The following is a 56,432-nucleotide window of genomic DNA, read 5'->3' as shown; positions in this document are numbered from 1 at the left end:
GCACCACGAGCTGGGGGAAGGAGATCGACGGGATGAGCTCCTGCTTGAGGTTGCTCAGCGCGAGGCCGCCGAAGACGGCGGCGACGATCGTGATGAGCGCGATCAGCGCGCGGTTCTTCATGCTCAGGACGGCGAGGAGATGCACGGGTGTTCCCCCAGGAACTCAGGATTCAGGGCGCCACTTCGACGGTGGCGCAACGGAAGTATGCCAGCCGACGATGAGCGCTGGCTTCATGCCGGGGTACGACATCGCGGCCGAGCCGCCGGCCGCGCCGCAGGCCGAGCCGCCGGCCGAGCCGCCGGATGGGCTGCCGGATGAGGCGCGCACCGCATCCACTCAGACGACGCTCGGCAGCGACCCCGCATCGAAGTAGGGCGCCGGCTCGCTCGCGGCGACCGCCCAGGCACCCGAGAGAGCGGTGAAGGCGCGCTCGTACTCCTCGGCCGAATACGTGATCGGGATGCGCACGAACCGCTCGAAGGCGCCGTCGATCCCGAACCGGGGTCCGGCAGCGATCAGCAGTCCGTGGCTGCGAGCGGCGAGGGCCAGGGCGGAGCTGACCGGCGCGCCGAGGCCCACCCACGCGGTGAGACCGCCGTGCGCGACCGGCACGGACCACTCCGGGAACCACTCGCCCACGAGCCGGTGGACGGACTCGCGGCCCTGTCGCAACTGCTCGCGCCGTTCCTCCTTGATCGCGTCGAGCTGCGGCACCAGCTGCGCGACGACGAGCTGCTCGAGCACAGGGGTGCCCAGATCGGTGGCGGGTTTGGCGGCGATGAGGCGCTGGATGTGCGAGCGCGCGGCGCGGATCCATCCGATCCTCAGCCCACCCCAGAGCAGCTTGCTCGCCGAGCCGATCAGGATGACGGGAGCCCCTGCCGACGCCGCATCGGCGTAGCGCGGCATCGGCAGGTACTCGCCCGGCCGGTCGATGTCGAGCTCCGCGGTGGTCTCGTCCGCGACGACGATGGCACCGTGGGCGGCGGCAGCCGCGAGCACGCGCTCGCGCGTCTGCGGCGACATCGAGGCGCCCGTCGGATTGTGGAAGTCCGGGATGAGGTACGCGAGCGCCGGATTGGCGCGGCGGAACGTCTGCTCGATGGCCTCGGCATCCCATCCGTCCGGCTCGTCGCCGATCCGGTGCGGACCCTCTTCGGGCACCGTTACCGTGAGGGGCACGAGCCGTGCGCCCGCGAGACGGATCGCCTCGATGGCGTGCACATACGTCGGCACCTCGATCGCGACGCGGTCGCCCCGGCTGAGGAACGTGCGCGCGATCAGGGCGATCGCCTGCTGCGCGCCGACCGTGACGAGGATCTGGTCGGGCGTGGTCGGCAGGCCGCGGAGCGTGTAGCGCGCGGCGATCGCCTCCCGCAGGTGCGGCAGCCCGACGGGGTCGTAACCGGGCTTGGAGAGGAAGCGCGGAAGCTCGTCGGCCGCCGCTCGGGCCGCCGCCGCGAGGGGGGACGCTGCCGGGAGGGACGCCTTGGTGAAGTCGAGCATCCCCTCTCCCCCGGCCGTCGGGAGGGTGAGGGCCTTTCCGGGAAGTCGCGCGATGCTGCCGGAGCCGCGGACGCTGTCGATGAACCCGCCCTCGCGCAGCTGACGGTAGGCGGAGGCGACCGTCGTCCTGCTGAGCTCCAGGCGGCCGGCCAGGTCCCGCTCCGCCGGGAGGCGTGTGCCGATCGGGATGCGGCCGTCGAGCACGAGCAGCCGGATGCGGTCGGCGAGCGCCTGGTAGCCCGCACCACCGGTCCGCCAGGTGCCGAGGAGCAGCTCCAGGGAGCGGGCGGTGAGTTGCGCATCCGTCATGCAGGCCACTTTAGGCGAATTGGCTTCTTGCCGCCAGTCCAATCCAGCGATTGGATATGTCCATGACCGCCCGCCTCCTCACCCGCCGCCTCATCCAGCTGCTCATCGGCCTGTTCCTCTACGGGATCGCCATCGCGCTGATGGTGCGAGCCGGCATCGGGCTGTCACCGTGGGACGTGCTGTCCCAGGGTCTGTCGTTCAAGACCGGCATCGCGTTCGGATGGGTCACCAACCTCGTCGGGCTCGTGGTGCTCGCGTTCTGGATCCCGCTGCGTCAGCGGCCCGGGCTCGGCACCATCCTGAACGTGCTGCTGATCGGCCCCAGCGCACAGCTGGGTCTCGACCTGCTGCCGCAGCAGACCGAGCTGTGGGCGCAGGTGCTGTTCTTCGCGGGCGGGCTCGCCCTGCTCGCCGTCGCGACCGGCCTCTACATCGGTCCGCGGATGGGGCCGGGGCCGCGCGACGGCCTGATGACGGGTCTGCACGCCCGCACCGGCCGGCCGATCTGGATGGTGCGAACCGCCATCGAGGTGACCGCCCTGATCATCGGGTGGGTCCTGGGCGGGAACGTCGGCGTCGGGACGCTCGCGTTCGCGCTGCTGGTCGGGCCGCTGTGCAGCATCACCCTCCCGTTCTTCGCGATCCGCCTGCCGCAGGACGCTGCCACGCCTGCGGCGGCGCTGGAGCGCGAGCTCGAGGGAACGGCCGAGCAGTCGGCCGGCCTCGAGGACGAGCGGGATGCCGTCCGTTTCGACGTGCGCGACGGCATCCTGCTCGAGTCCGACCGGGCCGCCCGGGCTCGCGACGCCCGCGCCGACTCCCCCTTCGTCCGCGCCCCGCAGCCCGACCGCGCCGCTCCCGCTCCGAACCCTGCCGCGCCGGCCCGTCCGTCCCGCCTCGTGGCCGCCCACTGGCTGGACGACCGCCTCGCGCGCCGCCCGCGTCACCCCTAACCCGCGCCCCGCCCCCCGCGCCCCCCGCCTCGCGCCTCTCGCGCCCCACCATCGAGTACGCAGAGACTGCACGTTTTGGCGACCAAAAGCGCAAGTCTCTGCGTACTCGATGGTGGGGCTGGGCGGGGCGGGTTAGGCGAGGTGCGTCGCGGCGTAGTGGCGGAGGGCGTCCCGGACGAAGGTGGCCCCGGTGGTTCCGCCGTAGTTGGCCGCGAAGCGGTCGTCGGCGACGTACATGTCGCCGAGTCCCGTGAGGTACGCGGCAGCGGGAGCGCCGGTGCCGTAGCCCGGGGTCCCCGGGATGCCCGCCAGCCACTCGGCGTGACGGCCCGCCAGCTCCTGGGCCTCCTCCGAGTCGGGTGAGACGCCGCTCGCCGCGGCGGCCTGCCAGTCGGCGGCCAGCCGCTCCTGGCGGGACTGCCACTCGGCACGCTCCTCCGGGCTCTTGCTGCGCCACCAGCGATCGGAGGCCGCGTAGGCCTCCTTCCCCCAGCGCTCCTCGACCTCGTCCTTGTACTGCGTGTGATCGAATCCGTCGAACATCTGCTCGGCCACGATCTCTTCTCCTTCCTCCACCGCGTGGATCGTCGACTCGACCGACGCGATCTGCCGCGCCAGCCGTTTCCGCTCCGCGCGGAGCCACTCGAGGTGGTCGCGCAGGGCGGGCACCGCATCCATCCGGTCGTCGAGCACGCGGCCGACGGCATCGAGGCCGAGACCGAGCTCCCTGAGCAGCAGGATGCGCTGCAGCCGCACGAGCGAGTCGCGGTCGTAGTACCGGTAGCCGTTGCCGCCGACGCGGCTGGGCTTCAGCAGCCCGATCGCGTCGTAGTGGCGCAGCGTGCGGCTGGTGGTACCGGCGATCCGTGCGATGTCCTGGATGGACCAGTCCATGTCATCCTCCTTCCGTGCGGTGCATCATCCACGCTAGGAGTTGACGTTACGTCAAGGTCAAGCGGCAGCGCGCAGGGTCGGGTCGGAGATTCGTCACGAATGTGCACTCCGCGGCGCGAGAACCCGACATTCGTCACGAATGCGCAGGCTGCGGCGTTGCACCTCAACATTCGTGACGAATGTGCACTCCGCGGCGTTGCACGCGACATTCGTCACGAATGTGCACTCCGCGGCGCGAGAACGCGACATTCGTCACGAATGTGCACTCCCCGGCCCGAGAACGCGACATTCGTCACGAATGTGCAGGCAGGTCAGCGCTTCGCTCGCGCCGGGACCTTCTTCTGCGGGGCGGGCGCGGCGCCAGCGGCGGCCGCCGCGGCGCCAGGCGCCGGCTGCGCCGGGCCCTGCTCCACCGGCTCCGGGATCGTCGCCGCGATCGACTCCACGCTCTCCTGCGGCGCGCCGCCGTTCAGCGGGACCTCGTGGATGTGGATGCGCGTGTGCGCGCGCGACGCCGGCACCAGCGGACGGCGTGCGACGGGACGCACGGGCTCGCCGCGACGGTCCTGGCCCGGCAGCGGCCGGGAGCGGCGCCCATAGATCAGGGACGACGAGTCCAGCAGCCACGGCACGAGGGCCACCGTCACGCCGTGGCACAGCATCAGCTGCCTGCTGATCCGCCGCGCACGGTGGTTGTGGAGGATCGCCTCCCACCAGTGCCCGACGATGTACTGCGGCAGGTACACGGTGACGACTTCGGAGCCGTGCTCCTCGCGCCGGTGCTTGAGGTATTTGACCAGCGGGATGCCGAAGTCGCGGTAGGGCGACTCGATGATCGTGAGGGGCACGTGGATGTTCTGCTCGATCCATTGCCGCTGCAGCTTCTGCGTCGCCTCCTCGTCGATGGAGACGTGGACCGCCTCGATGGAGTCGTGGCGCGCGGCGATCGCGTAGTCGAGCGCCTTCAGCGCGGGCTTCTGCATCTTGCCGATGAGGACGATCGCGTGGTCTCCGACGCTTCCGAAGGTGGTGACCGGGTCGACTTCGACCTCTTTCTCGACGTCCCGGTAGTACCGGTTCACCCCGAGCATCAGGAACCACAGGATCGGCATGAAGATGAACACCAGGTACGCGCCGTGCGTGAACTTGGTGATCGTCACCACGATGAGGACCACAGCGGTGAGGCATGCCCCGAACGCATTGATGCAGAGCGAGCGGACGATGGCGCTCCGCTCCCGGCCGGTCTGGCCGCCGGTGCGCAGCAGCGCGATCCAGTGCCGCACCATGCCCGACTGCCCGAGCGTGAACGACACGAAGACGCCGATGATGTACAGCTGGATCAGCTGGGTCAGGTTCGCCTGGTAGACGACGAGCAGGACGGTGGCGGCCAGCGCCAGCACGATCATCCCGTTCGAGTAGACGAGGCGATCGCCGCGCGTGTTGAGCGCCTTGGGCGCGTACGAGTCGCGGGCGAGCACCGATCCGAGCAGCGGGAACCCGTTGAACGCCGTGTTCGCCGCCAGCAGCAGGACGACGGCGGTCGCGGCCTGCACCAGGAAGAAGAAGATCGTGTTGTTGCCGAAGGTCGCGGCGGCGATCTGCGCGATCAGGCTGCGCTGAGGCTCGGTGGCGCACTGCGCCCATCCCTGCAGGTCGCACGGGTTCTCGGCGTAATGCACCCCGCTGATCAGCGCCGTCGCGGTGAGGCCCGCGAAGAGGGTGATCGCGATGCCTCCCATGAGGCCGAGCGTCACGCGCGCGTTGCGGATCTTGGGCGTGCGGAAGGCGGGAACGCCGTTGGCAACAGCCTCCACACCCGTCAGAGCCGAGCATCCACTCGAGAAGGCACGGAGCAGCAGGAGCACGACCGCCGCCTGTGTCAGCGAGGTGGCGTGGACCTGATAGCCGGCCGACTCGGCGACCGGGGCGCTCCCGAACACGGTGCGGACGAGCGCGGTCACGACCATCAGGGCGATGCTGCCGATGAAGATGTAGGTCGGGAGGGCGAAGGCTTTGGACGACTCGCGCACGCCCCGCAGGTTGACCCCGGCGAGGACGATCACACAGGCGATGGCGAGGCCGACGCGCCAGGGCGCGAGGAACGGCAGCGCCGAGATGACGTTGTCCACGCCGGACGCGACCGAGACCGCGACGGTCAGCACGTAATCCACGAGCAGGGCCGAGGCGACGACGAGCCCGGCCTTCTCACCCAGGTTCTTGTGCGCGACCTCGTAGTCGCCGCCACCCGACGGATACGCCTTGACCAGTTGCCGGTAGCTCAGCACGACCGTGATGAGGAGCACGACGACCGCGGCTGCAACCCACGGAGCGAAGGTCAAGAAGGCCAGACCGCCGAGCAGCAGGATCATCAGGAGTTCCTGCGGAGCGTAGGCGACGCTCGACAGGGCGTCCGACGCGAAAATGGGTAGGGCGAGGTGCTTCGGAAGCAGCTGCCCTTCGAGTTTTTCACTCGGAAGCGGGTCGCCGATCAACCAGCGCTTCGGGGATCGCCCCTCAGTTGTCACGAGGTGCGAGCATACTCGCTGGCAATGCACTGTCAAGTCGGCGCGTCGCGGCGACCGAACCCCGCTCCTCTGCAAACACTGGGGTCTGCTCCGCCCCGGACCGCTCCGCCGCGGATTCCCGCGGCTGAGCGACCGGCAACGGTGTCACTGGGAGCTGGATGAGCATCTCCTGACTCTTTCCCGGCTCAGGGTCGGCCGGTGGATGCCGGCTAGCGACGTGCCAGCGCCTCCGCGACCACCCGCCGCACGCGATCCAGTTCGCCCGTGAGAAGGGGGACGACGTCGGCCGGGAGTGCGCCACGAGCCGCCTGGCGGCGAAGGTCGGTCCGGAGCTGCTGCCGGAACTCGGTGAGGGCGGCCTCCGCCTCACGAGCCGCAGCGTTGCCGGCGGCCCGCGCATCCCGGCCCGCGTCCCGGCCCGCATCCCGGCCCGCGTCGCGCGCCTCCTGGCGGGGGTCGACGCGGTCGGCATTGCGCTTGGCCTGCCGCGCGGCGGACGCCAGTTCGGCGCGGAGCGAGCGCATCGCGTCGTTCACCCCGGCCCGGACTTCGTCGGCGAGGCGACGCACCGAGTCGGTGACCTCCTCCTCGATCGCGTCCAGCTCGGGACGGCGGGCCTCCAGCTCCGCCCGCCCGGCATCCGTGATGGCGTAGACGGTCTTCCGGCCCTCCGTCGCCTTGGTGACCAGGCCCTCCTCCTCCAGCTTGGCCAGCCGGGGATAGATGGTGCCGGCGCTCGGGCTGTACGTGCCGCCGAAGCGCTCGGTCAGGGCCTGGATCAGCTCGTAGCCGTGCCGCGGAGCCTCGTCCAGGAGGCTCAGCAGATAGAGGCGGAGGCTGCCGTGCGCGAACACGGGAGTCACGCCGTCGCCTCCTGCTGGCCCGCGCCCTGAGCCGTCGCCGCCTGCTGGCCCGCGCCCTGAGCCGTCGCCGCCTGCTGGCCCGCGCCCTGAGCCGTCGCCGCGCTCCGCAGCACGGCCGCGTCGCCCGACACGGAGTTGACGTTGATCTCCACCCAGGTGCCGTCGAGGACTCCGGAGGTCCCGGTGTATCCCTTCCCCATCCCGCCGACAACGGTCAGGTTGTCCAGCTGCACCCGTCCGGAGACCGTGTTGACCCGGTAACGGGCGCCGAGGGCCTCCGGGATGCGGATGGTCGTGTCGCCGGACACCGTGTTCACGGCGATCTCGTCGGGCGTTCCCGTCACGTCGAGCATGATGTCGCCGGAGACGCCGTCGGCCGAGAACCGGCGGATCGCTCCGGTGGCGGTCACGTCGCCCGAGACGGTGTGGGCGGAGATCCGCCCGGTGTGATCGCGGACGGACAGCTCGCCGCTCACCGAGTTGAGCTCGATGTCGCCGCCGAGCCCGTCGACGACCACATCGCCGTTGACGGTGCTCAGTCGCGCATCCGTCCGCAGTCCGGAGATGAGAGCCGTCGCCGAGATGACGCCGAACTTGAGTGCGACATCGCGCGGCACCAGCACGCTCACGTCCGCGCGGGCGTTGGACCGCATCGACTTGAACACCTCGATGAAGTTGTCCCACCGCAGTTGCGGGTGGTCGATCTCGAGCCGGTCCTCGTCGATGAGGATCTTGAGCTCACGTCCGCTCACCGAGTGCACCTCGATGCGCGCGCCCGGCTCGTCGTGCCCGACGATATCGATCTGTCCGCCGATGAAGCCGACCTTCAGGGCACGGACGACCTCGATGTCGATCGTCCGGCTCTCGCCCGGCTGAATCAGCCACTTCTCCTGTGCCATTGGTTCCTGCTCCTTGCTCGTCCGGCCCGTGCCGGGGCCGTCGGTGATTCGCGTTATATCGCGACTGTTGACGAACTCACGTTATATCGCGTTTGGCGTCGATGCAAGCCGTTTCGGGTCGCCGGAACGAAGTTCCAGGGTCCGGTCAGGGGGAACCCTGACCGAGCGGCGAAGGCCCTGGCGATTTCGGATACGCCGACGATATGGTGCGCCGAGGAGCATTGAGAGCATGCGTGTGTTGATCGTCGAGGACGAGCCGTACCTGGCAGAGGCGATCCGCGACGGCCTGCGCCTGGATGCGATCGCCTCCGATATCGCCGGCGACGGCGATACCGCCCTGGAGTTGCTGAGCATCAACCGGTACGACATCGCCGTCCTCGACCGGGACATCCCCGGTCCCTCCGGCGACGAGATCGCGCGGGACATCGTCTCCTCCGGCTCCGGCATGCCCATCATCATGCTGACCGCTGCCGACCGGCTCGACGACAAGGCGACCGGCTTCGAACTCGGCGCGGACGACTACCTCACCAAGCCGTTCGAGCTGAGGGAGTTGGTGCTCCGGCTGCGTGCGCTGCACCGGCGGCGTGAGTATCACCGTCCGCCCGTGCGCGAGCTGGCCGGTCTGCGGCTGGATCCGTTTCGTCGCGAGGTGTTCCGCGATGGCCGCTATGTGGCCCTCACCCGCAAGCAGTTCGCGGTGCTGGAGGTGCTCGTCGCGGCCGAGGGCGGGGTCATCAGCGCCGAGGAACTGCTCGAGCGCGCCTGGGACGAGAACGCCGACCCGTTCACCAACGCCGTGCGCATCACCGTCTCGGGGCTGCGGAAGCGGCTGGGCGAGCCGTGGCTGATCGCGACCGTTCCCGGCGTCGGCTACCGCGTCGAGGCGGGGCCGGCGGCCCCGGCCGAGCATCCCGCCGCGGCCGCGCCCGACGGAGGCGGCCGTGGATAGGCGCCCGGGACTCAGCGTCCGCCTCAAGCTGACCATCAGCTACGCGGCCTTTCTGCTCGTGGCCGGCTCTCTGCTCCTGCTCGTCGTCTGGCTCTTCCTCTTGCGCTACGTGCCGGCCAATGCCCTCGAGCTGCCCGAGGGAGCGCTCCACGGCCGGCCGGGTCCGTTCTTCCCCGGCCGCGATGACCTCGTGCGCGCCTTCGCACCGGCGGCGGAGTGGGCGATGATGGCACTGCTGGTGATCGGGGTGTTCGGCGGGTGGATCCTGGCCGGCCGGATGCTCGCGCCGCTGGCGAAGATCGCCGGCGCCACCCGCAGCGTGGCCGGCGGAGCCCTCTCCCACCGGATCCGGCTGGAGGGCCGGAGCGACGAGTTCCGCGAACTCGCCGACAGTTTCGACGCCATGCTCGCCCAGCTGGAGGCGCACGACGCCGAGCAGCGCCGCTTCGCCGCCAACGCATCCCACGAGCTGCGCACCCCGCTGGCGATCACTCAGACCCTCCTGGATGTGGCGCGATCGGATCCGGACAGCGATACGGCGGATCTGCTCGAACGTCTCACGGTCGTCAACAGACGAGCGATCGAGCTGACGCAGGCACTCCTGCTGCTGAGCCGAGTGGAGCAGGGCACGTTCGAACGGGACGTCGTGGATCTGTCCCTCCTCGCCGAGGAAGCCGTCGAGACGATGATGCCGCTCGCCGAGAAGCACCACGTCAGCATCCGGTCGGCGGGCGAGCTGTCCCTCGCTGTCGGGTCGCATCCCCTCCTGCTGCAGCTCACGACCAACCTCGTGCACAACGCGATCATCCACAATCGTCCCGACGGGAGGGTCGAGGTGAGCACCGCGGCCGAGGGCGGCCTGGCCGTGCTCACCGTCGAGAACACCGGGGACCTGGTGGACCCCCGGCTGCTGGCGACACTCACCGAGCCCTTCCAGCGCGGCAGCCAGCGCATCCGGAGCGACCATGCCGGAGTCGGCCTGGGGCTCGCGATCGTGAAGAGCATCGCGCAGGCGCACAGCGGTTCCCTCACGCTGACCTCCCGGCCCGGGGGCGGTCTCAGCGCTGCCGTGAGACTCCCGCGCGCCTCCTGAAGGAATCAGGCGCGCCTCCTGAAGGAATCAGAGGTGCCGGCTGCCGATCGCAGGAGACAGGTGCGTCAGGTGATCGGGAAATCGAAGTAGGTGTCCGGATGCGGTTCGTCCCGCAAGGTGTAGTGCCACCACTCCTCCGGGTATGGATGGAAGCCGCTCGCCTCCATGATCGATCGGAGGCGCTGGCGGTTGCGCGCCTCCGCCTCGGCGACCGCGGCACCGTGATGCGAGACCGAATCCATCAGATCGTGGTCGCCGCCCATGCTGGCAAGCTGCCCTGTCGCCAGGTGGTACAGCGTGAGGTCGATCGTGCTGCCGCGGCTGTGGCCGGACTTCGCGGCCACATAGCCGAGGTCGAACATTTGTGCGCGGTCGATGTTCGGATAGTGCCGTCCCTTCGTGCGCCCGTCCTCCGGCTCGCTCGACCAGCGCAGGAAGCAGTCCACGGCCCGCTGCGGGCGATAGCCGTCCCAGAGCAGCAGCCCGAACCCGTGGGAGGCCGCCTCGTCTCGCGCGGCTTCCAGTGCCCCGCACAGCGCCCGGGTGCCGACGATGCGGTTGGCGAGGTACCCGTCGACCGGTCTGCCGACGAAGTTGTCCCAGGTGGCGTACTTGGCGTCCCAGCGCACACCGGGCAGGCGTTCGTCCAGGTACACGAACTCGTCGATCATCTGCGGCCTCCCAGCGCGAACGCGATCAGGCGGTCCACGACCTCGGCGAGAGAGATCCCCGCGGCGGCCATCATCCGCGGGTAACGGCTGTACGAGGTGAGGCCGGGAAAGGTGTTCACCTCGTTGAGGACGATCTCCCCGTCGGCCTTCACGAACAGGTCGACCCGCGCGAGGCCGCGACATCCGAGCGCCCGGTAGATGACACGCGCTGTCTGCTGGACACGGACCCGCGTCTCCTCCGGCAGCTCCGCGGGCACGACGATGCTCGAGTTCTCGGAACCGGCCCCCGGCCGCTCCTCCTGATGGATGCGGAAGAAGCCGTGGGACAGCCGGATCTGGTCCACCTCGCCGACGATCAGCTCGGTGTCGCTCTCCAGTACCGCGCATCCCACCTCGCTGGCGACGACCGCCTCCTCGATCAGCACCTTTCCGTCGAACTGGCGGGCTTCGTCGATGGCCACGGCGAGGTCTTCGGCCCGCTCCACGCGGGTCACGCCGAAGGACGACCCCGAGCGAGCCGGCTTCACGAACACCGGGAAGGCGAGCCGGGAGGGATCGATGCGGTCGTGACCAGTGACCGTGCGGAACGCGGGAGTGGGGATGCCGGCGTCGCCGACCACGAGGTACGTGAGCGACTTGTCCATCGCGAGCGAGGCGCTCTGCAGGTCGCAACCGACGTACGGGATGCCCGAGAGCTCCAGCAGGCCTTGGACGGCGCCGTCCTCGCCGAGCCTGCCGTGGAGGACGGGGATCACGACGTCGAGGCGGATGGTCTTCCGGCGACCGTCCTCCTCCAGCAGCAGGCCGTGGATGCTCCGGTCGGGCGAAAGCGTGACCGGGCGGCAGTCGCCCTCCCGCCAATCGGGGCCGGGAGCCGGGCAGAGCATCCACTCGCCCGCCTTCGTGATCCCGACATAGAGCGGCTCGTACTTTGCGAGGTTCAGGTTGCGCGCGACCTCCTGCGCCGATTTGACCGAGACGTCGTGCTCCTCGGACAGTCCACCGAACAGAACGGCGACGGTGAGTTTAGGCATGCGGGTGTCCTTCGAATTCGAGAGTGTTGAGCAGGGTGTTCCGGACGATGTCGAGCAGGGCGTGCTCGGTGTAGTACGCGGTGTGCGGGGTGATGAGCACGTTCGGCAGGCGCTGCAGGCGGAGGAAGACCTCGTCCTCGATCGGCCGGCGCCGGCGGTCGGAATAGAAGATGCCCGCCTCCCCTTCGACCACATCCAGCGCCGCGCCACCGAGCCGGCCGCCCTCCAGCGCGGCGAGCAGCGCCTCGGTGTCGACCAGCCCTCCGCGCGCGGTGTTGACGAGGATCGCGCCGGGCCTCATCCGGCCGAGACGTCCGGCGTCGAGGAGATGGCGCGTGCTCGCGGTGAGGGGCGCATGGAGAGTGACGAGGTCGGAGCGCTCGAGGAGATCGTCCAACTCGGCGGGGTCGGCGTTGCCGTCGAGGGGCAGGATCCGGCAGCCGAAGCCCCGCAGGCGCTGGATGACCGCGCGCCCGATGCGACCCGTCCCGACGACGCCGACCGTGAGGTCGCGCAGTTCGCGGCCGCGCTGGTCGTTCAGCCGGAAATCGTGGGACTCGGCCCGGAGGATGGTGGAGCGCGCGTTCCGCAGAGCGGCGAGCATCAGCAGCAGCGCGTGGTCGGCGACGCTGTCCGGCGAGTACGCGACTCCCTCCACCGCGATGCCGACGCTCGCGGCGGACTCCGCGTCGATGTGGTCGACCCCGGTGCTTCGTGTCGACAGGTAGGCGACGCCGACGTCCCTCAGTCGACGGAGGGTGGCGCCGTCGATCGGGTTCTCGTGGCCGACGCTGACGCACCGGTTGCCGGCCACGAGGTCCACGGTGGATGCGGACAGCGGCGACGCGGTGATCGCCGGGACCATGCCGAGACGGCCGGACAGCCGACGGAACAGCTCCGCTTCATCGGGAGCGCATCCGAAGATCGAGATGCCGACCGGCGCTGCGGGACCCGGAACGTCCGGGGAGTTCGTCGAGGCAGGTGCGCTGGTGACCACGATCCCAGTCAAGAGAGTCGGCTGTTGCCGCCGCGTATCCGCTTTTCGATACGCCGGCGATACGGCGACGCGGGCGCGCGGCAGCGCGGGAGCACGGGAGCGCGGAAGCGCGGGAGCGCCGACATTCGTGACGAATGTGCGCCATCCCAGCGCTGAAGCCGACATTCGTGACGAATGTGCGCCATCCCAGCGCTGAAGCCGACATTCGTGACGAATGTGCGCCATCCCAGCGCTGAAGCCGACATTTGTGACGAATGTGCACTAACTCAGCGCTGAAGCCGACATTCGTGACGAATGTGGACGAGAATCGGCGGCCAGGGCCGGGGGCGAGATCAGCGGGGGCCGATGAGCGGCGGGCCGTCGCGGACGACAAGGCGCGGGGCGACCAGGCGATGACGCGGGTCGGACATGTCGCTCTCTGCGTCCACCCGGCCGCCGTGGGCGCCGGTCAGCAGCTCGAGCACGCCGGCGGCGACCTCATCGAGCGACTGGGCCACGCTGGAGAAGCCGAGCGAGGCAGCCATGGGCGTGTCGTCGTATCCCACCACCGGGATGCGGCCCCCGGTGACGGTCAGGACCCCGATGGCCAGCGAGTCGGACACGCACACGACGCCATCCACCGGCCCCGCCTGGGCTTCGAGCCGACGGACCGCGTCGGCTCCGAACGGGACGACGTCCTCGGTCTCCACCTGGAGCAGGCGGAGTTGAGCGGGAGAGAGTCCGCTGCCGCCGCGCATCGCCTCCAGCCAGCCGGCGCGGCGGTCGTCTCCCGTTCCCGAACCGAGCGGCCAGCCCACGAAGCCGATGCGTCGCGCCCCGAGCGAGAGCAGGTGGTCGGTGGCGTCGCGGAGGCCGGAGCGGCCGTCGACATCCACCCAGAGATGCTCGGGGTCCGTCATATCGTCGATGCCCCACGGCCGGCCGAAGGTCACGAACGGCAGGCCGTGCTCGATCAGCCACTCGGTGCGGGGGTCGCCGTTGAAGGTCGAGGTCAGCACGAAGGCATCGACATCGGCAGCATCCGACAGCCGCCGGAACTGCTCGATCTCGTCCTCGGGACCGGCCGCGGTGAAGAGGAGCACGCGCAGGCCTTGGCGGTCGGCGCGCTCGGTGAGGGCGTGCAGGAAGCGGTCGAGGATGCTGCCCGAGATGCCGTCCTGCGTGATCGGGTCGAGGCGGATGCCGATCGTCGAGCTCTTCTGCGTCCGCAGGCGGCGGGCCGAGGCGTGCGGCCGGTAGCCGAGCGAGCGGATGGCCTCCTGTACGCGCTCCCGGGTCTCCGGGCGGACGAGTTCGGGTGCGTTGAGCACGTTGGAGACCGTCTGGCGGGAGACTCCCGCGACGCCGGCGACGTCGCTGACGGTGGGTTGTGCTCCCATCGCGGCTCCCTCCTCGACGCTCGCCCGTGGCCTCGGCGCGCGGATTCGCCGCGTCGGATATGACCATACTGCCCGCTTGACACCCCGGGAACCGCATGGCTAATGTGTCAACCATTCCTGGTTTGATCGTTCAAACCCACCATAGCAGTTGCAGATTTGATCGATCAAACACTCCCCAGGAAAGTGCCCGACCCAGTTGTCCACAACTTTCAGCACCGTTCCCGAGTGCGCCCCATCGTCGGGGCACACTCGACAGCGAAGGAGAAACACGAATGCGCAGAATCACACACCGCTGGCTCGCAGCCGGCGCTGTCGCCGCCGCGGCAGGGCTCGTCCTGACCGCCTGCGGCTCCGGCTTCAGCGGCAGCAGCGGTGAATCGACCGGCAAGCTCACCTCGTCCGATAAGCCGCTGACCGTGATGATCGGCTCGTCCGGCGACGCGGAGACCGCCGCCGTGAAGTCAGCGGTGTCGGCCTGGTCCTCGAGCTCGGGCACCGCGGCGAGCGTCGTCGCGGCGAGCGACCTGAACCAGCAGCTGTCGCAGGGCTTCGCATCCAAGAAGCCCGCCGATGTGTTCTACCTGTCGACCGACGCCCTGGCCGGCTACGCCTCCAACGGATCCCTGCTCGCCTACGGCGACCAGCTGGCCAACAAGAGCGACTTCTATCCGAGCCTGGTGAAGTCGTTCACGTACGGCGGCACGTTCTACTGCGCCCCCAAAGACTTCTCCACCCTCCAGCTCATCATCAACACCGACATGTGGAAGGCTGCAGGCCTGACCGATGCTGACATCCCGACCACCTGGGATCAGCTCGAGTCCGTCGCCAAGAAGCTCACCAGCGGCAACCGGGTCGGCCTCGGGATCTCCGGCGAGTACGCCCGGGTCGGCTCCTTCATGGCGCAGGCGGGCGGCAACCTCATGAACGATGACAGCACGAAGGCGACAGCGGACAGCGACGCCAACGTGAAGGCTCTCGACTTCGTGAAGAAGCTGCTCGACGGCGGAGAGCTGAAGTACGCAAAGGACCTCGGCGCCGGCTGGGGTGGCGAAGCGTTCGGCAAGGGCCTTGCCGCTATGACGATCGAGGGCAACTGGATCACCGGGGCGCTCAAGTCGGACTTCCCGGGCATCCACTACACGATCGCTGAACTGCCCAAAGGCCCGGCCGGCCAGGGCACCCTCCAGTTCACCAACTGCTGGGGCATCGCCGCCGACAGTCCGAACCAGGCCGCCGCTCTGAAGCTGGTCGAGAAGCTGACCAGCAAGGAGGACCAGCTGGCGTTCTCGAAGGCGTTCGGGCCCATGCCGTCCATCAAATCGGCCGCTTCCGCCTGGAAGTCGGCCAACCCGGACCTGGTGCCCTTCCTGAGCGCCGCCGACTACGCCAAGGGCGTTCCGACTGCGAAGGGCGCAGCCGACGTCGTCACCGACTTCAACAGCAAGCTCGAATCGCTCGCCACCGGCGATCCGAAGGCGATCCTCGACGCCACGCAGAAGAACCTCGAAGCACTGCTGAAGTAGGGACGCAACCGTCATGTCCGCAACCACGAGTCGGTCTCGTCGCACCGGTATCCGGAGCGGCGAGGCCGCCTCGGGGTGGTTGTTCACCGCCCCGGTCATCCTGCTGCTCGGCGTCTTCCTTGTCGTCCCCGTCCTGATGGCGCTCTGGGTCAGCTTCTCCGACTGGGGCGGCCGCGGCAGCCCCTTCTCGTCCGGAGTGCACTTCGTGGGCTTCAGCAACTACACGACGCTGCTCTCGGGCGGCGGGCTCGCCGAGCAGGACTTCGGGATGTCACTCAAGAACAACGCCTGGTACGTCATCCTGGTGGTGCCGATTCAGACCGCCGTCTCGCTGGGGCTCGCAGTTCTCGTGAACCGGGCGATCCTCCGCGGGCGCGACTTCTTCCGCACCGCCTTCTACTTCCCGTCCGTGACGAGCTCTGTGGCCATCACGGTGCTCTGGTTGTTCCTGTTCAGCACCAGCGGGGCGGTCAACACGATGTTGTCGTGGGTCGGTATCCACGGGCCCAACTGGTTCAACGACCCGACCGGCATCTTCCACGGCCTCGTCCAGGCCTTCGGTGTGACGCGGGGACCAGCAGCGTTGACCCAGAACACGGCCCTCGGCGTGTCCTGGTGGGACTGGCTGGGCGGGCCGTCGGTCGCGATGACCGCGTACATCATCATGGCCGTGTTCACCACCAGCGGGACGTTCATGCTCCTGTTCCTCGCCGCCCTGCAGAACCTCGGCGGCGATGTCACCGAGGCGGCGATGGTGGATGGGGCCAACGGCTGGCAACGATTCTGGAGGGTCACCCTGCCCCAGCTCCGGCCCACCCTGTTCACCGTGCTCACGCTGGGACTGATCGGCTGCTGGCAGGTCTTCGACCAGATCTACACCGGCACGCGTGGCGCGCCGGGCAAGACGACACTGACGCCCGCCTACCTCTCTTATCAGACCTCCTTCGTCAACCAGCAATGGGGTCAGGGAGCTGCGATCGCCTTCATCCTGTTCGTCATCATCGTCGTGTTCACCATCTTCCAGCGCTGGGTGCTGCGCGAGAGGAAGGTCTCCAAGCGCAGGATGCGGCTCTACCAGCCGGCGCTCACGGCCGCCACCGTGGCTGCCGGCGCGCCGGGCGGCGTCGCGGCCGCGTCCGGCGAGTCCGATCGCGAAGGAGCGCTCCGATGACATCCACCACCGTGACTCCCGACCGGGTCGAGGCCTCCGCGGGCGGGCCCGTCTCGGCCCGGCGTCGGTCCCGCGGGAAGCCGTTCAGCGCCGCCACCCTCATCACCTACGTCATCCTCGTGGTACTGGCGGTGGTGTACATCCTGCCGTTCCTCATCCAGGTCTCCACCTCGTTCAAGACGGATGCCGAGGCGACGGCGAACCCGGTCGCGCTCATCCCGCAGACCTTCACCACCGCCGCCTACGCCAAGCTGTTCCTCTCCTCCGACTTCCCGGTCTGGTTCGCGAACTCGGCCGTCGTCACCGTCGTCGTCACCCTCGGAAGGGTCTTCTTCGACTCGCTCGCCGGCTACGCCTTGGCCCGGCTGCACTTCCGCGGCAGAAGCGTCGTCTTCGCCGCACTCGTCGCGGTGATGTCGGTACCGATGGTCGTGCTGCTGATCCCGAAGTTCCTCGTCATCAACCAGCTGGGCATGTACGACTCGTACACCGGCATGATCCTGCCCCTGCTGACAGACGCGGCAGGCGTCTTCATCATGAAGAACTTCTTCGAGTCGGTACCGGCGAGCGTGGAGGAACAGGCGCGGATCGACGGAGCCGGGACCTTCCGCGTTTTCTGGTCGATCGTTCTGCCGATGGCACGACCTGCGCTCATCACGATCGTCATCCTGTCGTTCCAGGGATCGTGGAACGAGCTCGCCCATTTCATCGTCTCGACGCAGAGCCCGTCCCTGACGACACTCACGAAGGGCGTGGCGGGTCTCGCCAGCGGCCAGCTCAGCCAGGGCAGCCAGTATCCGATCAAGCTCGCAGCGGCCGCGATCATGACGATCCCCGTCGCTGTGCTGTTCTTCGTGTTCCAGCGACGGATCATGAACTCCAGCGAAGGGGCGGTGAAGGAGTGACTCCCTCCGGCACCGCCGACGATCAGTACCCGGGAACTTCCTCTCCGGGACCAGACGAACACGAAGGCACGACTCTGACGATGACCCAGCTCCACCAGCCGCTCCTTCACGACAGCACCGTGGTGGTGACGGCTCCGTCACAGGCGTGGTCCGCCCCGGACGGACGCATCGACGGGCGCGGGATCCACGGCTTCTACCATTCGGACCTGCGCGTGCTGGATCGGCTGCTGCTGACAATCGGTGGATCCGAACCGGAGCACATCTCCACCGCCGGTCCCGATGCTGCGACGGCCGTGTTCACGGCCGTCGTGCGCGGGCTCGACGACGAGACGGCCGATCCCCGCGTCCGCCTCGATCGCTCGCGCACCGTTCGAGCGGGTTCGCTCGGCGAGCGGATCGTGCTCAGGAATGCGCTCGGCCACCGGCTCCGCACCACCGTTCAGCTGGAGGTGGGAGCCGACTTCTCGCCGATGCAGCAGATCAAGGCGGGACGGAGGGGGAGCGAGCATCCCATCATGGTGGCCCTCGGAGCGGACCCGGGATCGGCGCACCTGCGCAGCGGTCCCGTCTCCGCCCGCATCGTCGCCGAAGGCAGCGACGTCACCGTCTCCGGCGACCGCCTCACCCTGCGCTGGGAGGCAGACCTCGCGGCCCGGAGCGAGGTCGTGCTGGAATGGCGCATCGACGTCGAGGATCCGACCGCGGTCGTGGCGGGCGCAGCGCCGTCGGACCACTGGGGTGCCTTCCGCGCCGCGACCGGCGACTCCCGTCTCGCCGCCTGGCTCGGCCGCGCGATCGCCGACCTGCAGGCGCTGCGCATGACGACCGTCGAGCATCCCGACGATGTCTTCCTCGCCGCAGGCGCCCCGTGGTTCTTCACCCTCTTCGGCCGCGACTCCCTGTGGGCCGCGCGGATGCTGCTGCCACTCGGTCACGAGCTCGCCGCATCCACTCTCCGGGTGCTCGCCGCCTACCAGGGCGTCCGCGAGGTGCCGGAGTCGGCCGAGCAGCCGGGCAAGATCATGCACGAACTGCGGCCGGGCACGCTGAGCATCCCCGGCGAGGATGTGATCCTTCCACCTCTCTATTACGGCACCGTGGACGCGACCGCTCTCTGGGTGTGCCTGCTCCACGACGCCTGGCGCTGGGGCATGCCCGCCGAGGAGGTCGAAGTACTGCTCCCCCACCTCGAGGCGGCCCTCGCGTGGATGCGCGACCACGGCGACAGCGATGGCGACGGCTTCCTCGAGTACATCGACACGACGGGGCACGGCCTGGCGAACCAGGGCTGGAAGGATTCCGGCGACTCGATCCAGTGGCGCGACGGCACTCTCGCCCTCGGCCCGATCGCACTCTGCGAGGTACAGGGATACGCGCACGAGGCGGCCGTCGGCGGAGCCGAGCTGCTCGAGGCGTTCGGCCGCCCGGGCGCGGAGGACTGGCGCGCCTGGGCCGCCGACCTCAAGGAGCGCTTCGCCGCATCCTTCTGGATCGACGACCCCGCGGGCGCGTACCCGGCTGTCGCGCTCGACGCCGCGAAGCGGAAGGTGGACACAGTGACGAGCAATATCGGGCATCTGCTCGGGACGGGCATCCTCGAGCCCGAGCAGTCCGCCCTGGTCGCCCGGCGGCTGGTCTCACCGGAGCTGGCTTCGGGTTACGGGCTGCGGACCATGTCCCAGGACTCCGCCGGCTACTGGCCGCTCAGCTACCACGGCGGGAGTGTCTGGGCGCATGACACCGCGATCGTGATCGGTGGGCTGGCGCGGGAGGGGTTCCGGGGCGAAGCCGAGCGGCTGACGGAGGGATTGCTCGCCGCGGCGGAGGGCTTCGGCTACCGGATGCCCGAACTGCACGCCGGCGACAGCGCCGAGGAGACCAGCGCGCCTGTTCCGTACCCGGCGGCCTGCCGACCGCAGGCGTGGTCTGCAGCCGCCGCCGTGGCCGTGCTCAGCGCCCGGCTCGGATTGCAGGCCGACGCGCCGGCCGACCGCTTCGCCGTCGATCCGGAGCCGTCGGCCGGCACGATGCGCATCCGGGGACTCCGCTTCGCGGGCGAGGCACGCGACGTGACCGCCTGATCCGACGTGAGCGCCTGATCCGACGTGACCGCCTGATCCGACGTGAGCGCCTGATCCGACGGCCCCACCGATCCGACGGCCGGCCTGATCCGACGGCCGCACCGATCCGACGGCGGGACTGATCCGACGGCGGCACCGATCCGACGGCCGCACCGATCCGACGGTCCCCGCGGCCCACCGAAGCTCGAACGCGCTCCGTGCCCGCTCGTCGCTACAGCTGCGCCATGATCTGGCGGGCGATGATCCGCCCGGCCCGGTTGGCTCCGATGGTCGACGCCTGCGGCCCATACCCGGCGAGGAATATGCGCGAGTCCTGCCAGGATGCGCCGGAGGCCACCGTGAGGCCGCCGGTCTTCTCGCGCAGCCGGAGGGGCGACAAGTGCCGCAGCTCCGGGCGGAAGCCGGTCGCCCAGACGATCGCGTCGGCACGGCTGAACGAGCCGTCCGGCCAGCGGACGCCGTGCTCCTCGATTTGCGCGAACATCGGCCGCTCCGTCAGCACACCACGCTCGATGCCGGCGGCGATACGGCGAGTGCGCGGGACGCCCGTTCCGCTGACGATGGACGGGAGCGCCTCGCCGGCACGCGCCGCGGCATCCTGCATGGTCACGGCCGCCACGCCGCCTTCGATGGTCAGCTCCGATTCGTCGCGGAAGTCGACCGGGCGCCGTGTCGCCCAGGTGAGCGACTCCGCGACGCCCTCCAGTTCGAGCAGGAACCCGATCGCGCTGGTGCCCCCGCCCACGACGACGACCGACTGCCCCGCGAAGTCCTGCGCGGCGACGTATCCGGAGGTGTGGACATGACGGCCGGCGAAGTCGTTCATGCCCGGGTAGTACGGGATGAACGGGGCGCCCCACGTGCCCGAGGCGTTCACGACGAGGCGGGTGGCGGTCTCGCCGGCGCTGTGCTCCACGATGAGGTCCGCACCGCGGTCGTAGACGCTCCGCACGGCGACCGGACGCTGCACCTCGAGACCGAAGTGCTCCTCGTACCGGCGGTAGTAGCCGGCGACGATGTCACGCGCCGGAAGCGACCGGTCGGCGGTCTCGAAGCTCAGCCCGAGCTCGCCCATGCCGGGCAGGTCATTGACGTGATGGGCACTGCCGAGCTTCAGCGCATCCCAGCGGTGCTGCCAGGCGCCACCCGTCCGGGGACCGCGGTCGTACACGACGAAATCGACCCCGGGCGTGAGCTGGAAACGACGCAGGTAGTAGGCCACGGCGAGACCTGCCTGACCCGCGCCGATGACCACCACCTGGGTCTCGGTCCTGGTCGTGCTCACGCGCTCATCCCATCACTTCTCGCTGTGCGCGAACTCGGGGTCCCACGAGGCTCGCATGCTAAACTCCATCGTAGTTTTCACTGTTTCTATTCGATCCCCGGGGAGCCTCTCGCCCGGGCTGGGACCAAAAGGGGGTCACGCATGGGGCGCGGCCGTCAAAAGGCGAAGCACACCAAGATCGCTCGCGAGTTGAAGTCGTTCAGCCCAGAGGTGAACTACGACGCACTGGAGCGGGAGCTGACCGGACATTCCCACAGCGACGACGAGTACGCCAAGTGGGCCGACTACGAGCCCAAGGGTGCCAGCACGTACGAATACGAGGACGAGGACGAGGAGACCGGGACGCCGAAGCGCGCCTGACGTCGCCAGCGCATACCGGCGGGTAGCGCGACCTCACCGGCAGGGTACCGTCACAGCCAGCCCTGCCTCGTCGCGATGGACACCGCCTCCGACCGGTTGCGGGCGCCGGTCTTCCCGATCGCGCTGGAGAGGTGGTTGCGGACCGTCCCCTCACTGAGGTGCAGCCGGCGCGCGATGTCCGAGATCGTCCCACCGTCGCCCGCGACCTCCAGCACCTCCGCTTCGCGCACGGTGAGCGGTGACGCTCCGGAGGCGAGCGACTCCGCCGCCAGCGCCGGGTCCACCACCCGCAAGCCGGACGCGACCCGGCGCACCGCATCGGCTAGCTGGCCCGACGGGGTGTCCTTGACGACGAAGCCGGACGCACCTGCCTCCATCGCACGCCGCAGGTAACCGGGTCGCCCGAAGGTGGTCACGATCAGGGACCGGCACGTCGGCAGCGCCAGACGGAGGGCCGCCGCCGCCTGGATGCCGTCGAGGCCCGGCATCTCCACATCCAGCAGCGCCACATCCACCGCCTCGGCCCGCGCAGCCGCGACCACCTCGTCGCCGCGCCCCACCTGGGCCACGACCTCGAGGTCCGGCTCGAGGTCGAGCAGAGCCGCCACGGCACCGCGGACCAGCGCCTGATCGTCGGCGAGCAGGAGGCGGATCGGCGCGCTCACGCCGTCCTCCGCACGCTGAGCAGCGTCCCACCCCGGGGGCCGGGGACGACGGCGAGCTGTGCGCCCGCCTGGGCCGCCCGGGCCGTGAGGCCGGCGAGCCCCGAGCCGGCGGTCCGCACCGCGCGCGACGACGCCGCGCCCGCGGGAGCCGGCGCCGCCTCCGTGCCCGCGAGCGGTCCGCGGCCGTCGTCCTCGATCTCGAGGCGGTCCGGCCCGACCGTCACCCAGCAGTTGCGGGAGCGGGAGTGCCGGATCACATTGGTGACGCCCTCGCGCAGCACCCAGCCGAACAGCTCCCGCAGGTCCGGCTCCACGTCCTCCCCGTTGCGGGGGAGATGCGCCTGGATGTCCGCCGCCGCCAGGCTCGCCTGTGCAGCCGCGAGCTCGGTCGAGAGACTCATCTCGCGGTATCCGGCCACCGCCGCGCGCAGGTCGGCGAGCGCGGACCGGCTCAGTCGCTCGATGTCCGCGATCTCCTCCGCTGCCCGGGCGGGATCCGTGGGGACCAGTCGCCGCGCGAGCTCGGACTTCACAGTGACCACGGTGAGCGAGTGGCCCAGCACGTCGTGCATGTCCCGCGAGAACCGGGCGCGCTCCTCCACGACGGCCAGCCGCGCGATCTCCCCCTGCGCGTTCCTCAGCCGCCTCAAGGCGTCGATCTGCCGGGCGAAGGCGGCCATCATGACGCCCATGGAGAGGGTCACGAGGGCGATGTACCAGCTGTCCGCGAACGTGCCGGCCACCGCGAAGACGACGAGCTGGATCAGGGCCAGGAGCCCGATGATCGCGAAGGTCAGTGATGTGCGCGACACCACCATCCCGGCGACGCAGGCGACATACACCCAGGTCCAGGAGGCGACCGGTCCGAGGAGGGGGAAGAGCGGAAGCGTCAGGAGGAAGTAGCCGGCGAGGCCGAGCAGGCGGGCCCGCTCGTCCGCCCACCAGAGCACCGGCGCCAGGACGAGGAACCCGACGTAGATCGCGGCGAGCAGCGCGGTGGCGAGCAGGCGATGGAGGAGGGACCAGGGCGACGACCACACCGCCACCAGCACGGAGATCTGATAGAGCAGCCCGATCGCCGCACCCGGGTACCAGCGGAAGGCCGACGGGTGGGTGAGCCGTTCGCGCCATCCGATCGGGCGGACGCCCGCCAGCTCGTTCGAGAACACGTTGCTACCTTAGGTCAGCGCATCCCGGCGCGGCGCCGAGCATCAGCCCCGGGCCGCGTCGCGGCGGTAGCGCCAGACGACGAGAGCCGCCAGCGCGAGCGTCCACAGGGCGAGGACGATCGCCGGCGTCAGCGCGTCACCGCTCTGCAGGGCGCCGAGCTGGCCCACCCGGTTGAGCCAGTAGGACGGCACCGCCTTGGCGACGTCGGCGACCCAGGCGGGGAAGATCTGCAGCGGGATCCACAGACCGCCGAGGATGGCCATTCCCATGAACACGACCATGAACAGCGGCTGTGCGAACTCCGGCTTCGCGAACTGCCCGATCACGATGCCGAGCAGCGCGAACGGGACCACGCCGCACCAGACGGCGAGACCCGCGAGCACCCAGCTCCCCGCCGCGAGGTCGGGATGGAACAGCACGAGCGAGGCGACGATGATGAGGAGGATGCTGAACAGGGCCAGCGCGAGGGCGGCCACGACCTTCGAGACGAGGTAGCCCGTGCCGCTGAGCGGCGTGATGCGCAGCTGACGGTTCCAGCCGATCGAGCGCTCGGTCACGATCTGGAACGCCTGCGACAGCGCCGCCATCATCCCGCCGTAAGCCGCCACCTGGATGGTGGTGACCACGACCCACGGAAGGTGCGTGGACGCATCCACTTGACCGGAGCCTCCGTAACTGCCGCCGAAGGCGATCAGCATGATCAGGGGCACGGCGACGGTGAACACGATGGCGCGGGCGTTCTTCAGCTGACGGAGGGAATCGCGCCCCAGGTATGCGATGGTCATGAGAGGGCTCCTTCGGTGGCGCGTGTCTCGGTGAGGGCGAGGAACGCCTCGTCCATGGTGTGCACTGTCACTTCGATGTCGTGGAGGTCGTGGATGTCGTGCTCGGCGAGGAGGGCGCGCAGCGTGGCGTCGGAGTCGTCGCTCACGAGCGTCACCCGGTCTCCGCGCCGGTCGGCCGTGCGGACGCCCGGAAGGGCGGCGAGAGCGGCCTGGCTCTCGGGGGTCGCCGCGAACCGGGCGGTGGCGCGGATGCGGCGGCCGGAGACGACGGCCTTCACCTCGGCGGGCGTCCCGTCGGCGACGATTCGGCCCCGCGCCATCATGACGATGCGGTCCGCGTGCTCGTCCGCCTCGTCCAGGTAGTGGGTGGCGAAGACGACGGTGCGGCCCGCCTCCGTGAACTCGCGCATGGAGCGCCAGAAGGTGCGCCGCGCCTCCACATCCATCGCGGCGGTGGGCTCGTCGAGGAAGAGGAGGTCGGGGTCGGAGACGACGGCCACCGCGAACCGGGCGCGCTGCAGCTGGCCGCCGGAGAGCTTGGAGACCCGCTGCCGCGCGATCTCGGTGCAGCGGGCGCGCTCGAGCGCCTCCGTCACGGTCAGCGGGTTGCGGTGGGCTGCGGCGACGAGGGCGACGGACTCCGCGACGGTGAGTGTCGGGAGCAGCGCGCCGCCCTGCAGCATCGCCCCCACCCGGCCCTCACGGATCGCGACGCGTGGCGCTGCGCCGAAGAGCTCTGCGCTTCCTGCCGTCGGCCGGGCGAGGCCCAGCGCCAGGTCGATGGTGGTCGATTTGCCGGCTCCGTTCGGGCCGAGAAGGGCGACGACTTCGCCCGGGCGGATGCTGAGGTCGACGCCGTCGACGGCCGTGAGCGCGCCGAAGCTCTTGCGCAGGCCGGTGAGGCGGATGGCGGGTTCATTCACGCCTCTCAGCGTGCCCGAACCCCGCACCGCGCCCCAGTGCGCCTGTCAGCATCCGTCCATGACATTTGTCACGCCCCACCGTCGAGTCCGCACAGATTGCACGTCGCAGCGGCGCTGCGCGTGCAATCTGTGCGGACTCGACGGTGGGGCGTGAGGGGAGGGGGAGGTGCGGGTCAGGCGTAGGCGCCGGTGAGACGGACGGCGCCTCCGTCGACGCCCTTCGCGCCCTGCTCGAAGCCGGTCAGGTCGCGGGGCGCCGTCGAGACGGTCCCGGCGCGCCAGGTCGGGATGCCGTCGGCCGTGATCGCGGCGGCCACCGCGTCCGCCGCCTCGGGCGACACGACCGCGAACATCCCGATGCCGAGGTTCCAGGTGCCTTCCGCCGACTCCAGTGAGCTTCCGGCGAGGTCGCTCAGGATGCGGAACACCGGCGTCGGCGTCCAGGTCGAGCGCTCGACCTCCACCCAGGACCCGACGGGGAGGACGCGGGCGAGGTTCGCGGCGATCCCGCCACCCGTGACATGGCTGAGCGAGTGGATGGCGCCGCCGAGGGAGGCATCCTGGAGCACGCGCAGCAGCGGTGCCGTGTAGAGCCGGGTCGGCTCGAGCAGCGCCTCCCCGACCACGCCGCCGAACTCGGCCGAGTGGTCGGTGAATCCCACGCCGCGCGCCGCGAGGATGTGGCGCACCAGCGAGAAGCCGTTGGAGTGCAGGCCGGAGGACGCGAGGGCGAGCACCACATCCCCGTCGCGGACGCGGTCGGCGCCGAGCACCGCATCCGCTTCGACCGCTCCGACCGCAGCGCCGGCGACGTCGTAGTCGTCGGGACCGAGGAGGCCGGGATGCTCCGCCGTCTCGCCGCCGACGAGCGCCGTGCCGGTCTGGGCGCAGGCCCGGGCGATTCCCTCGACGATCGCGGCGATGCGCTCGGGGACGACCCGGCCGCACGCGATGTAGTCGGTCATGAACAGCGGCCGGGCGCCCACCACGACGATGTCGTCGACGACCATCCCGACCAGGTCCTGACCGATCGTGTCGTGCTTGTCGAGCGCCTGCGCGATGGCGACCTTGGTGCCGACGCCGTCGGTGGAGGTCGCGAGCAGCGGATGGCGGAAGTCCTTCAGGACCGATACGTCGAACAGGCCGGCGAAGCCGCCCACGCCGCCCAGCACCTCAGGACCGTGCGTGCGCCCGACGGCCGCCTTCATGAGTTCGACGGCCCGGTCGCCGGCCGCGGTGTCGACGCCGGCTGCGGCGTAGGAGGCGGACGAGGAGGCGCTGGAGTCGGTCACCGGTCCATCGTATCGGGGCCGGTCACTCCTGTCGGGCGGGGTCCCCGTAGGAGAGGAGCGGCTCGAACTCGGAGTCCGGGCCGGGCTCGCACCCGTCGGAGGTGGGGCCGGAGCCGTCGTCCGTGGCGGCGAGGTCCGGCCGCTCCAGCAGGTTCTTGCCCAGGTGGTGCGCGTCCGGCAGCTCGATCGGGTAGACGCCCGTGAAGCACGCCGTGCAGAGGCGCTCGCGCGGCTGCTCCGTGGCGGCGATCATGCCGTCCTCGGAGAGGTAGCCGAGGCTGTCGGCACCGATGGACTGGCGCACCTCCTCGACCCCCAGCCCGGTCGCGATGAGTTCGGCGCGGGAGGCGAAGTCGATGCCGTAGAAGCACGGCCAGGTGATCGGCGGGCTGGAGATGCGCACGTGCACCTCGGCGGCGCCGGCCTCTCGCAGCATGGACACCAGGGCGCGCTGCGTGTTCCCTCGGACGATCGAGTCGTCCACGACGATCAGGCGCTTGCCCTTGATGACCTCCTTCAGCGGATTGAGCTTCAGCTTGATGCCCCGCTGGCGGATGGTCTGCGACGGCTGGATGAACGTCCGGCCCACGTAGGAGTTCTTCACCAGGCCCTGCCCGAACGGGATGCCGGACGCCTGGGCGTACCCGATGGCGGCGGGTGTCCCGGACTCGGGCGTCGGGATGACGAGGTCGGCATCCACCTCGTGCTCGCGCGCCAGCCGGCGTCCCATCTCGACGCGCGCCTCGTAGACGCCGCGACCGGCGATCGTCGTGTCCGGACGCGCCAGGTACACGTACTCGAAGACGCAACCGGCGCGCTTCTCCTCCGCGAAGCGCTGGCTGCGCAGGCCGTTCTCGTCGATGGCGATGAGCTCGCCCGGCTCGACCTCGCGTACGAAGCTCGCGCCCACGATGTCCAGGGCCGCCGTCTCGGAGGCGACCACCCAGCCGCGCTCCAGGCGGCCGAGCACGAGCGGACGGACGCCCTGCGGGTCGCGCGCGGCGTACAGGGTGTGCTCGTCCATGAAGACCAGGCAGAACGCTCCGCGCAGTCGCGGGAGCACCTCCAGTGCCGTCGCCTCGAGGGTGTGGTCGAGGTCGCCGCGGAGCAGCGCGGTCACGACCGCGGTGTCGGTCGTGTTCCCGCGGGAGAGCTCGCCGTCGTGCTCGGGGTAGCGCTCGTGGACGAGCTGCATCAGCTCGGCCGTGTTCGTCAGATTGCCGTTGTGGCCGAGGGCGACGGTGCCGCTCGCCGTGGAGCCGAGGGTGGGCTGCGCGTTCTGCCAGCTGGATGCGCCGGTCGTCGAGTAGCGCGTGTGCCCGACCGCGATGTGGCCGGGCAGCGAGTTCAGGGCGTTCTCGTTGAAGACCTGGGAGACGAGCCCCATGTCTTTGTAGATGAGGATCTTGTCGCCGTCGCTGGTCGCGATGCCGGCCGACTCCTGCCCGCGGTGCTGCAGCGCGTACAGACCGAAGTAGCTGAGCTTGGCGACCTCCTCGCCGGGGGCCCAGACGCCGAAGACTCCGCAGGCGTCCTGCGGCCCCTTCTCTCCGGGAAGCAGATCGTGACTGAGAAGACCGTCGCCTGCGGCCACAGCGGACCCCTTTCAGGATGTCGGGATGTTCAGCTCTCGGTGCTGCCCGGGTTGTTCGAAGTGCTCTGACTGCTCTGGTCGCCGGGCTCCGGCTGCGAACCCTCTCGCCGCGCAGGCGGCGAACCGGGCTCGGGGACGCGCACGTCGATTCTATCCGCCTGGACGGTGCGCGCTCGACGGGCGGTCGCGCGGTCGAGCACCAGCGCCACCACGGCGCCGAGGGCGACGCCGATGGTCGCGCAGATCGCGAGCAGGAAGCCGAAGACGCTTCCCCGGTCGTAGGTCGGGTTCTCCGGGAAGGAGTAGGTGAGGATGAGCGCGACGATGGCGAACAGCACGGCGCCGGCGATCATGAACCGGAAGTACCGCGGCGAGCGCCGCACCCGCACCTGTGCGGAGGTGACGATCTCCTCGGACGCCTGCTCGGGCGCCGGCTCCGCGGCTGCCGGCTCCGCGGCTGCCGGCTCCTCGGGCGCCGGCTCCGCGGCTGCCTGCTCCTCGTCGGAGGACGGCTGCTCGGGGGTGTCGGTCATGCGTCCCATTCTCCCAGATCGAAACTGAGCGGGCGTCGGGCGTCATGCACGCCGATCGACGTCGTCTGAAGAGGTATGAGCCCTCCTCTCGGCGCGAGCCGCGCATCCCGAACGTCGGTCATCCTCGTCGCAGCCGGGGCGGCAGCGTTCGGGTCACTGATGGTGACGGCCGCTGTGGTGGCCGTGCTCTTCGGCGTGCAGCCGTGAGCGCCGCGACCCGGTAGCACAGACTCGGTAGCGCAGACCCGGTAGCGCAGGCCCAGTAGCGCAGACTCGGTAGCCCAGACTCAGTAGCGCAACGGGACGAGTCCCTCCAGAGAGGCCCGCTGGCCGGAGGCGTGGATTCTGCCCGAGGCGACGCCCTCCTCCCAGGTCGTTCCGCCGGAGGCCAGCGACAGCCACGTGGCGGCGTCGGTCTCGATGACGTTCGGCGGCGTCCCTCGGGTGTGCCGCGGTCCGGGGATGCACTGCACGGCGCCGAACGGCGGCACGCGCACCTCGACGGTGTTGCCGGGCGCCCGCTCCGCGAGCAGTTGCAGCAGGTACCGAACCGCCGTCGCCGTAGTCTCCCGGTCGGCTCCTCCCGCCACCGCCGCCCGCGTCGCCGGACCGCCGACCTCGTCCGGGATCTTCGCTCTGGCCATGCGTCCCATCCTGCCACCGGGCCGGCCGGAGGCGCCCTGCGGCCGGAGCCGCGCATCCCCTCCCTCTAGCATGGTGGCGTGAAGATTCTCGTCCTCGGTTCCGGTGCCCGTGAGCACGCCATCATCACCGCGCTGCTCGCCGAGGAGGCCGGCCACGACATCGTCGCCGCCCCCGGCAACGCCGGCATCGCCCAGGAGGTGCGGGTGGATGCGACCCTCGATCCGCTCGACGGTGTCGCCGTCACCGAGTACGCGATCGAGAACGGCATCGAGCTGGTCGTGATCGGACCGGAAGCGCCGCTCGTCGCCGGCGTCGCCGATCCTCTGCGGACACGCGGCATCCCGGTGTTCGGGCCGGGCAAGGCCGCCGCCCAGCTCGAGGGATCGAAAGCCTTCGCGAAGCGCATCATGGATGCGGCCGGCGTCCCGACCGGGCGGGCCGTCCGCGCCGAGACGCTCGCCGAGGCGGAGGAGGCGCTGGACGACTTCGGAGCGCCGTACGTCGTGAAGGCGGATGGTCTCGCGGCAGGCAAAGGCGTACTGGTGACCGAGGACCGCGACGCGGCGGTCGAGCACGCCACGCACTGGCTGCGTCACGGCGGGGTGCTCGTCGAGGAGTTCCTCGACGGCCAGGAGGTGTCGCTGTTCCTCTTCAGCGACGGCCACGACGTGCTCCCGTTGTCGCCGGCGCAGGACTACAAGCGGCTCCTCGACGGGGATGCGGGACCGAACACCGGCGGGATGGGCGCCTACTCGCCGCTGCCGTGGCTGCCGGACGGTTTCGTGGACGAGGTCATCGAGACGATCGCCCTCCCGACGGTGCGCACGATGGCCCGCGAGCAGACGCCGTTCATCGGGCTGCTCTACTGCGGACTGATCCTGACCGAGCGGGGCATCCGCGTGATCGAGTTCAACGCCCGATTCGGCGACCCGGAGACGCAGGTCGTGCTCCCCCGGCTCGTCACGCCCCTGTCCACGCTGCTGTTCGCAGCATCGACGGGCGGGCTCGGGCGGCTGCCGCGTCCCGAGTTCGCACTGGACACCGCGGTGACCGTCGTCCTGGCGAGCGAGGGCTATCCCGAGGCTCCGCAGACGGGCCGGGCGATCACGGGCCTCGAGGAGGCCGCCGCCGTACCGGAGGTGACCATAGCGCACGCCGCGACCGCGCGCGACGATGCGACGGGCGCCCTCCTGGCGACCGGCGGACGCGTCCTCTCCGTGGTCGCTCGCGGCACCGGCTTCGCCGAGGCGCGCTCACGCGCCTACGAAGCCCTCGCACACATCCACCTCGAGGGCGCCCACTACCGCACCGACATCGCCGCCCGGGTCTCCTAGCCCTCCCCTCCATCGAGTACACGAAGACTGCACGCTTCAGCGGCGTGTCGCGTGCAGTCTTCGTGTACTCGATGGAGGGACGAAAGTTCTTAGGGGAGGAGCCGGGCGAGGAAGGGGTTGCGGAACCGGCCGTCGGGGTCGAAGCGCGCGGCGAGAGCGGCGAAGTCGGCGAGGCGCGGATAGAGCGAGGGGACGACGCCCTCGCGATCGAGGTACAGCTTGCCCCAGTGCGGGCGCGCGCCGAGCGGGAGGAGCGCGGCCTCGACCTGCGGGAGCACCGCCTCCACGCCGGCCTGGTCGCGCACCCAGGTGAAGTGGAGGCCGACGACGTCGGTCCCGTACGAGCTCGACAGCCAGAGGTCGTCGGCGGCGACCGTGCGGATCTCGGTGATCTGCAGCAGGGGCGCGACCAGCGGCGCGAGCGCACGGACCGCCTCGATCGCCTCCACGGCCCGTGACCTCGGCACCAGGTACTCGGACTGGATCTCCTCGCCGTTGGAGGGTGTGAACTCGAACCGGAAGTGCGCGAGCCGCTCACTCCACGGGCCGGCCACACCCAGCTGTTCCGTGGTGTTCCGCACATCCATCGTGGGGATCATGTGCCGCGCCTCGGTCAGAGCCGGCGCACCGAAGAAGTCGTCCTCGATCGCGGATTCCGCTCCGTCGAGCTCTTTGAGCCAGGCGAGGGACACCGACGGCTCGTCCCAGGTCGTGAAGAGGCTCACGCTGTACGCGGCGGATGTGAGCTCGTCGAGCCGGCCGAGCACCGCATCCCATGGCACTCCGCCGAACAAGCGCTGACGCGCGTCGAACGTCGGACGGATCTCGAGGGTCACCTCGGTCACCACGCCGAGCGCGCCGAGTCCGACGACGGCGCCGTCGAACCCCTCGTCGCCGCGGCGCAGGTCCACGAGCTCGCCGGAACCGTTCAGGATGCGCAACCCGGCGACCGCCGTGGCCAGGTTGCCATTGCGGTCACCCGAGCCGTGGGTGGCCGTGGCGATCGCACCGGCGACCGAGATGTGCGGGAGTGAGGCGAGGTTGTGCAGCGCCCATCCCGCCTCCTGCAGTTCGCGGGCGAGGTCTCCGTAGCGGACGCCTCCTCCGACCGTGACCGTGCGCGACGCCTCGTCGATCCGGACGGTGCCGGGCAGTCCCGCGGTGCTGACGAGCAGCCCCGGCGTGTCCGCCAGGTCGTTGAACGAGTGCCTGCTGCCCAGCGCCCGGACCGCCGGAGCACCGACGACCAGTTCGCGCAGCTCCTCGACCGTTTCCGGCCGCGCGATGCGCCCCGCTCGATACTCGTAATTGCCTGCCCAGTTCATCTCAGCCATCGCGGTCCTCCTCGATCCGTCCTCGCCCGGCGGCGCTCCGCGCCGGCCGACCCTCCATTCTAGGAATGTGACCGTGAACATCCACGCTGGCGCGTCCGTCTGGAGCTACTGCATATCGCCGATGGCGACCCGCGCAGTATGGTGCCCGTGACGATCGGATGCGACCGCCGGGAAGGGGCAGTGATGGCCGAGTTCGAGTACGGTCCGGCAGAGTTCCTGTTCGCCCGGTTCGACGGCGACCGACCGTCGGAGGGCGTGGTCCGGGCGATCGCCGAGCTGCTGGATACGGGGACGATCCGGCTGCTCGACTTAGTGATCGTCCGGCGCCACGACGATGGGCGCGTCGAGATCGTCGAGCCGGCAGAGCTGGGCGACGACCTCGGCTTCGCCGACCTTCCGGTCGAGGCCTCGGGTCTCGCCGCCGAGGAGGATGCGAAGCAGATCGCCGAGTTCCTGGATCCCGGCTCGGCCGGGGCCATCCTCGTCCTCGAACATGTCTGGGCGAGACAGTTGTCGAGCCGCTTCTTCGAGGCGGGCGGCATGGTGCTGCTGAGCGAGCGCATCCCGGCTCCTGTCGTGAACGCGGTGGTGGCGGACGCGTACTACGAGCTCGACACCGACGAGAGTTGAGGAGGACGATCATGTCACCGTTCCGGCGAGGCGGACGACCCGGGCTGATCGGCATGGCCGCGGGCACAGCGGTCGTCGCCGGCACAGCGACCGCGGTGTCCGGGAACGTGCAGCGCCGCCAGAACGAGCATGCGCAGGCGGACGCGCAGCAACAGGCGGCCGCGCAGCAACAGGCGGAGCAAGCGGCGGCCGCGCAACAGGCGGCGGCACAGCAACAGGCACAGCAGGCGGCGGCTCCTGCGCCACCCGCAGCATCCCCGGGGAACGACCTCACCTCCCAGCTCCAGCAGCTCGCCACCCTGCACGCCCAGGGGGTGCTCACCGAGGCCGAGTTCACGGCGGCCAAGACACGACTGCTCGCGTAGCCGCCGGCACGCCTCCCCCTACGATGGACGGGTGAGCGAACTTCCGGGATGGGTCCACGTGTATTCGGGGAAGGTGCGGGACCTCTTCGTCCCGGCCGGCGCGAGCGGTCTTGCCGACACGGACAGCGTGCTCGTCGTCGCCAGCGACCGCGTGAGCGCCTTCGATCACGTGCTCGAGCCCGGCATCCCGGGGAAGGGCGAACTGCTCACGACCCTGAGCCTGTGGTGGTTCGACCGGCTGGACGATGTGCCGAACCACCTCATCCCGGACCACGCCCTCGTCGGCGATCGTGTCGTGGAGCGGATCCCGGAGGAGGTCTCCGGCCGGTCCATGCTGGTGAAGCCGCTCGACATGTTCCCCATCGAATGCGTCGTGCGCGGCTACCTGACCGGCAGTGGATGGGCGGAGTACCGGGAGTCGCAGAGCGTCTGCGGCATCCCGCTGCCGTCGGGCCTGCGCAACGGCGACCGGCTGCCGGAGCCGATCTACACCCCTGCCTGGAAGGCTCCACTCGGCCGGCACGACGAGAACATCAGCTTCGAGCGCACCATCGAGCTGGTCGGCCCCGACGTGGCGGAGGAGCTGCGGCGGCTGTCGCTGCACGTCTACCGGCGCGGCGCCTCCATCGCCGAGGCTCGCGGGGTCATCATCGCCGACACGAAGTTCGAGTTCGGCGCCGACCGGGTCACGGGCGAGATCACGCTCGCCGACGAGGTGCTGACCAGCGACTCGAGCCGGTACTGGGACGCCGCCGCGTACGCGGCGGGCGAGACCCCCGAGGAGCGGATGGCCAGCTTCGACAAGCAGATCGTGCGCGACTGGCTGGCCGCGAACTGGGACAGGGCGGGCACGCCGCCCGAGCTGCCGGCGGACATCGTTGCTCGGACGGCTGCCCGGTACCGCGAGCTGCTGGAGCGCCTCACCGGGGAGTGAGTCCGCGAGTAAGGCCGGCCGGCGGCCGATCCAGACCTCACCGGTGAAATAACGGCGACGCCGCGGCGGTTGATGCTGGTGTGCCCGAACTCCTCCCCGCAGACTCCACCATGGGCGCGGTCACTCTGCGCGTCGCCGATCTCGACCGGATGACGGCGTACTACCGCGACGCCGTCACCTTGCGGGTGCTCGCGGCCGAGGGCGGCCGGGTCATCCTCGGGCGCGGCACAACGCCGGCGGTCGTGCTGGAGTACGCGCCGGAGCTGAAGCACGCGGGTCCGGGCGAGGCGGGGCTGTTCCACACGGCGATCCTCTTCGACACGCAGGAGGCGCTGGCCGCCGCCGTGTACTCCGTCGCTCGCCGTGCGCCCGGCACGTTCACCGGAAGTGCGGACCACCTCGTCAGCACGGCCTTCTACTTCACCGATCCCGAGGGCAACGGCGTGGAGCTGTACTGGGATCGCGACCGCAGCCTCTGGAGCTGGACCCACGGGCAGGTCGAGATGGCGACACTGTTCCTCGACCCCAACGCCTTCCTCTCCGAGCACCTGACCGAGCGCGGTGCCGCCCTCGCCGAGCCCGGGACCGACGAGCTCCCGGTATTCGGCGATGCAGCCGTCGGCCATGTGCACCTGTCGGTGGGCGACGTGGAGACGGCGCGCGCGTTCTATGTGGATCGCCTCGGCTTCGCAGCGACGGCCGCGCTCGGCGGTTCTGCGCTGTTCGTGAGTGCCGGCGGATACCACCACCACATGGCGATGAACACGTGGAACAGCCGAGGCGCCGGCCGTCGGCGGCTTGCGCTCGGCCTCGGTCAGGTCGAGATCCGGGTGCCCTCGGCCGACGACCTCGGCGCATTGGGCGAGAGGATGCGGCATTTCGGCGTGCAGACGCAGGACGACGGGCGCACGTTGGCCTTCGAGGACCCCTGGGCGAACGCGGTGCGCGTCGTCGCCTGACCTCGCCGGTGCGGACCGCTGCAGTGTCAGAGGTCGCTGGCAGGGTGATCGGACATCCGTCCACCGCCGCTCCAGGAGGCACCATGCAGTTCGCATCCATCCGCATCGTCACCGCAGACGTCGATCGTCTCGCTCGCTTCTACGAGGAGCTGACCGGCGTCCCCGCTGTGCGACCCGCGCCGGTGTTCGCACAGTTCGAGGTGGGCGGAGGGACCTTGGCGATCGGTGCCGTGGAGACCGTGGCCATGCTGGGCGAGGCTGCTCCGCGTCCCGCGTCGAACGACTCGGTCATCGTCGAGTTCCAGGTGGATGACGTGGATGCGGAGTTCTCGCGTCTCCAGCCGGAGGACGTGGTGCTTCCGCCGACGACGATGCCGTGGGGCAACCGCTCGACGCTCTTCCGCGATCCCGACGGCAACCTCGTCAACCTCTTCACCCGCCCCACACCCTGAGGGCCCCCACCGTCGAGTCCGCAGAGACTGACGGCGCGCGCGGCGTGTCGCGTGCAATCTCTGCGGACTCGGTGATGGGTGGGAGCCGACGGGGCGTCAGTCGGCGATGGGAGCGGCGTGCGCGCCGTGCCGCGGCTCGTCTCCGGGGCGGACCTCCGTCGACGGCGCTGCGTCCACTGCGTGCGAGCGGTGCGGAACGGCATCCACGGGGACGGGCGCGGCGTGCGAGCCGTGCGTGGTCGCCGTTGCGTCGGGGACGGCGGTGGAAACGCCGGCGGGGGCGTCGACCGCCGCAGGCGCACCGGCCGCCGCAGGCGCACCGACCGCCGCAGGCGCACCAGCCGCCGCAGGCGCACCGACCGCCGCAGGCGCACCGACGCCGGCGGGGGCGGCCCAAGCGCGCGGCTTCGGCCGCTCCCACCACACCACCACCAGTGCGCCGAGGAGCGCAACAGCGGCGGGCAGCAGGAGCGCCTCGGACATCGCCTGCGTGAAGCCGGCGTGCAGGAACTGCGGCAGCTCGGTCCCTGTGCTCGCGCCCGAGGGAGTCGCGCCACCCGGCAGCTTCGGGAGGTCGACGGCGAGGCGGCCCGAGATGAGGGCGGCGATGGATGCGCTGCCCAGCACCGCGCCGACCTGGCGCGTCGTGTTGAACACCCCGGAGCCCGCGCCCGCCTGGTTCATCGGCAGGTTCCGGGTCGTCGTCGTGGAGATCGGCCCCCAGACGCCCGACATGGCGATGCCGAGGATGCCGCTCGGGATGAGCAGCAGGAAGATGTTCACGTCCGGAGTCAGCATCCGCGAGTACAGGAACAGCGAGAACGCGAACAGCAGCAGCGCGGGCGTCGCGATGTTCCGCGGGTTGACCCTGTCGATCAGCTTGCCGACGAAGGGCGCCAGCACACCCGAGAAGACCGCCATCGGCGCGAGCATCAGGGCTGACTCCGTGGGGGTCAGGCCGCGCACCGTCTGGAAGTAGAAGACGAGCGGCAGTGCCATGCAGGTGACCGCGAATCCCACCGTGGTGATCGCGCCGTTGGACAGCGAGAAGTTGCGATCCCGGAACAGCGGGAGCGGCAGCAGGGGCTCCTTCTTGTTCCGCGCCTGCCAGACGACGAAGGCGGCGAGCACGACGAGGCCGGCGATGATGAGGCCCCACACCGAGATCGGGCCCCAGATGACGCCCCAGTCGTAGGTGCCGCCCTCCTGCAGGCCGAACACCAGCAGGAACATGCCGATCGCCGACAGGACCACACCCAGGATGTCGAAGCTGTGGGTGTGCGTCGGCAGCTTGGGTACGAGGCGCACGGCGAGGATGAATGCCACGATGCCGACGGGGACGTTGATGAAGAAGATCCACTCCCAGCCCAGGCTGTCGACGAGCACGCCGCCGAGCAGCGGGCCGATCAGTGTGGCGACGCCCGCCACGGCACCCCACAGGCCCATCGCCGCGCCGCGCCGGTCCGGCGGGAAGATACGGGTGATGACGGCCATCGTCTGCGGCGTCATCAGCGAGGCGCCGAGGCCCTGCACGACGCGCGCGGCGACCAGGAAGCCGATCTGGCCCGCGAAGCCGCACCAGGCCGAGGCGAGCGTGAAGATCACGAGGCCGACGAGGTACAGGTTCTTCGGGCCGAACCGGTCTCCCAGGCGTCCGGTGATGAGCAGCGGGACGGCGTAGGCGAGCAGGTAGGCACTCGTGACCCAGATGACGGCGTTGTAGTCGGTGCCGAGGTTCAGTCCCTTCATGATCGACGGGTTGGCGACGGACACGATGGTCGTGTCGATCAGGATCATGAAGAACCCGATGACGAGCGCCCAGAGGGCGGGCCACGGCTTCAGTTGGCGTTCCATGAGGTCTTCTCTCCGTGCGTGTCCTCGGACCAGGACACTACGCCTGCCTCGAGGTCTGCGATCAGGGTTTCCAGGATTTCCACGTCGGCCGCGGCGAGAGCTCGCTGGTAGCGCACATCCAGCCAGAATTTCGCGGGGAGTCCGCGCTCGGTCATGTGGGCGACCGCGTCATCCAGGATCGAGGTGTCGGCCCGGATGAGCGAGACGCGTTTGCGGAGCAGCGCGATCACGGTCTGGACCGGCAGGTTGTGCGCCTCACCGAGCCCGAGGGGGAACTCGGGGTACTCGTTGATGGGCGTGCCGATGATGTCGGTGATGCGCTCGCCGAGAGCGCTGGTCCCGCTGTCGGTGATCTCGTAAGTGGTCCGCTCCGGCCGATTGCCCTCCCGCTCGGTGCCGGTGGCGCGGACGAAGCCGTGCGCCTCCAGTCGATCCACCGTGTGGTAGAGCGACCCCGGACGCACCTTGACCAGCCGGTCCTCGGAGCGCTGCATGAGCGTCTGGTACATCTCGTAGGGATGCGAAGGACGCTCGGCGAGCAGCGCGAGCGCAGCGACGGCGAGTGGGGTGAGCGTTCGGGGTTCGGACATCTCTCTCGATCTCTCGTGGTTATTCCAGAAGGAATATACGACACGGGCTATTTCGCCGTCAAGCCAGATGGGGACGAAGGCGAGAGCGTTGAGTTCAACCGAGAGCGGGCACGTCACCTCTCCAAGGCGCGGTCCTCTTCGTCGCGAGCTGTCGTGCCCGGAGTGGCACCGGATTCGATCGCGCGGGCGGCGCCGGTGTGGTTGGTTCGCGTGCGTGCGATCTCGAGCACGCGTCCGCGGCACAGGAACCACCCGCCGATGAGCGCAGGGATTCCGATGACAACGAAGACGGCGACAGTCCATGTACCTGTCGGGTAGTCGAAGGCGATCAGGAGCAGGACCCCGGCGAGGTAGCACAGGGTCAGGACGGAGGTCAGCTGCGAGTACGGCATTCGGAACGCGGGACGCGTCAGCTTGCCTTCACGCGCCCACTGGACGAGGCGTCGCTGACAGAGGATGATCGTCCCCCAGCCGGCCACGATCCCGATCGCCGCCATATTGAGCACGATATCGAACGCCTCCGACGGCACGAGGAGGTTGAGGAGGACGCCGATGAGAGTGAAGGATGCGGTGAGCAGGATCCCGCCGTACGGCACCCCGTGCCGGTTCATCCGCCCGGTGAAGCGGGGCGCGGCCCCGCTCATCGACAGCGACCGCAGAATCCGACCGGTCGAATACAACCCGGCGTTCAGGCTCGACAGTGCGGCAGTGAGCACGACGAAATTCATGACCGAACCGGCGATCTCCCCGGCCTGAGGACTCCCGATCGATGAGAAGAAGGTGACGAATGGGCTTTGCCCTTTCGTGTACGCGGAGTAGGGAAGAAGGAGAGAAAGTAGAACGACCGAACCGACGTAGAAGATCGCGACACGGGCGATCACAGTGTTGACCGCGCGAGGGATGACAGCGCTCGGGTTCGTCGCCTCGCCCGCTGCCGTTCCGATGAGTTCGATCCCCGAGTACGCGAACACGACGCCCTGGACCACGAGCACGCTCGCCACGAGGCCGGCCGGGAAAATGCCGCCGTTGTCCTGCCACAGGGTGAGCCCCGTAGCCACCTCGCTCCCGTCGACGGTGGTGGGCCAGGCCGCCGCAAGGAACACGGTGCCGACGACCAGAAAACCCACCAGCGCCGCCACCTTGATCAGCGCGAACCAGAACTCCATCTCTCCGAAGAGCTTCACCGAGACCATGTTGAGGGCCAGGACGACGACAAGCGCGAGCAGTGCGAGCACCCATTGGGGAACCGACGTGAATGCTTTCCAGAACTGGACGTAGAGGGCGATCGCCGTCACGTCCGCGATCGCAGTCATCGCCCAGTTGAGGAAGTACAGCCACCCCGAGACGAAGGCGGCTTTCTCGCCGAGGAACTCGCGCGCGTAGGAGACCAGCGAGCCGGACGCGGGCCGGTGCAGGACGAGTTCGCCCAGCGCCCGGAGGATCAAGAAGGCGAACGCTCCGCAGACCACGTAGACGATGAACAGCGATGGGCCCGCGCTCGCGAGGCGACCACCGGCGCCCATGAACAGTCCGGTGCCGATGGCGCCGCCGATGGCGATCATCTGCACCTGCCGGGGCCTCAGAGCACGTTTGTACCCTGCCTGCTCGTCCGCGAAGTCGGTGCGGGATCCGTCGTTCTGTTCCATCGAAAACTCCTGTGAATTCTTGGGATGCGTGAGCTTGTGCGACCAGCAGCGGTCAGAGGAGCGCGAAGGCTTGCTTCACACCGTCGTTCAGCACCTGGCCATCGCGGACATTGAGCCCTCGCCTCAGGGCCGGGTCGTGGGCGAGCGCCGCCTCGACGCCGCGGTCGGCGATCCCGAGTACGTACGGCATCGTCGCGTTGGTGAGCGCCACTGTCGACGTCCGCGCCACAGAGCCCGGCATGTTCGCGACGCAGTAGAACGTGGATTCATGCACCGTGAACGTCGGAGCGTCATGCGTCGTGGGCCGGCTTCCCTCGAAGCATCCGCCCTGGTCGACCGCGACATCGACAAGGACGCTGCCGGGACGCATGTCGGCGACCATCTCGTCGATGACCAGCTTCGGCGCTGCCGCTCCTGGAATAAGTGCCGCGCCGACCACAAGGTCGGCCCGCTGTACGAGCTCGGCGATCGTGTAGGAGGTGCTCAGGGCCGTCTCGAGCCCAGGATGAGCCGCCTCCAGACGCCGCAGGAGCGGCACGTTGATGTCGACCACCGTCACGCGGGCACCGAGGCCGAGGCAGTTGACGGCGGCGTGTTCGCCCGCGACCCCTCCGCCGATGACGACCACCTCCGCTTTGCCGGCGCCCGCGACACCACCCATCAGGATTCCGCTTCCTCCGGCTGGAGCCATCAGCTGCGAGGCGCCGACATAGCCGGCGAGGCGGCCTGCGATCTCGCTCATCGGCGCCAGAAGCGGCAGGGCTCCATCAGCTGTCTGCACGGTTTCATAGGCGATGGCCGTAGCGCCGGATTCGAGCAACGCCCCGGTCAGGGCGCGGTTGGCTGCCAGATGCAGGTAAGTGAAGACCGTGAGGTCGGGACGCAGATAGTCGTACTCGGATGCGATCGGTTCCTTGACTTTGAGGAGGACATCCGCTGTGGCCCACACCTCGGCGGCATCGGCAACGAGCGTGGCGCCAGCCAGAGCGAATAGTTCGTCGCTGATCCCAGACCCGACCCCAGCACCGCGCTCGACACAGACGTGGTGTCCTCGCATCGACAACTCGTGAACACCCGGTGCGGTGATCGCTACTCGGTTCTCGTTGTTCTTGATTTCTTTGGGCACGCCTATGTGCATGTCGACTCCTTCGTCGTTTCACCGGGTGATGCTGGATGACCGAGGTCACGATGACGCGGCTTCATCCGTCGTTCGTCCTCGAACGGGGACTTGCGTACTCCTCACTCGCGCAAGGAGGGCGGTACCCGTCATTTACGTAGACGCGCGAATCTCCTCGACGTGACGCGTGGACGGGATTCTTTCGACCGGTAGCGTGGGAGCACAGGAAGGAGCCCCGATGCTCTTCGCACTCTCCGGCGGCCGGACGCCGCAGATCTCCGACGCGGCCTGGATCGCGCCGGGCGCCACGGTCGTGGGTGAGGTCACTCTCGAGCCGGGCGCGAGCGTCTGGTACGGAGCCGTGGTCCGCGCGGACAACGCACCCATCGTCATCGGCCGCGACTCCAACCTCCAGGACAACGTCTCGGCGCACGTGGATGCGGCGTTCCCTCTCACGGTCGGCGCGCGCGTCTCGGTCGGCCACAACGCCGTCCTGCACGGCTGCACGATCGACGACGACGTCCTGATCGGGATGAGCGCCACGGTCATGAACGGCGCGCGCGTCGGTGCGGGGTCGCTGGTCGCAGCCGGAGCGGTCGTCACCCAGGGCGCCGTCATCCCTCCCCGCTCGCTGGTCGCCGGCGTCCCGGCGAGGGTCCGCCGCGAACTGACGGACGAGGAGCTGCAGAGCATCGCCGAGAATGCCGCGGGATATCTGGACAAGATGGCCCAGCACCGGGACGCGATCGCGCTGGACTGAACCGGGGCAGCAGCGGTCGGCTGTCGCCGCCCGCGGGCCCGACTCCCGCCTCCCGGCAGCAGGCGTCAGCCGGCGTCGAGCATGGCCCGGTTGAGCGAGAGCACCTGGTCGGCGAACATCCGGGCTCCGCCCTGCGCGGGATGCCGCACCGCCGGCGCCTCGATGCCCGCCTCGGCGAGCGCCCCCTGCGCCTTCCGCCCGACGGCGACGACGGTCTCCACCCCGAGTGCCCGGATGAGCTCGAGCGCGACAGGGCCGCCCGCGCGCACCTCGGAGGACCGCGGCGTGCGGTTGCTCTGCGGCATGCCGGCCACGAAGGGATGGTGCGGATACACCGGCCACGACAGCGGCAGCGGCCCCTGCCAGGCGCTCATCGTCTCCCAGAACACCCGGCTCGAGGCCTCCCACGGTGCCTGCGGCGTCGCCGGCAGTTCGAGGCCGGGAAGCACGCCGGCCTCCGCCTCTCGCACAGACGTGAACGGGACACCGGTGACCGTCATGCCGCGCCAGCCCGGCGCCTCCCCCAGGAGCAGGACCGGCGAGTGGGGCACCGCCAGATAGCGGCGGAAGTTGCGCTCCCGGAGTCGTCCCAGCTCGTCGTCCCCGTAGAGCAGCTCGGCGTCGTCCGGGACCGGGACATCACGGATCATCTCGAAGAAGCGGTCGAACACCACCCCAGGCTACGGCCGCACGCCGACACGCGGATGGGTCGTGACGGCGAGCGCCCGATCCACCGCCTCCAGAGGGAAAGTCTCGCCCACCTGCTCCGCGAAGGGGTAGCTCCGCCAGTTCTGGACCAGGAACGCGACCGCCTGCTCCAGGTGCCGGGGCGCGTAGTTGTGGACGCCGCGGATCGTGAGCAGCCGCCGCACCAGCTGCTCGGGCACGATGCCGGGTTCCGGTCCCGGCGAGACCGAGCCGACGAGCACGAGCACGCCGCCGACGTCGATGGCGCCGAGCAGCGACCGGACCGCTGCTGGGTTGCCGGAGAGCTCCAGTGCGACGGTCGGCGCAGGCACGCGGCCGCCCACCTTGGCGAGGACGGCGGCGAGACCGGTCGGCGAGCCGGCGGCGGCAGAGGGGTCGGCGACACCCGATGCGCCGAACGCGAGCACGGCATCCCGCCGCTCGGGAAGGGGGTCGCTGACCACGACCCGGGCGCCCGCCTCGACGGCCATCGCAGCGGCGGTGAGGCCGAGCATCCCGGCTCCGGCGATCAGCACGAGGGCGCCGTCGAGCGGGACGATCTCACCCGCCGCTTCGAGGGCCGCCGCCACCGTCGCGGTGCCGCACGACGCCGGCGCGAGCACCTCCGCCGGGATGTCCTCGGGGACGCGGACCAGCGGTGTCCCGTCGAGGATGTGCGTGTGGGTCGCGAAGCCGCCCGACAGCTCCCAGCCGCGCCGCATCCGCTCGTGGCCGTACTTCTGGAGGCTGAGGCACCTCTGCGGGAGCCCGCGACGGCAGCGGGCGCAGCGGCCGCAGGGCACCGCGACCGACCACACCACCCGCTCCCCGAGCGACACCCGCTGCCCGTCCGTCGTCCTGGCGCCGCCGCGGCCGAGCGCGATCACGCGCCCGACCTGCTCGTGGCCGAGAACCAGCGGCGCGGGCGCCTGCCGATGGCCGAGCACCGTGTGGATGTCGGAGCCGCACACGGTCGCCAGCTCCACCTCCACCAGAACGTCCCCCGGTGCCAGCCGCACCCCCGGAACGGCGACGGCTTCGTGGGCGTGCCCTTCGCCCGGCCACACCATCGCTGTGGCCGACGGGTAGACGCTCACGCCCATCCCCAGTCTCGCGGGCGGCTCGACGACGCGCGGAGTCACCGCTCTGATCGTCACCGGGCGCCGGCCACGGCGAGATCGTCCTGCTTGCCCATGCGGAGCCTCCCCTGCGTGCGCTTCGACAGCGGCGTTCCGTCAGGCTAGGAGCCGGGTGCGACGGCGCGCGCAACTGTCGGTAACGCGCGGGTGAACGGAGGGCGGACTGCGGGTGCCGCGCGCGAGTCGATGACCTGTTGCACTTTCCCCACGACCGGCGCACAATTGCAGCATGGCCACTGGCGACAACACCCGCGAGTTCGATCCCGACATCGTCACCGACTTCCGGGAGCGGATGTCGTACGGCTCGTACCTGGATCTGGACACGCTGCTGAGCGCTCAACGACCGGTGAGCCGCCCCGAGCATCACGACGAGCTGCTGTTCATCATCCAGCACCAGACCACCGAGCTCTGGCTCAAGCTCGTGCTGCACGAGCTCGAGTCCGCGCGGGACCTGCTGCGTTCCGACGACCTCTCCCCGGCCCTCAAGCGGATCGCCCGGGTCAAGCACATCCAGCGCACCCTGACGGAGCAGTGGTCCGTCCTGGCGACGCTCACGCCGACGGAGTACGCCGAGTTCCGCGGCTTCCTCGGCAACTCCTCCGGGTTCCAGTCGTACCAGTACCGGGCCGTGGAGTTCGTGCTCGGCAACAAGAACCGCCGCATGCTCAGCGTGTTCGAGAGCGACCCGGCTGCGCATGCGCTGCTCGCGGAGCTGCTGGAGGCGCCGAGCGTCTACGACGAGTTCCTGCGCTACCTGGCCCGCGCGGGCTTCGCCGTGCCCACGTCTCTGCTGGAACGCGACGTCACGCAGGCGCACGTGTTCACGCCGGAACTGGTCCCCGTCTTCCGCGAGATCTACGAGAACGCGAACGAGCACTGGCGCGAGTACGAGGCCTGCGAGGAGTTCGTCGACCTGGAGGACAACTTCCAGCTCTGGCGTTTCCGTCACCTGAAGACCGTGCAGCGCACCATCGGGATGAAGTCGGGCACAGGCGGATCCACCGGAGCCGCCTTCCTGCAGAAGGCGCTCGATCTCACCTTCTTCCCCGAGCTCTACGCCGTCCGGACGGAGATCGGATCGCCCGCGTGAGCGATCCGGCCGACACCTCCTTCACCGTCGACGCGGTCTGGAACGGGCACCGCTTCCTCGGCCCCACCACCTTCTACAGCGACGGCGAGCTCCTCCATCCCATCGATGGCCCGCCCCCGGCGACCGGACACAGCGGACGCGCCGGCCACTCCGGCGGGGCCCACCACCGAATCGGCGGCACCCTCTTCCCCCGCCTCACCGACCACCACACGCACCTCGGGCTCACCGACCAGCACGCACTCTTCACCGGCGGCATCACGCACGCGATCGACCTCGGCTGGGTGCCCGCTGTCGCCGCCGGCTGGCTGGCCGACGAGCGGACGCGACCCTCGGTCGCCATTGCAGGCTCGCTCATCACGTGCCGGGGCGGCTACCCGGTCGCTGCCGGGTGGGGGCCGCCGGGCTCCTCGGCGGAAGTGGGCGGCGAGCGCGAGGCGCGCCTGGCCGTACGGGAGAACATCATGCTGGGAGCCTCTCGCATCAAGGTCACCCTCAACACCGAGGCCGGCGAAACGGTGGATGACCGGGTTCTCCACAGCATTGTGAGCGAATCGCACGCGCGTGGCGTCCCGGTGACCGTTCACGTCCAGGGCGACGGCCAGACGGCCCGTGCCGTGCGCGCCGGAGCGGATCAGCTCGCCCACGCGCCGTTCACCGAGCGGCTCGACGACGACCTCATCGCCGAGAGCGTCCGTCGCGGGATGAGCTGGGTCAGCACCCTCGACATCCACGGCTGGGGCGCGCCGACGGAGCAGCACCGAATCGCCTCCGGCAACCTCGGGCGCTTCGCCCGGGCAGGCGGCCGCGTCCTCTACGGCACGGACCTCGGCAACGGCCCGCTCCCCGTCGGCGTCAACGCCCGGGAGCTGCGCGGGATGCTCGACGCGGGCATCCACCCGGACGCCGTCCTGCGCTCGATCGCCGGCCTCCGCCGGGCCGACGACGAGCACGCACCCACCGTCGGTCCGCGGCTGGCGTGGGTCAGCGCGCCGCCGCCCGCAGGCCCGGACGCCATCCCGGACTGGCTCGCGACCGCTCGCGGCCTCACCGTCCGGCAGCTGACCGCCCTGGCCGACGGCGACGGCGACGCCGCCGACAACGACGACGGCGCCGACGCCCGCGACCGCAGCCCGCACCCCGACCCCGACCCCGACCCCGACCCTGGCCCCAGCCCCGACCCCGACCCCGGAACCACCCCGCACCCGCCAACCCGCCTCTCCCCCTCCGAGGACACCGCATGACCGACTTCGACACCGCCCCTCCCGCCGCTCTCGCGCCCGACCCGCTCACCGCCGCGCGCGCCCTCGACGCGTCCGACCCGCTCGCCCGCTTCCGCACGCGTTTCGCCGGCATCGACGACGACGGCTCGGCCGTCACCGCCTACTTCGACGGGAACTCGCTCGGCCGGCCGACGCGCGCGAGCGTGGACCGCATCCACCGTTTCCTCCTCGAGGGATGGGGTGGCCGCCTGATCCGCGGCTGGGACGAGGAGTGGATGGACCTGCCGTTCACGATCGGCGACGAGCTGGGCCGCGGCGCACTCGGCGCCGCTCCCGGGCAGACGTTCATCGGCGATTCCACGACCGTCCTCCTCTACAAGCTCGCACGCGCTGCAGTGGACGGGCTCCCCGAGCGCAGCGAGATCGTGCTCGACACCGGCAACTTCCCGACCGACCGCTACGTCCTCGACGGCATCGCCCGCGAGCGCGGGCTGCGGCTGGTCTGGATCGAGGCGGACACCGAGGCCGGCGTGACGCCCGAGCAGGTCGCCGCGGCCGTCGGTCCGCAGACGGCACTCGTCGTGCTGAGCCACGTCGCGTACCGGTCCGGCTTCCTGGCGGACCTGCCCGCGATCACCCGGATCGTCCACGACGCGGGTGCGCTCGTGCTCTGGGACCTGTGCCACTCCGCCGGCTCCGTGCCGGTCGACCTGGATGCCGCGGATGTCGACCTGGCCGTCGGCTGCACCTACAAGTACCTGAACGGCGGACCCGGCTCGCCGGCCTTCGGCTACGTGAACGCGCGGCTCGTCAAGCACCTGAGCCAGCCCATCCAGGGGTGGATGGGCGCCCGGGACGTCTTCCTGATGGGACCCGAGTACGTGCCGGCCGACGACCTCCGCCGGTTCCTCAGCGGCACTCCGCCGATCGTCGGGATGCTGGCGATGCGCGACACGATCGCGATGATCGAGGAGGCCGGGATCGAGGCGGTCCGCGCCAAGTCGGTGGCGCTGACCGAGTTCGCCGTCGCCCTCGCCGACGCGTGGCTCACTCCCCTCGGCGTGACGCTCGCCAGTCCGCGCGAGCCGGACCGCCGCGGCGGCCACATCACCCTCGGCCACCCGGCCATGCGGGACGTCACCTCCGTACTGTGGCAGCGCGACGTCATCCCGGACTACCGCGATCCCGACGGCCTGCGGATCGGCCTCTCACCGCTCAGCACCAGCTTCGAGGAGCTCTGCACCGGGATGGGCGCCGTCCGCGACGTGCTCGGCGAGCTCGCGCATGACTGATACCGCGGCAGCCCGGACGGTCGCGCGGACGCACCCGGAGTCGGCCGCCCGCGACGACCTCGAGGCGGGCAGCGGCAGCGCGACCGCGCTCCTGCGCACCGTGGTGGGCAGCGTCCTCCGCCCGATCGGCGGCTGGATGAGCGCGGCCGGCGCGGTCCGCCTGATGGATGGGCTGGGCGTCCCGTCGGCGACGGCCCGGTCGAGCCTTGCCCGCCTGTGCTCGCGCGGAGTCCTGCGCCGCGAGCCGCGCGAGGGGACCGCGGGCTACGCACTCGATCCGGCCGCCGTTCCCATGCTGGAGCGCGGAGACCGGCGGATCTTCGGCGACCGCGTGGAGGCGTCCCGCTGGGTGCTCGTGTCGCTGTCGTTCCCGGAGCGCAGCCGCAGCGACCGCGACCGTCTGCGCCGGCGGCTGGCCGCGCTGGGCTGCGGGACCGTGGCGGACGGCCTGTGGATCGCGCCCTCGGCTCTCGAGGACGAGCTGGCCGAGGCTGTGTCGGCGATCGCAGACACGAGCGACTCGGCCGCAGAGCGCGGTCGGGGAGGCACCTTCCGCGCGAGCGAGGCGGCTGTCGCCCTCTTCGCCGACGCCTCCCCGCGCGGCGACCTGGCCACCGGCCTCGCCCGCTGGTACGACCTGCCGGCCATCCGAGCCGCCCACGAGTCCTTCCTCTCCCACTTCGCCGACGCGCCCCGGCCCGACGCACCCGGACCCGACGACGACGCGCAGGCGTTCGCCGTGTGGATGCGCGCTCTCGACGAGTGGCGCGTCATCCCCTACCGGGACCCCGGCCTCCCCTCCGCCGCACTCGCCCCGGACTGGCCGGGCGCCGCCTCCGCCGCCCTCTTCCAGCGGCTGCGCAGGGACCTCGAGGCGCGCGCCGTCGCCCACGCGGCCTCCGTCGCCACCTCGGACCGCGTCCCCGCCACCACACGGTAGAATCGACCCCGAACCCCCACCCTGACGCCCGAGTGAGCGGAGTATCCCCGTGCCGACGATCATTGTTGAAGTGATGCCCAAGGCTGAGCTGCTCGACCCTCAGGGGAAGGCCGTCGCCGGAGCGCTCGCACGCACCGGCCGAGGCCGGGTGACCGGGGTCCGCGTGGGCAAGCGCTTCGAGCTGACCGTCGACGGCCCCATCGACGACGCGGTGCGCGCGACGGTCGAGGAGATCGCGGGCGAGATCCTCTCCAACTCCGTCATCGAAGACGTGGTCGGCATCCACTATCCGGCGGAGGTCGACGCTTGATGCGCATCGGCGTCATCACCTTCCCGGGCTCGCTCGACGATCGCGACGCGCTGCGCGCCGTCCGCATCGCGGGAGCGGAGCCGGTCGCGCTGTGGCACGGCGAGCACGACCTGCACGGTGTGGACGCTCTCGTGCTGCCCGGCGGCTTCAGCTACGGCGACTACCTCCGCTGCGGCGCCATCGCCTCGCTCTCCCCGATCATGACCGAGGTCGTGGATGCGGCGCAGAAGGGGATGCCCGTGCTCGGCATCTGCAACGGCTTCCAGATGCTCGCCGAGGCGCACCTCCTCGCCGGCGGTCTGATCCGCAACGACCACGGCAACTTCGTCCGCCGCGACCAGCACCTCACGGTCGAGAACACGCAGACCCCGTGGACCAGCGGCTTCGAGCAGGGCCAGGAGATCGTCATCCCGCTGAAGAACGGCGAGGGCGGCTTCATCGCGTCGCCCGCAGAGCTGGAACGGCTCGAGGGCGAGGGACTGGTCGCATTCCGCTACACGGACGTGAACCCGAACGGCTCGCTCAACGACATCGCGGGCGTACGGAACGAGCGCGGCAACGTGGTCGGCCTCATGCCGCATCCCGAGCACGCCGTCGAGCCCGGCTTCGGCCCCGACACGCGTCACGCCATGCGCTCGGGCACCGACGGCCTGACGTTCTTCAGCTCGGTGATCCGCTCGGCCCTCGTCGAGGCGTAACTACTTCGGGGCCGCCGTGCGCGGCTTCTTCTCCTTCGGAGGCATCCGGCCGACCTGCTCGAGCGCGACGCCGATCCACTCCCGGAGGCGGTCGGGGTCGTCCTTCCATTCTTCCGGCAGCGAGACGTAACCACCCATGGGACGCTCGGCCGGTCCGTAGGGTCCGGCGCCCTCCACCGCGAGCAGTTCGGCGCGCACGGCTTCGTCGGGGAGGCGGACCCCGATGCTGTCCCCGAAGAGCCCCGCGAACATATTGCCGTTCACGAACGCGCCGAGGTTCGCGAACATCGGCTTGACCTGGACACCGGGCGCATCGGGCACGAGCGTCCGGAACAGCTCCTGGGTCTCCTGCGAGGGTCGGGGGATGTGCATGGCGTGGCCTCCTGGCGCTCAGGCTAGCCCCGCATCGGCGCTCTGCGCGACCGATTGGGAACCGCGAGAGAGTTCCTGGACACTTCATAGATGTGAGGGGAATCCAGATGGATGAGGCGAGCGTGCTCGAACGCGTGCGCGGCGGTGACGCCGATGCGTTCGGCGAGCTGTTCGACCTGCATCACGACCGTGTGTTCCGCCAGGCGATCCGGCTGACGTCGTCGCTGCACGACGCCGAGGATGTGACCGCCGTCGTCTTCCTGGAGGCGTGGCGCCGCCGCGACGCGATGCGCGTGGTGAACGACTCCGTCGTGGCGTGGCTGCTGGTCACGACGAACTTCGTGTTCCGGAACTACGCGCGAGCCTCCCGCCGCTACCGGGACGGGCTGCAGCAGCTCCCCCCGCCCGAGAATGCGCCCGACCACGCGGACGTCGTGGACGACCGGATCGACCGCGACTCCCGCCGGGCCGCGCTGCGCACGGCGCTCGCCTCGCTCCCGCGACGCGACCAGGACATCCTGACCCTCTGTGTGCTCGAAGAGCTGAGCATGGCCGACGCCGCCGCGGCGCTCGGCGTCGCACCCGGCACCGTCAAGTCGCGGCTCTCCCGCGCGAAGGCGCGCCTCACCGAACTCCTGCAACAGGAGCCGACCCAGACGAACGGAGGAGAGCGATGAGCGACCAGCCCACCTTCGACCCGCGCCGCAAGGCCGCCATCCGCGACCTGGTCGTGACGAACGCAGCGGCGACGCCCGGCCGCGCCGGCGGACGGAAGCGCACCGCGCTCATCGTCACGCTCGTGCTCCTCGCCGTCAGCATCTCCGGCGGCACGGTCGCGTACGCTCTCGGCACCGGCCTGCTCGACCCGAAGCCGGTCGCCGTCCCGACCGAGACGGCCACGCCGACCGCCAGTGAGACACCAACGCCGACACCCACTCCGACGCCGGAGCCGACCGTCGCGGTGCCCAGTGAGGATCCCACGGACCCCAGCACCTGGGTTCTCGGGTTCGATCAGGTGGCCGGCGTCCACGTCGGTCAGTCAGTTTCTGCGGTCGCAGCGGCGGCCGGCTTGGTTCCGGTCGACGACACCGTCGATTGCCCGCCCGGGTTCTGGAACGTGACGGGCGCGGACACGGTGGTCGGCATCAGCCTGCTCGAGGCGGAAAAACGCGGGTCGGCCGTACCGGATCCGACGTTGACCTACGCGGCCTTCTCGCTCCGTGATCCGTCCGAGCAGGTCGTTGCGGCCTCCCCGTCCACCGCGGCCGGTATCCGTCTCGGCTCGCCCGAGAGCGACCTCCTCTCCGCGTACCCGGACATCCAGAAGACCCACTCGAAGTACGACGAAACCATGGGCTACACGACGTACGCGGTCGGGCCGGAGTCGGGCCGGTACCTCGTCTTCCAGGTCGCTGCGACACCATCCGGCGCCCGCACGGTGATCCGCATGCAGTCATCGACCGACGACGGCGTCGTCGACCTGTGCGACTGATGGGCCGTCCTACGGGGCCACGACCGTTCCCCCGCGGGAGCGACCCGGCCTGACCCACCGCGCAGCCCGGTAGACTGGACTCCTCCCCCGCCAGCCCCGCAAAGCCTGGAGTGCCCGCGTGACCGACACCACCACCGCGCATGTCGTCGACACTGTCGCGAACGCCATCGAGACGCCGGAGCGGGAGCAGCCGTACGGCGCGCTCGGGCTCAAGGACGACGAATACGCGCGCATCCGCGAGATCCTTGGCCGCCGCCCCACCAGCGGCGAACTGGCCATGTACTCGGTGATGTGGTCGGAGCACTGCTCCTACAAGTCGTCGAAGGTCTACCTGCGCCAGTTCGGCCAGAAGGTCACCCCCGCGATGACCAAGAACCTCATGGTCGGCATGGGCGAGAACGCCGGCGTGGTGGATGTCGGCGAGGGCTGGGCGGTCACCTTCAAGGTGGAGTCGCACAACCACCCCTCCTACATCGAGCCGTTCCAGGGCGCCGCGACCGGTGTCGGCGGCATCGTCCGCGACATCATCTCGATGGGCGCCCGTCCCGTCGCCGTGATGGACCAGCTGCGCTTCGGCGCCATCGACCATCCCGACACGGCCCGCGTCGTGCACGGCGTTGTCTCGGGCATCTCGTTCTACGGCAACTGCCTGGGCCTGCCGAACATCGGCGGCGAGACGTACTTCGACCCGGTATACCAGGGCAACCCGCTCGTCAACGCGCTGTCGGTCGGCGTACTCCGCCACGAGGACCTGCACCTCGCGAACGCCTCGGGCGCGGGCAACAAGGTCGTGCTGTTCGGCGCACGCACCGGCGGCGACGGGATCGGCGGGGCCAGCATCCTCGCCTCCGACACGTTCTCCGCGGGCGGCCCGACCAAGCGCCCGGCCGTCCAGGTGGGCGACCCGTTCGCCGAGAAGGTGCTCATCGAGTGCTGCCTGGAGCTGTTCCGCGACAAGCTGGTCGAGGGCATCCAGGATCTGGGCGCCGCCGGCATCTCGTGCGCCACCAGCGAGCTGGCCTCCAACGGCGACGGCGGGATGTTCGTCGAGCTCGACAAGGTCCTGCTGCGCGACCCTTCGCTCACGGCCGAGGAGATCCTCATGTCGGAGAGCCAGGAGCGCATGATGGCGGTCGTCAAGCCTGAGCTGCTCGACGCGTTCCTCGCCGTGACCGCCAAGTGGGATGTGGAGTCCAGCGTCCTCGGCGAGGTCACCGGGACCGGCCGCCTCGTCATCAACTGGAAGGGCGAGGAGATCGTCAACGTCGACCCCCGCACGGTCGCGGTCGACGGTCCCGTCTACGAGCGACCCGTGGCCTACCCGACGTGGATCGACGCCCTCCAGGACGACACCGCCTCCGTCCTGCCCCGGCCCGCCTCCGGCGACGAGCTGCGGGAGCAGACGCTCGCGCTGCTCGGCAGCGCCAACCTCGCGGACAAGGGCTGGATCACCGACCAGTACGACTACTTCGTCGGCGGCAACACCGCGCTCTCCTTCCCCGACGACGCCGGAATGATCCGCGTCGACGAGGAGTCGGGCCTCGGCTTCGCCATCGCGACCGACGCCAACGGCCGCTACTGCCAGCTCGACCCCAGGCAGGGCGCGAAGCTGGCGCTCGCCGAGGCGTATCGCAACGTCGCCGCCTCCGGCGCCGTACCCGTCGCCGTCACCGACTGCCTGAACTTCGGCAGCCCGGAGAACCCCGAGGTCATGTGGCAGTTCTCGCAGGCCGTCGAGGGTCTCTCCGACGCCTGCCTGGAGCTGGAGATCCCGGTCACCGGCGGCAACGTGTCCTTCTACAACCAGACCGGCGACACCCCGATCTTCCCGACCCCGGTGGTCGGTGTGCTCGGCGTGATCGACGACGTCGCCCGGCGCATCCCGAGCGGCTGGCAGGACGAGGGCGAGAACATCTACCTGCTCGGCACCACCCGCGAGGAGCTCGACGGCTCGGCGTGGGCGGGCACCATCCACGGTCACCTCGGCGGGCGCCCTCCGGCGGTCGACCTGGCCGGGGAGCGGTCCCTGGCCGAGACCCTGCACGCGGGTGCGGTCGAAGGGCTGATCTCGTCCGCGCACGACCTCGCCGACGGTGGGCTGGCCCAGGCCCTCGCCGAGAGCGTCATGCGCTTCGGCGTCGGAGCGCGGGTCTGGCTGACCGAGATCGAAGAGCGCGACGGCGTGGATGCGGCGACCGCCCTGTTCTCGGAGTCGACCGCGCGGGTCATCGTCTCCGTCCCGCGGGAGGACGACGTGAAGTTCCGTGGTCTGTGCGCCGGCCGCGGCATCCCGGCCCTCCGCATCGGCGTGACGGACGCCGAGGTCGGGTCCCAGCCCGTCCTCGAGGTGCAGGACCTCTTCACCATCGGCGTCGAGGAGCTCCGCGGCGTCCACCGCTCCACCCTCCCCGAGCACTTCGGACCCACCGTCGCCTGACCCGCTCGCCTTCCCGCCGGGAGCGCTCAGGAACGATACGGTGTGGGCATGACCCGTGCCCGCACCGACGCACTGCCGGTGCGTCCGCTGCTGTCCTGGCGGGCTCGTCGCGCGGTGTCCGTCACCGCCGTCGTGCTGCTCGTCCTGCTCATCCTCGCCAGCTTCGCCGCATCCACGCCCTGGCCGTCCGCCCTGGTGATCCGCAGCGTCTTCGCGAAGGGCGCCGCCGAGACCGTTGCCGAGATGCAGCCGTACGTCCCCACGAGCGGGGTCAGCGCGCAGACCGGGCTGCGGTATGCGGCCGGCTCGCCGGACACCACCTTCGACGTGTTCCGTCCGACGACAGCCCCTGGACCGCTCCCCACCGTCGTCTGGATCCACGGCGGAGCCTGGATCTCCGGAGCCAGCCAGGATGTGGACCCGTACCTCCGCATCCTCGCCGCCCAGGGCTTCACCACCGTCGCCCTCAACTACACGGTCGGACCGGAGGCGACCTACCCGACCGCGGTCCGCCAGCTCAACGAGGCGCTCGCGTTCCTCGACGCGCACGCCGACACCCTGGGCATCGACCGCTCGCGCATCGTCCTGGCCGGCGACTCCGCCGGCTCGCAGCTGGCCAGCCAGCTGGCCGTGATGACGACGAGCCCCGAGTACGCGCACCTGCTCGGGATGACGCCCGCGCTGCAGCCGGATCAGCTGTCCGCCGTCGTCCTCAACTGCGGCGTCTACGACCTGAACGCCCTCTCCGACCTCACCGGGCTCTTCTCCTGGGGCTTCAAAACCGCGCTCTGGGCGTACAGCGGCACCAAGGACTGGTCGCAGACCTACGTCGGCTCGACCATGTCGACCATCCAGCACGTCACCCCCGCCTTCCCGCCCACCTACATCTCGGGAGGAAACGGCGACGGACTCACCTGGACGCAGTCCGTGCCGATGGCGGCGACACTGCGAGCCAAGGGAGTGGAGGTGACCGAGCTGTTCTGGCCGGCCGACCACCAGCCGGCGCTGCCGCACGAGTACCAGTTCCACCTGCACTTCACCGAGGCGCACCAGGCGCTGCAGGCGACGCTCGCCTTCCTGCGGGAGCACACGTCCCGCTAGCGCGAGGCGGCCGTGGGGGCACTTTCCCCAGTCTGGGGGTGATTTTGTGCGGAGCTGTTCCGGTGGGTAGACGGGCGGGTCCATACTCGCGGGGTGGTTGAGATGTTCTCAAGTGGGGGTTCCTCAACCGGTTGCCTTTAGTCCACCGTGCAGCCTTTTTCGGGGTTCCGGTGTTTGTGCCCGATTGCCTCTGGCCGGCGTGTGACCTGCGACAATCCGCTCTCCTTCTGTGTGTTGTTGCGCGCGTATTTTCGAGGTCATTCGCATGGAGAACCCGTCGGCGGTCCGCCGTTTCTCTCTCGTATTCAAGACGGCGACGATCGCTGCGACCGCAGCGGTGGTGCTGGCATTGCTCACCGTTTCACCGGCGGAAGCCGCCCTCCCACCGGGTCCCGCAACAACCGGGCAGACCGGCGCCCGCCCGAACGCGACCCGGTGGAACTTTGCGGTGACGGATCGGGTGTCGGCGTCGGTGGATGTGGGTACCGGGAACCTGATGGTGGCCACCAAGGGCCTGGACCTGCCGGGGATCTCCGGCTCTGTGTCGATCGGGGCGACATTCAACTCGCTCGCGGGCACCACGGGGTCTACGAGCACGATCTATGCGAACAATTGGTCGTACGGGTTCGGCGGTGCCGGCTCGTTGAGTTCGGTGAGCGGCGGGGTGGTCTACACCGCCGGTGACGGCGCCGCGTGGCTGTTCACCCCGGTCACCGGGTCAACGACCGCTTTCACCACACCGGCCGGGTTGAAGGCCGACCTGGTGAAGGGCACCAGCACGTACACGTTGACCCAGCGCGACACCCGCCGGGTGGTCACCTTCGATCTGAACGGCAACGCTCTCTCGGTCGCTGACCGGAACGCGAACGCGACCACCATGTGCTACTCACTGTCGCCGTGCAGCAACACGACCGGGCCGTACACGACGCCACCGCTGGCCGTGCAATCCCCGGCCGGCGCGGGGACCGCACCACTCGCCACCCTGTCCTACAACTCGTCGACATTGACGTTCGGGATCACGCAGTCCAACGGGTCCTCGACCCGCACGATCCAGTACATCAAGGACTCCAGCTCCAACCTGACAACCTTCGTCGACGCGACGGGGAAGACCACCACGTTCGGATACACGTCAGGGAAGCTGACCTCGATCACATCCCCGACGGGCGCGGTGACGAACTTCAGCTACGACAGCAGCTCGGGGAAGCTGATCGAGGTGGATCAATTGAACACCACCTCGGGATCCCCGGGAACCTCGACCACCCGGTTCGCGTACACCTCTGCCACTCAGACGTTGGTGGCACAGCCGGACACGTCCACCTCGAGCGGGGTCTCGTCGGTCCCGCACATCACCTACACGATCGACTCCAGCCAGCGGGTGACACAGACCGTCGATGAGCAGAGCCGGCAGCGGGCCAAGACGTACACGGCGAACTTTGACACAGCCTCCTTCACCTCCGGCACCGGCACCACCGCCGGCACCACCACCAACACATGGGGCGCCAACAGCGGCCAGTCGATGACCAAGACCCAGTCCCCCGGCGGTGCCGCGGATCAGGCCGCTTACGGCAACAGCAGCCCGGCGACGCAGTTCCTGCCCTCCACGACCACGGATGATGCCGGCCGAACCACGAACTACACCTATAACGGCCCAGGGAACCCGCTCACCACCGCCCAGGGCAGCCCCACCGCAACCGCGACACTGACCTACAACAGCGACGGAACCGTAGCGACCGCGCTTGCGCCAGGGAACGGCACCAACACGACCTCGTACGGGTACACCAGCCACCAGCTGACCGGGATCACCCCGGTCACCGGCACCAGCCTGGCCGGCCGCACGATCGGGTACGACGACTTCGCCCGGGTGAAGACCGCGACCGATGGGCGCGGGAACACCACCACCTACGGGTACGACAAGGACGACCGGGTCACCTCGACCACGTTCTCCGATGGCACCCACTCGGTGGTGAACACCTACGACGATGCCGGGAAGCTTCTGACGTCGGTGGATGCCAATGGCACCATCACGAACACGTATGACCAGCTCGAGCGGCTGATCTCCACCGTGAACACCGCCGGCGGCGGCACCGAAACCTACAGCTACGACAAGGCCTCGAACCTGATCACCACCACCGACGGATTCGGCACCACCACCAACAGCTACGACACCTCCAACGCGCTCACCAGCACGAAGTACCCGCACAACGGGTCCTTCCAGTACCTCTACTACACGACCGATGACCAGGGCCGCCGCACCGACACCTACCTGCAATCGGACTCGACCAAGACCTACTGGCAAGGCCACACCCACTACAGCTACGACCCCTCCGGCCGGATCACCAACGTGAAGCGCCCCAGGTTTGATGCCGCATCCTTTTGAGTTGGAAGGATGTATGTCATGCCGAAGAAGATCGATCCCGCGTTGCGTGAGCGTGCGGTGCGGCTGGTGCGGGAGCACCGGCCGGAGTATCCGTCGCTCACGGCCGCGTCAGCGGCCGTGGCCCGCCAGGTCGGTGTCGGCCACGAGTCCGTGCGCCGGTGGGTGCTGCAAGCCGATATCGACGATGGCACCCGCGACGGTGTCACGAGCGTCGAGCACGCCGAGATCAAGCGGCTCAAGGCGGAGAACAAGCGGCTCCGTGAGGACGTCGCGATCTTGAAGGCGGCGACGAGTTTC

The 56,432-nt window shown here is 70.0% G+C and carries 55 protein-coding genes and 1 pseudogene (1 of these 56 running past the window's edge); 29 read left to right on the top strand and 27 right to left on the bottom strand.

Features of this window, described 5'->3' with window-relative positions; all coding sequences use genetic code 11:
• On the bottom strand, positions 1-145 hold the 5' end (the start) of the coding sequence (locus BM287_RS14385; protein WP_090040689.1) for an efflux RND transporter permease subunit. The gene continues 3,365 nt to the left of window position 1, outside the view; only the first 145 of its 3,510 coding nucleotides appear in the window; its start codon is at positions 143-145; the stop codon falls past the left edge of the window.
• Between the two features lie 73 nt (positions 146-218).
• Here BM287_RS14385 and BM287_RS17880 point away from each other — a divergent pair, with 73 nt between their 5' ends.
• Positions 219-374: a hypothetical protein gene (locus BM287_RS17880; RefSeq protein WP_170857565.1), complete on the top strand. Its 156-nt coding sequence runs from the start codon at positions 219-221 to the stop codon at positions 372-374.
• Here the strand turns inward: BM287_RS17880 and BM287_RS14380 are convergent.
• Entirely contained in the window at positions 338-1,816 is a 1,479-nt protein-coding gene (locus tag BM287_RS14380; RefSeq protein ID WP_090040691.1) for a MocR-like transcription factor YczR, read from the bottom strand. The two genes, BM287_RS17880 and BM287_RS14380, sit on opposite strands and share 37 nt — an antisense overlap.
• A gap of 62 nt (positions 1,817-1,878) precedes the next feature.
• Between BM287_RS14380 and BM287_RS14375 the strand changes: the two genes are divergently transcribed.
• On the top strand, positions 1,879-2,769 hold the full coding sequence (locus tag BM287_RS14375; RefSeq protein ID WP_090040693.1) for a membrane protein YczE: 891 nt from the start codon (positions 1,879-1,881) through the stop codon (positions 2,767-2,769).
• A 132-nt stretch (positions 2,770-2,901) separates the two neighbouring features.
• On the opposite strand, the gene BM287_RS14370 is transcribed toward BM287_RS14375, so the two are convergent.
• The 4 genes from BM287_RS14370 to BM287_RS14355 form a co-directional block, all read right to left on the bottom strand.
• Positions 2,902-3,663 carry a MerR family transcriptional regulator gene (locus BM287_RS14370; RefSeq protein WP_090040695.1) on the bottom strand — a complete coding sequence of 254 codons (762 nt, stop codon included), beginning with the start codon at positions 3,661-3,663 and terminating at the stop codon, positions 2,902-2,904.
• Between the two features lie 311 nt (positions 3,664-3,974).
• Entirely contained in the window at positions 3,975-6,155 is a 2,181-nt protein-coding gene (locus BM287_RS14365; protein WP_090040697.1) for an APC family permease, read from the bottom strand.
• A gap of 242 nt (positions 6,156-6,397) precedes the next feature.
• The gene (locus BM287_RS14360) at positions 6,398-7,051 is read right to left on the bottom strand and encodes a PadR family transcriptional regulator (protein WP_090040698.1); all 654 of its coding nucleotides are present in this window, start codon (positions 7,049-7,051) and stop codon (positions 6,398-6,400) included.
• A complete protein-coding gene (locus BM287_RS14355) occupies positions 7,048-7,950 on the bottom strand; it encodes a DUF4097 family beta strand repeat-containing protein (protein WP_090040700.1) in 903 nt (300 codons plus the stop codon). Before BM287_RS14355 ends, BM287_RS14360 begins: the two co-directional genes overlap by 4 nt.
• A 229-nt stretch (positions 7,951-8,179) precedes the next feature.
• Between BM287_RS14355 and BM287_RS14350 the strand changes: the two genes are divergently transcribed.
• Both BM287_RS14350 and BM287_RS14345 read left to right on the top strand, forming a co-directional pair.
• Positions 8,180-8,899 carry a response regulator transcription factor gene (locus BM287_RS14350; RefSeq protein ID WP_090040702.1) on the top strand — a complete coding sequence of 240 codons (720 nt, stop codon included), beginning with the start codon at positions 8,180-8,182 and terminating at the stop codon, positions 8,897-8,899.
• The gene (locus tag BM287_RS14345) at positions 8,892-9,992 is read left to right on the top strand and encodes a sensor histidine kinase (RefSeq protein WP_090040704.1); all 1,101 of its coding nucleotides are present in this window, start codon (positions 8,892-8,894) and stop codon (positions 9,990-9,992) included. The genes BM287_RS14350 and BM287_RS14345 overlap by 8 nt, the downstream gene beginning before the upstream one ends.
• Positions 9,993-10,057: 65 nt before the next feature.
• Here BM287_RS14345 and vanX read toward each other — a convergent pair whose 3' ends face one another.
• The 4 genes from vanX to BM287_RS14325 form a co-directional block, all read right to left on the bottom strand.
• Positions 10,058-10,663, bottom strand: a complete 606-nt coding sequence (gene vanX, locus BM287_RS14340) for a D-Ala-D-Ala dipeptidase VanX (protein WP_090040705.1) — start codon at positions 10,661-10,663, stop codon at positions 10,058-10,060.
• A complete protein-coding gene (vanA, locus tag BM287_RS14335; protein ID WP_090040707.1) occupies positions 10,660-11,697 on the bottom strand; it encodes a D-alanine--(R)-lactate ligase in 1,038 nt (345 codons plus the stop codon). Before vanA ends, vanX begins: the two co-directional genes overlap by 4 nt.
• Entirely contained in the window at positions 11,690-12,694 is a 1,005-nt protein-coding gene (locus BM287_RS14330; RefSeq protein WP_244528322.1) for an NAD(P)-dependent oxidoreductase, read from the bottom strand. Before BM287_RS14330 ends, vanA begins: the two co-directional genes overlap by 8 nt.
• A 332-nt stretch (positions 12,695-13,026) precedes the next feature.
• Positions 13,027-14,073: a LacI family DNA-binding transcriptional regulator gene (locus BM287_RS14325; RefSeq protein WP_090040711.1), complete on the bottom strand. Its 1,047-nt coding sequence runs from the start codon at positions 14,071-14,073 to the stop codon at positions 13,027-13,029.
• Between the two features lie 272 nt (positions 14,074-14,345).
• On the opposite strand from BM287_RS14325, the gene BM287_RS14320 reads away from it, so the two are divergent.
• The 4 genes from BM287_RS14320 (at position 14,346) to BM287_RS14305 (ending at position 19,753) form a co-directional block, all read left to right on the top strand.
• The gene (locus BM287_RS14320) at positions 14,346-15,596 is read left to right on the top strand and encodes a sugar ABC transporter substrate-binding protein (RefSeq protein WP_090040713.1); all 1,251 of its coding nucleotides are present in this window, start codon (positions 14,346-14,348) and stop codon (positions 15,594-15,596) included.
• A gap of 13 nt (positions 15,597-15,609) precedes the next feature.
• Positions 15,610-16,767, top strand: coding sequence for a carbohydrate ABC transporter permease (locus tag BM287_RS14315; protein WP_090040714.1), 1,158 nt, complete (start codon positions 15,610-15,612; stop codon positions 16,765-16,767).
• Positions 16,764-17,672, top strand: coding sequence for a carbohydrate ABC transporter permease (locus tag BM287_RS14310; RefSeq protein ID WP_090040716.1), 909 nt, complete (start codon positions 16,764-16,766; stop codon positions 17,670-17,672). Before BM287_RS14315 ends, BM287_RS14310 begins: the two co-directional genes overlap by 4 nt.
• Positions 17,673-17,752: 80 nt before the next feature.
• Positions 17,753-19,753, top strand: a complete 2,001-nt coding sequence (locus BM287_RS14305) for a glycogen debranching N-terminal domain-containing protein (protein ID WP_090040717.1) — start codon at positions 17,753-17,755, stop codon at positions 19,751-19,753.
• 211 nt (positions 19,754-19,964) lie between these two features.
• Here the strand turns inward: BM287_RS14305 and BM287_RS14300 are convergent, their stop codons facing one another.
• The gene (locus tag BM287_RS14300) at positions 19,965-21,038 is read right to left on the bottom strand and encodes an NAD(P)-binding domain-containing protein (protein WP_090040719.1); all 1,074 of its coding nucleotides are present in this window, start codon (positions 21,036-21,038) and stop codon (positions 19,965-19,967) included.
• A gap of 141 nt (positions 21,039-21,179) precedes the next feature.
• Here BM287_RS14300 and BM287_RS14295 point away from each other — a divergent pair, with 141 nt between their 5' ends.
• Positions 21,180-21,398 (top strand): DUF3073 domain-containing protein, encoded by a 219-nt coding sequence (locus tag BM287_RS14295; RefSeq protein ID WP_090040720.1) that lies wholly within the window; start codon positions 21,180-21,182, stop codon positions 21,396-21,398.
• A 50-nt stretch (positions 21,399-21,448) separates the two neighbouring features.
• Here the strand turns inward: BM287_RS14295 and BM287_RS14290 are convergent, their stop codons facing one another.
• The 7 genes from BM287_RS14290 to BM287_RS14260 all read right to left on the bottom strand — a co-directional run bounded on the left by BM287_RS14290 (position 21,449) and on the right by BM287_RS14260 (position 28,360).
• Positions 21,449-22,063, bottom strand: coding sequence for a response regulator transcription factor (locus BM287_RS14290; RefSeq protein WP_090040723.1), 615 nt, complete (start codon positions 22,061-22,063; stop codon positions 21,449-21,451).
• Entirely contained in the window at positions 22,060-23,232 is a 1,173-nt protein-coding gene (locus tag BM287_RS14285) for a sensor histidine kinase (protein ID WP_090040725.1), read from the bottom strand. Before BM287_RS14285 ends, BM287_RS14290 begins: the two co-directional genes overlap by 4 nt.
• 42 nt (positions 23,233-23,274) lie before the next feature.
• The gene (locus BM287_RS14280) at positions 23,275-24,018 is read right to left on the bottom strand and encodes an ABC transporter permease (protein ID WP_090040727.1); all 744 of its coding nucleotides are present in this window, start codon (positions 24,016-24,018) and stop codon (positions 23,275-23,277) included.
• Positions 24,015-24,941 (bottom strand): ABC transporter ATP-binding protein, encoded by a 927-nt coding sequence (locus BM287_RS14275; RefSeq protein WP_090040785.1) that lies wholly within the window; start codon positions 24,939-24,941, stop codon positions 24,015-24,017. Before BM287_RS14275 ends, BM287_RS14280 begins: the two co-directional genes overlap by 4 nt.
• 173 nt (positions 24,942-25,114) lie before the next feature.
• Positions 25,115-26,233 carry a phosphoribosylformylglycinamidine cyclo-ligase gene (gene purM / locus BM287_RS14270; RefSeq protein ID WP_090040729.1) on the bottom strand — a complete coding sequence of 373 codons (1,119 nt, stop codon included), beginning with the start codon at positions 26,231-26,233 and terminating at the stop codon, positions 25,115-25,117.
• Between the two features lie 22 nt (positions 26,234-26,255).
• On the bottom strand, positions 26,256-27,827 hold the full coding sequence (gene purF / locus BM287_RS14265; RefSeq protein WP_090040731.1) for an amidophosphoribosyltransferase: 1,572 nt from the start codon (positions 27,825-27,827) through the stop codon (positions 26,256-26,258).
• 29 nt (positions 27,828-27,856) lie between these two features.
• Complete coding sequence (locus BM287_RS14260) at positions 27,857-28,360, bottom strand: MFS transporter (RefSeq protein WP_244528320.1); 504 nt, start codon at positions 28,358-28,360, stop codon at positions 27,857-27,859.
• Between the two features lie 75 nt (positions 28,361-28,435).
• Here BM287_RS14260 and BM287_RS18230 point away from each other — a divergent pair, with 75 nt between their 5' ends.
• Positions 28,436-28,567 (top strand): hypothetical protein, encoded by a 132-nt coding sequence (locus BM287_RS18230; protein WP_280140955.1) that lies wholly within the window; start codon positions 28,436-28,438, stop codon positions 28,565-28,567.
• An 80-nt stretch (positions 28,568-28,647) separates the two neighbouring features.
• Here BM287_RS18230 and BM287_RS14255 read toward each other — a convergent pair whose 3' ends face one another.
• Positions 28,648-29,004, bottom strand: a complete 357-nt coding sequence (locus tag BM287_RS14255) for a sterol carrier family protein (protein ID WP_090040733.1) — start codon at positions 29,002-29,004, stop codon at positions 28,648-28,650.
• A gap of 78 nt (positions 29,005-29,082) precedes the next feature.
• Between BM287_RS14255 and purD the strand changes: the two genes are divergently transcribed.
• Positions 29,083-30,339, top strand: coding sequence for a phosphoribosylamine--glycine ligase (gene purD / locus BM287_RS14250; RefSeq protein ID WP_090040735.1), 1,257 nt, complete (start codon positions 29,083-29,085; stop codon positions 30,337-30,339).
• An 89-nt stretch (positions 30,340-30,428) separates the two neighbouring features.
• Here purD and BM287_RS14245 read toward each other — a convergent pair whose 3' ends face one another.
• A complete protein-coding gene (locus BM287_RS14245; protein ID WP_090040736.1) occupies positions 30,429-31,673 on the bottom strand; it encodes an FAD-binding protein in 1,245 nt (414 codons plus the stop codon).
• 183 nt (positions 31,674-31,856) lie between these two features.
• On the opposite strand from BM287_RS14245, the gene BM287_RS14240 reads away from it, so the two are divergent.
• The 5 genes from BM287_RS14240 to BM287_RS14220 all read left to right on the top strand — a co-directional run bounded on the left by BM287_RS14240 (position 31,857) and on the right by BM287_RS14220 (position 35,013).
• Positions 31,857-32,303: a DUF6325 family protein gene (locus tag BM287_RS14240; protein WP_090040738.1), complete on the top strand. Its 447-nt coding sequence runs from the start codon at positions 31,857-31,859 to the stop codon at positions 32,301-32,303.
• Positions 32,304-32,314: 11 nt separating this feature from the next.
• Positions 32,315-32,668 carry an SHOCT domain-containing protein gene (locus tag BM287_RS14235; RefSeq protein ID WP_090040740.1) on the top strand — a complete coding sequence of 118 codons (354 nt, stop codon included), beginning with the start codon at positions 32,315-32,317 and terminating at the stop codon, positions 32,666-32,668.
• A gap of 31 nt (positions 32,669-32,699) precedes the next feature.
• Positions 32,700-33,602 carry a phosphoribosylaminoimidazolesuccinocarboxamide synthase gene (locus BM287_RS14230; RefSeq protein WP_090040742.1) on the top strand — a complete coding sequence of 301 codons (903 nt, stop codon included), beginning with the start codon at positions 32,700-32,702 and terminating at the stop codon, positions 33,600-33,602.
• A gap of 110 nt (positions 33,603-33,712) precedes the next feature.
• Positions 33,713-34,561, top strand: a complete 849-nt coding sequence (locus tag BM287_RS14225; RefSeq protein WP_090040787.1) for a VOC family protein — start codon at positions 33,713-33,715, stop codon at positions 34,559-34,561.
• A gap of 83 nt (positions 34,562-34,644) precedes the next feature.
• Positions 34,645-35,013: a VOC family protein gene (locus BM287_RS14220; RefSeq protein WP_090040744.1), complete on the top strand. Its 369-nt coding sequence runs from the start codon at positions 34,645-34,647 to the stop codon at positions 35,011-35,013.
• A 96-nt stretch (positions 35,014-35,109) separates the two neighbouring features.
• Here the strand turns inward: BM287_RS14220 and BM287_RS14215 are convergent, their stop codons facing one another.
• The 4 genes from BM287_RS14215 to ald all read right to left on the bottom strand — a co-directional run bounded on the left by BM287_RS14215 (position 35,110) and on the right by ald (position 40,241).
• Complete coding sequence (locus BM287_RS14215) at positions 35,110-36,867, bottom strand: DHA2 family efflux MFS transporter permease subunit (protein WP_090040746.1); 1,758 nt, start codon at positions 36,865-36,867, stop codon at positions 35,110-35,112.
• Entirely contained in the window at positions 36,852-37,457 is a 606-nt protein-coding gene (locus BM287_RS14210; protein WP_090040748.1) for a PadR family transcriptional regulator, read from the bottom strand. Before BM287_RS14210 ends, BM287_RS14215 begins: the two co-directional genes overlap by 16 nt.
• 113 nt (positions 37,458-37,570) lie before the next feature.
• Complete coding sequence (locus tag BM287_RS14205; protein ID WP_090040749.1) at positions 37,571-39,103, bottom strand: amino acid permease; 1,533 nt, start codon at positions 39,101-39,103, stop codon at positions 37,571-37,573.
• A 52-nt stretch (positions 39,104-39,155) separates the two neighbouring features.
• The gene (ald, locus tag BM287_RS14200) at positions 39,156-40,241 is read right to left on the bottom strand and encodes an alanine dehydrogenase (RefSeq protein ID WP_090040751.1); all 1,086 of its coding nucleotides are present in this window, start codon (positions 40,239-40,241) and stop codon (positions 39,156-39,158) included.
• 217 nt (positions 40,242-40,458) lie between these two features.
• On the opposite strand from ald, the gene BM287_RS14195 reads away from it, so the two are divergent.
• The gene (locus tag BM287_RS14195) at positions 40,459-40,980 is read left to right on the top strand and encodes a gamma carbonic anhydrase family protein (protein WP_090040753.1); all 522 of its coding nucleotides are present in this window, start codon (positions 40,459-40,461) and stop codon (positions 40,978-40,980) included.
• 65 nt (positions 40,981-41,045) lie between these two features.
• Here BM287_RS14195 and BM287_RS14190 read toward each other — a convergent pair whose 3' ends face one another.
• Together BM287_RS14190 and BM287_RS14185 are read right to left on the bottom strand one after the other, a co-directional pair.
• Positions 41,046-41,651: a uracil-DNA glycosylase gene (locus BM287_RS14190; protein WP_244528318.1), complete on the bottom strand. Its 606-nt coding sequence runs from the start codon at positions 41,649-41,651 to the stop codon at positions 41,046-41,048.
• A gap of 9 nt (positions 41,652-41,660) precedes the next feature.
• Entirely contained in the window at positions 41,661-42,809 is a 1,149-nt protein-coding gene (locus BM287_RS14185) for an alcohol dehydrogenase catalytic domain-containing protein (RefSeq protein ID WP_244528316.1), read from the bottom strand.
• Between the two features lie 226 nt (positions 42,810-43,035).
• Here BM287_RS14185 and kynA point away from each other — a divergent pair, with 226 nt between their 5' ends.
• From kynA to purQ, 6 genes are read left to right on the top strand one after another with little or no spacing between them, the layout of a single operon-like run.
• On the top strand, positions 43,036-43,896 hold the full coding sequence (kynA, locus tag BM287_RS14180; RefSeq protein WP_090040759.1) for a tryptophan 2,3-dioxygenase: 861 nt from the start codon (positions 43,036-43,038) through the stop codon (positions 43,894-43,896).
• On the top strand, positions 43,893-45,137 hold the full coding sequence (locus BM287_RS14175) for an amidohydrolase family protein (protein WP_244528314.1): 1,245 nt from the start codon (positions 43,893-43,895) through the stop codon (positions 45,135-45,137). Before kynA ends, BM287_RS14175 begins: the two co-directional genes overlap by 4 nt.
• Positions 45,134-46,408 carry a kynureninase gene (locus BM287_RS14170; RefSeq protein WP_090040761.1) on the top strand — a complete coding sequence of 425 codons (1,275 nt, stop codon included), beginning with the start codon at positions 45,134-45,136 and terminating at the stop codon, positions 46,406-46,408. The genes BM287_RS14175 and BM287_RS14170 overlap by 4 nt, the downstream gene beginning before the upstream one ends.
• Entirely contained in the window at positions 46,401-47,348 is a 948-nt protein-coding gene (locus tag BM287_RS14165; RefSeq protein ID WP_090040763.1) for a PaaX family transcriptional regulator, read from the top strand. The genes BM287_RS14170 and BM287_RS14165 overlap by 8 nt, the downstream gene beginning before the upstream one ends.
• A gap of 49 nt (positions 47,349-47,397) precedes the next feature.
• Complete coding sequence (gene purS / locus BM287_RS14160) at positions 47,398-47,658, top strand: phosphoribosylformylglycinamidine synthase subunit PurS (RefSeq protein WP_170857564.1); 261 nt, start codon at positions 47,398-47,400, stop codon at positions 47,656-47,658.
• On the top strand, positions 47,658-48,356 hold the full coding sequence (gene purQ / locus BM287_RS14155; protein ID WP_090040766.1) for a phosphoribosylformylglycinamidine synthase subunit PurQ: 699 nt from the start codon (positions 47,658-47,660) through the stop codon (positions 48,354-48,356). The genes purS and purQ overlap by 1 nt, the downstream gene beginning before the upstream one ends.
• Here purQ and BM287_RS14150 read toward each other — a convergent pair whose 3' ends face one another.
• On the bottom strand, positions 48,357-48,728 hold the full coding sequence (locus tag BM287_RS14150) for a TfoX/Sxy family protein (RefSeq protein ID WP_090040769.1): 372 nt from the start codon (positions 48,726-48,728) through the stop codon (positions 48,357-48,359). It lies immediately after the preceding gene.
• A gap of 107 nt (positions 48,729-48,835) precedes the next feature.
• Here BM287_RS14150 and BM287_RS14145 point away from each other — a divergent pair, with 107 nt between their 5' ends.
• The 6 genes and pseudogenes from BM287_RS14145 to BM287_RS14120 form a co-directional block, all read left to right on the top strand.
• On the top strand, positions 48,836-49,405 hold the full coding sequence (locus BM287_RS14145; protein WP_244528312.1) for an RNA polymerase sigma factor: 570 nt from the start codon (positions 48,836-48,838) through the stop codon (positions 49,403-49,405).
• Positions 49,402-50,220 (top strand): hypothetical protein, encoded by an 819-nt coding sequence (locus BM287_RS18225; RefSeq protein ID WP_090040771.1) that lies wholly within the window; start codon positions 49,402-49,404, stop codon positions 50,218-50,220. The genes BM287_RS14145 and BM287_RS18225 overlap by 4 nt, the downstream gene beginning before the upstream one ends.
• 118 nt (positions 50,221-50,338) lie before the next feature.
• On the top strand, positions 50,339-52,657 hold the full coding sequence (purL, locus tag BM287_RS14135) for a phosphoribosylformylglycinamidine synthase subunit PurL (protein WP_090040773.1): 2,319 nt from the start codon (positions 50,339-50,341) through the stop codon (positions 52,655-52,657).
• Between the two features lie 48 nt (positions 52,658-52,705).
• Positions 52,706-53,758: an alpha/beta hydrolase gene (locus BM287_RS14130; RefSeq protein WP_090040775.1), complete on the top strand. Its 1,053-nt coding sequence runs from the start codon at positions 52,706-52,708 to the stop codon at positions 53,756-53,758.
• Between the two features lie 265 nt (positions 53,759-54,023).
• Entirely contained in the window at positions 54,024-56,135 is a 2,112-nt protein-coding gene (locus BM287_RS14125) for an RHS repeat domain-containing protein (protein ID WP_090040777.1), read from the top strand.
• 18 nt (positions 56,136-56,153) lie between these two features.
• Positions 56,154-56,432, top strand: a pseudogene (locus BM287_RS14120) (IS3 family transposase); the annotation flags it as partial.

This window comes from Leifsonia sp. CL147 (assembly GCF_900114565.1).
GTDB lineage: Bacteria > Actinomycetota > Actinomycetes > Actinomycetales > Microbacteriaceae > Leifsonia.
The sequence above is the reverse complement of the archived record's forward strand: the minus strand, read 5'-3'. Positions and strand labels throughout refer to the sequence as shown.

What these genes read in the sequence shown, in the direction of transcription:
- purQ (WP_090040766.1), top strand. Translation starts at nt 47,658, where the DNA reads ATGCGCATCGGCGTCATCACCTTCCCGGGCTCGCTCGACGATCGCGAC.
- BM287_RS14145 (WP_244528312.1), top strand. Translation starts at nt 48,836, where the DNA reads ATGGATGAGGCGAGCGTGCTCGAACGCGTGCGCGGCGGTGACGCCGAT.
- BM287_RS14315 (WP_090040714.1), top strand. Translation starts at nt 15,610, where the DNA reads ATGTCCGCAACCACGAGTCGGTCTCGTCGCACCGGTATCCGGAGCGGC.
- BM287_RS14205 (WP_090040749.1), bottom strand. Translation starts at nt 39,103, where the DNA reads ATGGAACAGAACGACGGATCCCGCACCGACTTCGCGGACGAGCAGGCA.
- BM287_RS14220 (WP_090040744.1), top strand. Translation starts at nt 34,645, where the DNA reads ATGCAGTTCGCATCCATCCGCATCGTCACCGCAGACGTCGATCGTCTC.
- BM287_RS14310 (WP_090040716.1), top strand. Translation starts at nt 16,764, where the DNA reads ATGACATCCACCACCGTGACTCCCGACCGGGTCGAGGCCTCCGCGGGC.
- BM287_RS17880 (WP_170857565.1), top strand. Translation starts at nt 219, where the DNA reads ATGAGCGCTGGCTTCATGCCGGGGTACGACATCGCGGCCGAGCCGCCG.
- kynA (WP_090040759.1), top strand. Translation starts at nt 43,036, where the DNA reads ATGGCCACTGGCGACAACACCCGCGAGTTCGATCCCGACATCGTCACC.
- BM287_RS18230 (WP_280140955.1), top strand. Translation starts at nt 28,436, where the DNA reads ATGAGCCCTCCTCTCGGCGCGAGCCGCGCATCCCGAACGTCGGTCATC.
- BM287_RS14150 (WP_090040769.1), bottom strand. Translation starts at nt 48,728, where the DNA reads ATGCACATCCCCCGACCCTCGCAGGAGACCCAGGAGCTGTTCCGGACG.
- BM287_RS14260 (WP_244528320.1), bottom strand. Translation starts at nt 28,360, where the DNA reads ATGACCGACACCCCCGAGCAGCCGTCCTCCGACGAGGAGCAGGCAGCC.
- BM287_RS14125 (WP_090040777.1), top strand. Translation starts at nt 54,024, where the DNA reads ATGGAGAACCCGTCGGCGGTCCGCCGTTTCTCTCTCGTATTCAAGACG.
- BM287_RS14320 (WP_090040713.1), top strand. Translation starts at nt 14,346, where the DNA reads ATGCGCAGAATCACACACCGCTGGCTCGCAGCCGGCGCTGTCGCCGCC.
- BM287_RS14380 (WP_090040691.1), bottom strand. Translation starts at nt 1,816, where the DNA reads ATGACGGATGCGCAACTCACCGCCCGCTCCCTGGAGCTGCTCCTCGGC.
- vanA (WP_090040707.1), bottom strand. Translation starts at nt 11,697, where the DNA reads ATGCCTAAACTCACCGTCGCCGTTCTGTTCGGTGGACTGTCCGAGGAG.
- BM287_RS14375 (WP_090040693.1), top strand. Translation starts at nt 1,879, where the DNA reads ATGACCGCCCGCCTCCTCACCCGCCGCCTCATCCAGCTGCTCATCGGC.
- BM287_RS14130 (WP_090040775.1), top strand. Translation starts at nt 52,706, where the DNA reads ATGACCCGTGCCCGCACCGACGCACTGCCGGTGCGTCCGCTGCTGTCC.
- BM287_RS14325 (WP_090040711.1), bottom strand. Translation starts at nt 14,073, where the DNA reads ATGGGAGCACAACCCACCGTCAGCGACGTCGCCGGCGTCGCGGGAGTC.
- BM287_RS14165 (WP_090040763.1), top strand. Translation starts at nt 46,401, where the DNA reads ATGACTGATACCGCGGCAGCCCGGACGGTCGCGCGGACGCACCCGGAG.
- BM287_RS14245 (WP_090040736.1), bottom strand. Translation starts at nt 31,673, where the DNA reads ATGGCTGAGATGAACTGGGCAGGCAATTACGAGTATCGAGCGGGGCGC.
- vanX (WP_090040705.1), bottom strand. Translation starts at nt 10,663, where the DNA reads ATGATCGACGAGTTCGTGTACCTGGACGAACGCCTGCCCGGTGTGCGC.
- BM287_RS14225 (WP_090040787.1), top strand. Translation starts at nt 33,713, where the DNA reads ATGGGCGCGGTCACTCTGCGCGTCGCCGATCTCGACCGGATGACGGCG.
- BM287_RS14170 (WP_090040761.1), top strand. Translation starts at nt 45,134, where the DNA reads ATGACCGACTTCGACACCGCCCCTCCCGCCGCTCTCGCGCCCGACCCG.
- BM287_RS18225 (WP_090040771.1), top strand. Translation starts at nt 49,402, where the DNA reads ATGAGCGACCAGCCCACCTTCGACCCGCGCCGCAAGGCCGCCATCCGC.
- BM287_RS14295 (WP_090040720.1), top strand. Translation starts at nt 21,180, where the DNA reads ATGGGGCGCGGCCGTCAAAAGGCGAAGCACACCAAGATCGCTCGCGAG.
- BM287_RS14255 (WP_090040733.1), bottom strand. Translation starts at nt 29,004, where the DNA reads ATGGCCAGAGCGAAGATCCCGGACGAGGTCGGCGGTCCGGCGACGCGG.
- BM287_RS14280 (WP_090040727.1), bottom strand. Translation starts at nt 24,018, where the DNA reads ATGACCATCGCATACCTGGGGCGCGATTCCCTCCGTCAGCTGAAGAAC.
- BM287_RS14355 (WP_090040700.1), bottom strand. Translation starts at nt 7,950, where the DNA reads ATGGCACAGGAGAAGTGGCTGATTCAGCCGGGCGAGAGCCGGACGATC.
- BM287_RS14350 (WP_090040702.1), top strand. Translation starts at nt 8,180, where the DNA reads ATGCGTGTGTTGATCGTCGAGGACGAGCCGTACCTGGCAGAGGCGATC.
- BM287_RS14195 (WP_090040753.1), top strand. Translation starts at nt 40,459, where the DNA reads ATGCTCTTCGCACTCTCCGGCGGCCGGACGCCGCAGATCTCCGACGCG.
- BM287_RS14215 (WP_090040746.1), bottom strand. Translation starts at nt 36,867, where the DNA reads ATGGAACGCCAACTGAAGCCGTGGCCCGCCCTCTGGGCGCTCGTCATC.
- BM287_RS14240 (WP_090040738.1), top strand. Translation starts at nt 31,857, where the DNA reads ATGGCCGAGTTCGAGTACGGTCCGGCAGAGTTCCTGTTCGCCCGGTTC.
- BM287_RS14370 (WP_090040695.1), bottom strand. Translation starts at nt 3,663, where the DNA reads ATGGACTGGTCCATCCAGGACATCGCACGGATCGCCGGTACCACCAGC.
- BM287_RS14235 (WP_090040740.1), top strand. Translation starts at nt 32,315, where the DNA reads ATGTCACCGTTCCGGCGAGGCGGACGACCCGGGCTGATCGGCATGGCC.
- BM287_RS14210 (WP_090040748.1), bottom strand. Translation starts at nt 37,457, where the DNA reads ATGTCCGAACCCCGAACGCTCACCCCACTCGCCGTCGCTGCGCTCGCG.
- ald (WP_090040751.1), bottom strand. Translation starts at nt 40,241, where the DNA reads ATGCACATAGGCGTGCCCAAAGAAATCAAGAACAACGAGAACCGAGTA.
- BM287_RS14305 (WP_090040717.1), top strand. Translation starts at nt 17,753, where the DNA reads ATGACCCAGCTCCACCAGCCGCTCCTTCACGACAGCACCGTGGTGGTG.